Below are 45,781 nucleotides of genomic sequence, written 5' to 3' on the forward strand. Positions count from 1 at the left end.
ATCGCAACTAGAATCACTGGCGTATTGGCGAAATTAAATTGGCCGGGATTGGCGATTTATCTCCGACTTGGGTGTGGCTGATTTAACCTGACTCCAATAGTGGCTCAGGCCGTCAGGCGGCGAGAGCACGTTAAGCGTACCGTGCGTCGATGAGGATGGCGTCATCGGGTGGTGCATGTCGTTTGCCTCCGCTGGCGTGCGACCGGCGATATGGCTTGCTTTCTGATGAGTCGTTGTGCCTATTCGGCACTGAGGAAAACGTCCTCGGTGCCGAGCGTAGCGCAAGACTGGCTCGTGGCCTTCGAGGAGCAGTTCGATAGGCTGTTTCGCGCAGGTGAGGTCGTCGTAGTAGCTGGCCCGGAGATCGTAGAGCAGCGGCGACAGGGACGCCGTGCTCAGGGCTACGGGATGGCCTAGGGTCTGGGGCGCTATGACGTGGAGGCCCCCATGCTCGGCGCAGGTCTCGCCGATCCACAAGGCTGCCTTCCGAGTGCCGAAGGGGGCGGTGAATCTTCGCCGTGCGACGGGAGGCCTACTCGTCCGAGTCGTCTCTCGGTTTCTCTTCGTGCAGGTAATGTACTTCGACCTTGATTTCTACGGAGTCGTATCCGTTTTCAGCGAGCGATTTTGCGATGGTGTTGCAATCGGCGATGGCCTGAAGGGCCTCGCCGCGGTCGATATCCGGCATCTGGGAATAACGTGCTGCAACCGCATGCATGCTGATATTAATGGCAGCGTCGATAACAGGGGGCTCGACGCTCAGCCAGCCAGAATCGATGGCTTTCGACAGAAGCTCGTCGACGCTATGGGTCTTGCTGGGAACGATTCCATTCTGGATGAATACGTTCTTCACCATCTTTTCTGCTGCTTGCTGCGAATGGAAGGCGATGGCCTCGGTGTAGGGATCGATTTCCTTCGCCAGATTCTCGACAACGAGCACATCGCGGTGGGCGGCGTACATGAAGCCGGTGTATTCCGTATCAGCCATAAATCTTCACCCCTTCACGAGCGACGATGTATTCGGGTGTCGAGAGGTCGTGCGAGCGTTGCACAAAGGTGTCGGCGCTTGAGCAGAGCACGTCCTTGGGACGCTTCATCCAGAGAAGCGCCTTGCGAACCAAAGCGCCGTAGGCCAGGGGTCTCTTAGCGGCGTCTTTTGTGACGACGTAAAGGTCGACGTCGCTATCGGGTGTTTGCTCGCCGCGGGCGTAGGAGCCGAACACATAGATGGCGTCGGTGGGCACGGTGCTTACGATGCTGCCCACAATATCGTCGAGATGATCGATGGGAAGTTGTTTCGCATTGGGGTTCACGGTGCCTCCTTCCGATGGCTAGGTATGCGGCGTCGCCTGATGGGCGTGATTTGCCTGGCTCCGTCTGATTATACCTTCAACGAAAAGTCCCCAGGCATGACAAAGGGCCCTGTCCCCTCCAAAAACAGAGCCCTCATCGTTCGAAGCTTGTGGGCTTCGGCGTAAATCGGTGATTATTATAGCAACCCTCACAGAAAATGCAAAACGTCACCGAAAACTGTTACTTTTGCTCGCGCTTCTTGGCCTTCATGTACTTGGCGCCGAAGGCGCAGATGTCGGTGGCGCCGAAGCCGATGAGTAGCATCGAGAAGCCGGCCTTCAGCACTTGAGCCGAGGTGGCGCCGGCGCTTGCGAAGCCAGCGGAGCCGTTCATCTGGTAGGTGTCGAACAGGGAGCCGACGTCGTCGGGTGTGTAGTAGGCGAGCATGCACAGGCCGAAGACGATAATGACGGCGCCGACGATCATACCGCAAATGCGGAAGGCCTGCTCGGGATCAATCGTCTTGTGCGTCTTCTGGACGGCGGCCGCAGTGGCGGCTGCCGCTGTGTGAGGCGAGGCGGTGGGGGCGGCACCGGGTGCCGCAGCTGCAGTAGGAGCCTGTGGCGCCGCTGCTGCTTGTTGGGGCGCCCCGTAGGTCGCCTGGTAGGCGGCTTGATGGGTCGCAACCGGATTCTGCGGCATAACGGGAGGCTCGTTGGTGACGGCGGGCTCGTCGGGGTTCAGCTCCTGGGATTGCAGCACCTCGCCGAGCATCTCACTCGCATCGCCCGCAGCGGCGGTCTCAACGTCGCCAGGGGTGCGAGCGGGTTCGCCATAGGCAAGGGATTCCCGCTCGAGCTCGCGGCCTTCGGGGCCGTAACCGGCGGTGGCGCCAGGGGTTTGGTTGGTGTTCTCGGTCATGGGAAAGCTCCTCTCAGAGAAAGGGTTCTTGGTTGAACGCAAACCAGCATAGAAGCGGCCCGCCCCGAAATCGGAGCGGGCCGCTAAGCGTATGGCGACCGTAAAGTTGCCGCCACCGTTTCGGAAACGGTGGCTGGCGAGTCGGTTCTCTCTACCAGCTGAGCAGCTCGTAGCCGTCTTCGGTGATGACGAGTTGGACTTCCCATTGGGCTGTGAGCGACCGATCGGCGGTGCGGACCGTCCAGCCGTTGGGGTCGGTCATGTCGATCTCCTGGGCACCGGCGTTGATCATGGGCTCGATGGTGAAACAGAGCCCCGGCACGAGAATGGGGCCAGTGCCCGCCTCCGTGACGAAGCTCACGAAGGGATCCTCGTGGAACTCCAGGCCGATGCCGTGGCCGCCGAACTCGCGGACGACGGTATAGCCATGCTCGCGGGCGTAAGCGTTCACGGCGGCGCCGATATCTCCCAGATGCCCCCAGGGCTTGATGGCGTCGAGTCCCACCTGCACGGCCTCTTTCGTGACCCGCACGAGATCAGCCGCCTCCGGCGACACGTCGCCGATGCAGAACATGCGGGACGAATCGGAGAAGAAGCCGTCTTTAATAGTGGAGCAGTCGATGTTGACGATGTCGCCCTCGCGCAGCACCTCGTCTGGAGAGGGGATGCCGTGGCAGACCACCTCGTTGACCGAGGTGCACACTGACTTCGGGAAGCCCTCATAATCGAGCGGCGCGGGAATGGCGCCGTGCTCCACGGTGTAGTCGTGCACCCACTGGTCAATCTGCTCAGTGGTAATGCCCGGCGTGATGCGCTCGGCCACGTAGTCCAGCACGCCCACGTTCACCTCGGCGCTGCGCTTGATGCCCTCGATCTCGGCCGGGGTCTTCAGCAAATCGCGCGGCGGCACTTCCTCGCCGGTCTCGGCGAGCTCTTCCAGGCGCTCGTCGAAATCGAGGTGGCATTTCTTGTACTTCTTGCCGCTGCCGCACCAGCACTCGTCGTTGCGTCCAGGACTTTGAAGGCCGTCATACATGGGGGCTCGCTCCTTTATCGTGTGCGCCTGCGGGCGCCTTGATGTTCGCGTTCCCATGGTACTACAAGTTCGCCAAAGCGAACCTGCTGGTTTGCCTCGGCGGGTTCATTGCGAGACGGGATGAAGGGCTTGCGCGACTCTATCGATCGGTTGCGGGTATCTCCAGGGCGCGGTAGAGGCGGTCGGGCACGAGGCTCACCAAATCGTCGGTCCAGCGCGCAAGATCGGTGGGCTCATCGGAGCGGAACCAGTCGTTCATGACCTCGCATTCCAGCTTCGAGAACACCTCCACGATGAAGCGCAGGTTGTCGTTCACCTCGACATGGCGGTAGTTCTCCAAGGTGTCGAGAAGCACGGCCTTGCGGTTTTCTGGCATGATGGTCTGCCCGAAGGGCGTGTTGATCGAATACTGGATGGACTCACGGAAGAAATCGCGCTCCTGGGCGATGAGCCGCAGATGGTGGTAGTAGCCCGTTTTCCAATCGATGGTGCGGCCGATCTCGTTCAAATAGAACTGGCGGCAGAAGATGGAGTACCACCAGGGGATGTCATACTTGCTCTCGAAGTGCCGGTAGAAGGTCTGTCGCGAGATGCCGGCGTTGCGGCAGATCTCGGCCACGGTAATCTGATCGAGAGATTTGTTCACCGCATGAAGAATTTTCATCTTGATGCTCAAATCGGGGGAATTGAAGATGTTCTCGCCCAGGGTGAGGTCAGTGATCATAGGAGTGCCGCCTTCTGCTCGTTTCGGGTATGCATCCGGGGGTTGGTCATGTCCTCCTTAAACGCATAGTACCTGATTGCTGTGGCTGTATTGATGACAACTGAAGGTGAACGTCAAGAGAACCATGATGCGGTTTCCCCTTTGTCACAATTTTGTGACATTATTGCCAATTTGTTCTCCGCTTCAAACAAAAACCCGCTGACATTCTGTTTCGAGGAACAGAGTTTGCGACTTGATCTTTGCGCTCGCCTGCGACTGGGCCGCACAATTCTTCTCATAGGGGAAGGTGCTTCCAATGAGGCGTCTTCGAAATCGAATGGGAAGAGGGTTCCTATGAACTCGAAATCGAATGGGAAGAGGATTCCTATGAACGAAAGGGCGAAGTACAAGTTCATCGGATTTATCATGATGTTCTGCTCGTCATCTTTGATGGGCGGCATCGGAGCGTTCACGCGCTTCATTGACGCCCCAGGCGACTTCGTGTCGTTCTGGCGCAACTTCGCGGGCCTTATTGCGCTCACGATCATCTTCTTGTTTATCGGCGGCTTCAAGAAGGTGAAGGCTACGCGATTCTCGGGCATGATGTTGCTCTCGGGCATCTTCTTGGGGCTGCTTTCCGGCCTGTACTGCCTGTCCACCCAGTACACGACGTTGGCGAACGCGTCGTTCCTCATTTACACAGGGCCGATCTACTCGACGATCCTTGCGGCGATCTTCCTCAAGGAAAAAATTGACTGGCGGGGTATTCTCTGCATCATCGCCGTGGTAGTCGGCATGCTGTTCATTGTGGGCATCGTCACTCCCGAGGGCCTGACGCTCGATCTCGATCCCACCTATACCTTCGGCAACGCCATTGCCTTCGCATCGGGTGTCGCCTACGGCCTCTATTTGTTCTTCTCGCGCTATCGCGAGGATTGCGACTCGAACGTGCGCTCCTGGTGGAACTTCCTGTTCGCATCGCTGGCCATTCTCGTGCTGCTTCTGTGGCACAACTTCTGCCTGCAGCCGCTGTCCTATACCGAGAAAGTGAATGGCGTGACGCAGGTAGACGCCGCTGGCCAGATCATCACGCACCCCTGGAACCTGTTCACCATGCCGCTCGATTCCTGGCTGTGGCTGATTGCCGCCGCTCTCATCACCGGCTTCGGCGCGTTCTATCTGCTCACCCATGCCACCAAGCGCCTGAAGGCCGGCGAGCTGGCTGCCATCTCCTATCAAGAGACCATCATGGCGTCGCTTCTGGGCCTGTGCCTGTTCGGCGAGACCCTGACCGCCTTCCAGCTTATTGGCGGCGCGCTCATCGTTATCGGCGGCGTGAGCCAGATCGTCTTCACCACCAGTGCGGCGAACAAAGAAGTCGACGATGCCGCTGTTGATGGCGAAGTGGCCCTGGCGGCCCAAGTGGGAGCCGGCGGTGCGGGCTTCATCGATGCGAACCCGGATGGAATGGATCCGAAGCTGGCTGCTATGGCCGACGGCGCCCAGAAAGCTGCCGACGCTTACGATCGGGACCATCCCGACGCCGACGACCGCTAAGTCCCCTGCTTTCGCGGAGGGTCTGGCTGGGGAAGTGAGAGCCCGGCCCTCCGCTTACGCACTTGCCAAATGGGTCTTTTTGGGAGGGAAGGCCCCTGCTTTCAAGGAGTGACTATGAAAAACTCTGTATTCATGGAAGAGATGGACGCCTTTACCTACCGCGAGAAGCTCGCGAAGGATGCCGTCGTCTTCATCCCTGTCGGCGCACTCGAGCAGCATGGCAGCCATATGGCCATGTGCGTGGACGCCGCTCTTACCAAGGCCATGGCCGGCGCGACCGCTGAGGCGCTCACGGCCGATACGGACGGCGCGCTCGAGGGTATCGTGTGCTCGGCCATCAATTTCGGCTATCGTTCCCAGCAGCGCAGCGGCGGCGGGTTCCACCTGTCGGGCACGACTTCGCTGTCGGGTACTACGATCATCTCTTTGGCCCGCGATATCTGCTATAGCCTCATCGAGGACGGCGCTCGCAAGATCGTGTTCATGAACGGCCATTACGAGAACTACCAGTTTATCTTCGAAGGCGCCGAGCTGGCTCTCGAGAAGGCGTCGGCCGAGGGCATCAAGAACGTGAAAATCCAGCTTTTGTCCTACTGGGATTTCGTTGACGATGCCACCATCCAGGAGTTGTACCCCGATGGTTTCACGGGTTGGGATTTGGAACATGCTGGCGTGATGGAGACGTCCCTCATGCTCTTGTTCTATCCCGATTTGGTGGACATGGACCGCATCGATCCCGCGCTGTACACGGGGTTGCCCGCCGAGCTTCCCAATTACGATGTGCTGCCCATTGTGGCCGACTACACGCCCCCTTCGGGCTGCCTGTCGCATCCTGGTGCCTCTACGCGCGAAAAGGGCATCATCCTGCGTGACGTTGCCGTGGCCAATATGGTCATCGCCATCGAGGATGAATTCAGCGGAGCAGGTGATTTCCATGAGGACTAACGATGCCGCGGCTGAGGTCGCCCCTGTTGCTCACGAGCCCCACAGCGATTTGAAGCGCGTTGCCGCCTCGTCGTTTCTGGGAAACTTCATCGAGTGGTTCGATTATGCCACCTACACGTACTTCGCCATTACGATTGGCCAGGTCTTCTTTCCCGGCTCCGAGGTGAACTCCACTTTGATGGCCTTCGCCATCTTCGCCCTGGCCTTTATCTTCCGCCCGCTCGGCGCCATGTTCTGGGGAAGCATGGGCGACAAAAAAGGTCGCAAACAGTCGCTGGCCATCTCGGTTCTGCTGATGTCCGGTGCCGCTTTCCTCATCGGCTGTCTGCCGTCCTACCAGGCCATTGGCCTGGCCTCTCCCATCCTGTTGCTCGTGCTGCGCAGCGTGCAAGGGTTTTCAGTGGCTGGCGAGTACTCGGGTGCCGCCGTGTTTCTGGCCGAGTACGCCCCGCCTGAGAAGCGCGGCCGCTATTGCTCGCTCGTCCCCGCATCGACGGCCACGGGCCTGCTGGCGGGCTCCACGATGGCCCTTGTGCTGAAAATGGTTCTGCCCGAGGCCGCCATTATTGAGTGGGGCTGGCGCATTCCGTTTCTTCTGGCTGGCCCACTCGGCTTCATCGCCCACTACATCCGCACCAAGCTGGAAGACTCTCCGGCTTTCGTGAAGATGGAAGAGGGGAACAAGGAGGCGGAGCATCCGACGCACTTGGTGTTCAAGAAGTACCGCAAGCGCCTGCTGTCCTCCGTTGCCGCTACTATGGTGAACGCGGTGGGATTTTACCTGGTGCTCACCTATCTGCCGACGTACCTGACGAGCTACACCTCAATGGAGGCGTCCCAGGCGCAGCTGGCCACCGACATCGCGCTCATTGCATATCTGCTCATCATCTTCGGCTCGGGCACGCTGTCCGATAAAGTGGGGCGTCGGCGTATGCTGCTCACCGCATGCGTCGCCTTCATCGTGCTTTCCATTCCCTGTTTCCTCATGTTGGGGACGGCGTCGCTGCCCATCGTTATTGTCGCCGAGCTGATCATGTGCGTGACGTTGTCGCTCAACGACGCGAACATCGCTTGCTATCAAGCGGAGATGTTCCCCACGGAAGTGCGCTACACCGGTGCGGCTTTGGGTTCGAACATTGCCTATGTGGTGTTCGGCGGCACGGCGTCGTTTGTGGCCACGGCGCTCATCGACGCCACAGGCAACGGGCTCATGCCAGCTTTTTACATGATGGCCATCAGCGCGGTGGCCGGCGTTATCCTGTTCTTCACAGCTCACGATTATAATGGCATACCCCTGGACGAGATCAGGTAGCTGGTTGGTTGACGCTGGCTCGTGCCCCTTCTTTCGGGCCAGCTCCCTCTGAGGTGCCAGCTACCGCCTCGTTCCGGCGGATCGGCCGCTTGCCCGGCGGCCGCCTCTTTTAGGCCCCGCAGCCTGCCCTGGCTGTGGGGCCGTTTGCGCGTTTCGGGCACCGAGAGGGGCGAAAGGCTGCGCCGGGCTTGTGGGCGCGTCCAAGGGGGCCTTCGGTTTCTTGGAGCCGCCCCTTCCGTCACCTGCGGCGCCGTGCTACTCTAGGCAGTACGACGTGACTACGGGACGATGAAGGAGGTGGAACGTGGCGGCGGTCAGTCCGGGGGTCTACAAGAAAGTGCTGAGCGTGCGCGAGGCGTACCCCTTCGATATCGCGTGTTTGCTCATGCGCTTTTTCGGCAGCATGCTGAATATCGGCGTGGTCACGATGATCACGCTGTCGGGTTACTCTTTTCTCACGGCAGGGCTGTCCTCCTCGCTCATTGCGTTGTCCATCTTCGTGGTGACGCCTCGGGTGTCGAAGCGCATCGACGAGCGCGGCCAGTCGGCCGTGGTGCCCAAGGCCGCGGCCGTGTCGCTTCTGGGCCTTGTTGTTCTGATTGCGAACGTGGCGCTGCACGGGCCGGTATGGCCCCTGTTCGTAGGGGCGCTGCTGGTGGGGTTCTTCCCAAGCCCCCAGGCCATGGCCCGCGCCCGGTGGACCTACCTCATCCGCTCTGGCCGTTTGGGCGAGGCGGCCCCCGATTTGCGTACGATGTTCTCCTACGAGAGCGTGCTGGACGACATGGCGTTCATCTTCAGCCCGTCCATCTCCATCGCGCTCGCTGCCGCCATCGCCCCGGTGGCGGGCATGGTGTGCGGCGGTGTCGCCTTTGCCGTCGGGGTTGTGCTTTTGTGCACGGCCAAGAGCACCGAGCCGCATCCCGGTTGGTCGCAGGCTGGGGCTGCGGGGAACGATGCCGATATCGTCGATGTCGCTGATGCCGCCGATGCCGTCGCCGATGTGGCGGGAGACGGTGCGGCCGCTTCGAAGGGCGCGCTCGCCGAGGGGGCGGCTGCCGTCGCTTCGGCAGCCTCCGTGCCTTCGAAGAGCCTGCTTGCCACCTCCGAGGCGGTGCGCGTGCTGTTCGTGATCTACGCCTTCGCCGGGTCGTTCCTCGGCCTGTTCGATACGGCCACAGTGTCGCTTTCCGAGGACTTGAACAGCCCCGATTTCGCCGGTGCGGTCCTTATGGCCTCGGGGGCGGTGTCCATGACGGCGGGCTTTCTGTTCGGCATGGTGCGTCTGCGGGCGCCTCTGCCCAAGCAGCTCGTGGTGGCCGCCTGCGCCGTCGGCCTGTCCTTCGGCACCATGTTCCTTATCGATTCGGCGCCCACGCTGATGGTGGTGGCGCTGCTGGGCGCGTGCACCTACGCGCCTCTGCTCATCGTGGCCAACGGCGTTTGCGAGCGCGCCGTGCCCGACGCGCGCCTCACCGAGGCCATCACGTGGCTCAATGCTGGCTATACCTGCGGGGCCGCCTTCGGGCCCACCGTGGCCGGCGCCCTCATTGACACCTTCGGCACCATGGCCTCCTTCAAGGTGGGCACGCTTCTGTGCTTGGGGATGCCCATTACTGCCATTCTCTGCTATCGCGTGGTGAAGGCGAGCATCCTTCCTGCCTACACGGTGGTGGAGAAGCGCGAGATGTAGAAGTCTGCTCTTCAGGGACTCCTTCAAGCTTGCTTAATTCTTGCGGAATTAGGTGACAATTTTCCCACTGATTCGGTGTCAAAAGGGGAATGGTGTCGCAATAGCCCCAACGCCATTCGAGTCGGAGTGCCTCTGGTTTGCGCCGCGCTTTGGCCGCCGCAAGGTGCAGGCGTTTCGACTCCGGAAAGAGGAGGTTCCCATGGATCCGATGAACTACACGCCCCCGACCCAGCCCGCGCCCGCCTACGCCACCAGCTGCCTGAAGGCCGCCTGGGAAGACGTGAAGGCGACGCCGAACTACGTGAGCCGGCTGTTGGTGCTCGGCCTCATCATGTGCGTGCCGATTCTGAACTTCGTCGTGGCCGGCTACCTTCTGTTCTGGTCCCGCGAGGTGCCCTTCGGCGGCCGCAGCCTCTTGCCCCAAAAAATCGTGACGGGCAAGAACTTCGAATACGGCTTCTACGCCTTCGTACTGACGCTGGTGGTGGGCCTGATTGGCGGCATCATCGGCGGCATCTTCGGCTGGATTCCCTTCATCGGCTGGGTTGTCTCCATCGCCGTTTCCCTCGCCACCTATGTGGCCGGCATCATCATGCAGATGCGCATGATCATGGGGCAGAGCCTGGGCGATGGCTTCAACGTGAAGGACATCTGGGAGAAGGCGCGCCGCAACTGGGGCCAGCTGTTCGCGGTGACGCTCATCCCCATGGCCATTGTCATCGGCATCTCGCTCGTGCTGAGCATCGTGGTGTTCTCGATCATGTTCCTCTGCATCATGGGTGCCGCGCCCACGATCGCCGCCATCGGCGGTGCGGCCGATCCCTCCTTCGCGCAGATCATGTCGCTCATCGCCGCCCTGGCCGGCCCGATGATTTTCTGCACGCTCATCCTGTACGTGGTGCTGTCGGTGGCTGAAACCTTCGCCGAGGCCGTGGCCATCCGCGGCGTGGCCCACTGGGTCGCCCGCTACGCCCCCGAGTGGACGACGCTCGACGTTCCGCGCTACTAATAAACTACAGGCAGAACAGGAACGGTTGGCAGAGGGCCGGCCCGCACATGAGGCAGCAGCACAGCGAGCTCGGGTCCACGCAGCCGCCGAAGCCGCGGCTCTCGCTTTCCTGCTGGTAGGTGCGGGCGCGGGCGCCGATGACGGCCTCGGCCTGGCGGTAGTCGCCGTTGGTGGGATCGGCCTTGCGGGCGGTGCGGATCTGGTCCACGGCGGCCACGGTGTTGCCGGCGCCGTAGTTGGCCAGCGCCGCCAGATAGTGCCAGCGGGCCGTGCGCTCCTTGATGGGCAGGGCCGCGAGCACCGTGAGGGCCGCTTTGTAGTTGCCGCCGTCGATGAACAGCACCGCTTGGCGCAGCTCGGCCGAATCGGTGGTCGATACCTCCGGCCGCGGCACCGAGGAGGCCTGGTTCCAGGTGTTGAACAAGTCCTCCCAGTTGATTTCCACCCACTGGTACTGGTACCCGCCGCCGGGCGCCGAGCCGCCGCCGTAGGGATTGCCAGGGCCGGAGCTGCCGAAGGGATTGCCGCCCGGCGTGCCGTAGCCGGTGTAGGTGGGGTTGTAGGGCGACCGGTAGCGCCGGGCATCCTCGCGGGCGTACTTCTCCGGGTTCGTGATGCGGTCGTAGGCCTCGTTGATCTTCTTCAGGCGCTCCTCGGCCTCGGGGTCGTCCGGGTTCAAATCCGGGTGGTTCTCCCGCGCCTTCTTGCGATAGGCCTTCTTTATCTCGTCGGACGTGGCCGTGCGGGGAACGCCGAGGATGTCGTACGGGTCTTCAGTCACGAAAATCTCCTAGGATGAGCGATGGGCGGCATCGGGGTGGATGCTCATCGATTCGAAGCGGTTTTCCATCCACTGGTTGTCGAACTGCTCGGCGCAGAACTGCTCGAGCGCGTTGTCGGGCGCCGCACCTGCCAAGCGCGAGTACCAGCAGTCGAGGGCCACGAGCGTCATGGCGCCGTCGAAGATCATCAGCGCCGCGCACAGCGCCGTGATGGAGTAGCGCCAGCGCCACGGGATGAGGTTCACCGTGTGCAGAAGCGCCGGCAGAGCGAGCTTCACCCACACCACGCCGAGGACGCCCCACATGCACATGAACATGAAGTTGGTGCGGCCATTGATGTTGAGGAACGTGCCAGTGTAGTCCCAGGCGATGGCGCCGAAGGCGTATTCCATGAACCAGCTGACGAAGTACTCGAAGGCGCCCCCGATGACGGCGCTGACGAGGAACACCACGGGGATGGGCGCGTTGTGGAAGCGGTTGAGCGCCAACGTCATGAGCACGGCGCCGAAGCCGTAAATGGGGGAGAAGGGCCCCCACAAAAGGCCGGCGCGGTCCTCGTAGTGGCCGAAGTCGACCACGAGCACGTGGTAGATGGACTCGATGACCACTCCGGCCACCGAGGCGATGACGAAGATCCAGAACAGGTTGAAGAAGTCCAGTTCGATGTAGCCGCGGCCGGTCTTGTCCAGGCCGAGGGTGCCTTCCTCGGCCTCTTCGCGGGTCTGCATGAGGCGCAGCCGCCGCTGCAGCTCGCGCTCGTCGGACAGCGACGGGTCCACCCAGACGTGGGCCGCGATGAGGATGAGGGCGCAGGCTCCGAGGAACCACAGGCCCGGGTTCACGCCGAACAGCAGCAGATCGGCGGAGAAGGCGACGACGAGCCCTATGGCCACGGCCTCGGCGATGAGGCGGGCGCGCCGGCGGTTGCCGCGCAGAAGGCGGAAGCCGAGAACGCCGGAGGCCAGGGCGCAGAAGCAGGCGGACAGCGCGAGCGTGACGTACAGGATGATGGTGAGCAGCGAGTCGTCGGTGTAGGTTTTCTCGACGAAGACGGTTCCCATTTGGGCGAGCGTGTGGATTACTTCGGGCACGACGGCCACGCCCCCGGCCATGAGCAGGGCGCCGAACACGCGAAGCGCCAGGGGAGTGCGCTCGCTCTTGCTGCCGTCTCCGATGCCGGGCGAGGGCTGCAAGGGGGTTTGTTGAAGAACCGTCGGATCCATGGGCCTATGGTATCATGACCCCCATCTTCAGGCGGCAAGCCCACAACAAGCCCGCAAGCTTGAGGGGCGTCCGTCACATTGCCCGCAGGGCAGCAGGCTGAAAGGAGCGCTGGTGGCAGTCGAACAGACAAGCACCATTTCGTGGTATCTGCGCATGTTCTCGTACCTGCTGATGATCTGCGGCCTGTTCGGACTCGCCGTGGGCGGCGTGGTGATCTACGGGGCTCTCGCCGACGGGGCGGCCGCCGCGACGGGGCTTCCGCTTTCCGCCCTTGTGCTCGGCGTTGCCGCGGCCGTGGCCAACGGCATTACCATTGCAGCAGGAGTTCTCGGACGCGCGGCCTCGCGCAATCCGGGGCGCGCGGCGGCCCTTCGCAGCCTCGCTTTGGCCGGTGTGGTCGCCTCGGTGTTCGGGCTGGGGCTGTGCTATGCCACGGGCGGTCAGCTTCCCACGTCGCTCATCTTCAACCTGTTGCTCATGGCGATTTGCGTCGTCATCGCCGGCAACCTGGGGAAATCTGTCCAATAGTTCTTTCGCTGCTCTAGCCGACATCGAGTCAAATACAGTATACTGCGAGGCTAAGGCCGCATAATGGCGGTCTGCTTTCTCAGGAGGAATTATGACTGAACTCGATCCGCGCAGCGCCTCTCCGGCCGATTCCGCCCCCGACGAGGGTCTTTCCCCCCGCGCGGCCGCCGAGGCCAAGAAGGCCGCCGCCGCGAAAGCCGCCGCTGCGGCGTTCATCCAGAGTGCCGGGGACGATTACGGCAACGTCGAGGCCGCTCAGCCCCGCGACGTGAAGAAGGGCCAGCGCACGGCCGTCATCGCTGGTCTTATCATCTGCGTGCTCGTAGCCGCCGGCGTGCTCACCTATCTGTTCGCCTCCGGCTTCTTCAACAAGCAGCCGGTCGCCGAGGAGACCCAGCGGGTGCCGCTGTCCGACGCCCGCGTCATCGCCGCCTTCGACGAGGTGGCCATGGACGCGCCGGACATCTCGCAGTACGCCTACGTCTCCCAAGACGCGCTCATCGGCCCGAAGTTCAGCGACATCGTGCTGAACGAGCCCACGAACTTGGGCACGCCGGGCAACCAGATCGTCACCTGCGAGGCCACTGCCACGGCCACCTTCAAGAACAAGGGCGTCGAGATCAACGTGCCCGTGACGCTGCCCTTCGAGTACTCCAATGCCGGCGAGACGTGGGTTCCCGGCGATTTGGTGGTGGGAGAGGCGACGGCGGTGCCCTTGGCCAGCGCCAACGCCAGCGACATCCTGGCCAACCTGAACGACATCCTCGCGACCAACGACCCCACCTACGGGGAGGCCATGGTTGATGCGTCCATCGTGAAGACCACCTCCGATCTCACCATCGACGGCGGCCCTATCACCGTGGACCTTTCGAAAACCGTGGAAAGCGAGGCCGACGGCGTGAAGACGAGCGAGCTGCGCACCTCCACGGTGACGCTGAACGTGGCCTGATCCAACACCGAGGGCTGGCTTGTCACGGTGGCCGACGCGGGGCAGATCGACACGCAGACGAACCAGATTCCCGTCGCTCCGGCCGAGGGCACGGATTCGCCGGCATCGGTCGACCCCGCCAACACCGACCCTGAGAACATCGGCAACGTCAAGTTCGGCGACTCGGTGTCGCTGTCGGGCACGCTTCAGGCGGTGGAAGACGCCGCAGGTCTTTCCTCCGGCAACAACTACACCAATAAGGGCACGACGGATAACGCCAACGGCAGCGTGCAGCTGGTGCTGAAGCTCACCCGCCCGCTGGACATGAATCTGAACGGCACCCAGTATCGGCTGACCACCATCGCCGTGGCCACCTCGGGCCTCGATGACAACGGCAAGAGCCTCATTGGCCGCAAGGCCGATGTGAAGGGCCCCCTGGAGGAGTCGTTCGCCACGTCCTGGTCGCCGGCGGGCGTGAAGGCCCTCGAGATCCACGTGGAATAGCGGACAGCATTTCGAAATGTGCAGACAGCGCCCCTTGGACGAAGGTTCAAGGGGCGCTGTGCTATGATTGCCGGTACTGCTTATTCGCGCCGGGCCGCTCGGCCGGCGCCTCGATACCTGAGGAGGTTGCCCGTGCCCCAAACGACAGATTGGGCCGATGTGCAGGTGGTGGGCATTCCCCGCGCGCTTCTGTTCTATCGCTTCGGCGTGCTGTGGACCACGTTCTTCGAATCCATCGGGCGCACCGTGGTGGTGAGCGACCCGACGGACAAGGCCATCGCCGATGGGGGCGATCGTCTTTCCGTGGACGAGTGCTGCCTGGCCTCGAAGGTGTTCATCGGGCACGTGGAAAGCCTTGCGGGCCGCTGCGACGCCGTCTTCGTGCCCTGCTATCCGACGAGCGACCACCGCAGCGGGTTCTGCACGAAGTTCCAGTCGGCCACCGATATGGTGCGCAACACCTTCCGCGACGACAAGCTGCGCGTCATCTCCTGCGAGGTGCAAAATGCCCGGAAGGCGAAGGACGTGCGCCGCGCCTTCTGCGACATGGCCGCCCGCATGGGCGTCGCGCCCAAGGACGCCCGCGCTGCCTTCAAGGCCGCCTGGGACGCCCAGCGCGCCCACGACGAGGCGCTGGCCACCGCCCAGGAGCGCACGCTGCGCCGCCTGGTCGACGAGCGCCGGACCGCCGATGCCGCCGCCGCGGCCGGCGACGATGCGGTCGCGCGCCCGCTTGGCATCCTGGTGGTGGCCCATCCCTACATTTCCCACGATCCGTACCTCTCCGGCGCGGTCATCGATTCGCTCGAGGATATGGGCGCCACGGTCGTCTACGCCGACGCCATGGATCACGAGCGCGCCTACAAGAAGAGCTTCGAGTTCTCCGGCACTATGCCGTGGCTCATCAACCGCGAGCTCATCGGCTCTATCCTCCTGGCGCAGGATGACATCGACGGCATCGTGCTCATCAGCGCCTTCCCCTGCGGCCCCGACTCCATGACCGACGACGCCATCATGCGCTGCATCCAGGGCACGCCGATTCTGAACCTGATGATCGATGCGCAGTCCGGCACCGCCGGCGTGGAGACTCGCGTAGAGAGCTTCGTCGACATCCTGCGCTTCCAGCAGAAGGGAGGCTATGTCCATGAGTAAGCCCCAGGCCCTCATCGAGCAGGTGCGCTCCTCGGTGGCTGTTGAGCTGGAGCGGCGCCATGCCCCAACGCTTCTGGCCGACCGCAAGGCCGCCAAAGCCGCCAAGCACAAGGCCAAGCACCATAAGTACACCAAGGCGGCGTTCTTTCGCTACTGCTACTACGATCCGGCGTTCAAGTTCTTCTGCGAGCAGGTGCTCGACGTGGACTACCTGTCCCTGCCCGAGGCCACCCGCGCCGCCAGCGAGGTGGGCGTCCAGAACTCGAGCGATTACGTGTGCACGCCTTTCAAGCACATCCTGGGCGATTTCGCCGAGGCGCTCGATTTGGGCGCCGACATCCTCATCCAGTTCGGCGGCCCGTGCCGGCTGGGCTATTACGGCGAGCTGCAGGAGTCCATCTTGCGGGACATGGGCTACGAGTTCATCATGATGAACTTTGCCCGGGGCATCGAACTGGGGTACATCGGCTGGGCCAAGGAAGTGCTGAAGACGGTGAACCCGAACATCGACGTTCCCCACGGCGTGGTGAAGCTGAAGGCCGTAGCGAAGATGATCGAGCACTTGGACTCCCTGCGCGACTTCTACCTGGCCAACGCCGGTTTCGAGATGGAGCGCGGGGCCTTCGACGCCGCCTGGGTGTCGGCGATGGACGCCATGCGCACCTGCCTGGACGAGCGCGACATCAACGAGGCGTACCGCGAGGCCATGGCCGCCTTCCGCGCCATTCCCCTGGACAAGCCCGCCGATCCCATCCGCATCGGCATCGTCGGCGAGATGTTCACGGCCATCGACGAGCGCAGCAACTTGGGGCTCGACCACAAGCTTGTCGCCATGGGCGTGGAAGTGCACCGCATGCTGAACTTCACGAACCGCTACCTTCGCTACAACGAGCCGAACCTGCGGGTGGGGGCGAAAGACTACCTGACCTATGACATGGGGCCCACCTCCACGCTCACCGTGGCGGCGGCGAAGAAGTACGCCGCCGGGGGCTTCGACGGCCTTATCCACGCGAAGAGCGCCGGGTGCACGCCGGAGATCGACTGCATCCCCGTGCTGCAGAAGGTGAGCGAGGACTATTCGGTGCCCGTGCTGTACCTCACCTACGACTCTCAGACCTCCGACACGGGCCTGGACACGCGCCTTGAGGCGTTCTACGACATGCTTTCCATGAAGAAGGAGAAGAGCAAATGACAAAGGGCTATCTCGGCATCGACATCGGCTCCATTTCCACGAAGGGCGTGATCATCGACGAGAACCGCGCCATCATCGCGCGTTCGTATCTGTGGACCGAGGGCAACCCGACCGAGGCGTCGAAGAACGTCGTGCGCGAGCTGGAGCGCCAGGTGGAAGGCGCGGGGGTGGACATCGTCGGTGCCGGCACGACGGGCAGCGCGCGCCGGCTCGTGGGCGCCATGCTGGGGGCTTCCGTGATCAAGAACGAGATCACCGCCCATGCCGTGGGCACCACTCATCTGCACCCGGACGTGCGCACCATTCTGGAGATCGGCGGCCAGGATTCCAAGATCATCTGCGTGTCCGACGGCATCGCGGTGGACTATGCCATGAACACCTTGTGCGCGGCGGGCACCGGCTCGTTCCTGTCGTCCCAGGCGCACCGCTTGGGCGTGGAGGTGGAGGAGTTCGGCGACATCGCGCTCACTTCCACCAAACCGGCCAACATCGCCGCCCGCTGCACCGTGTTCGCCGAGAGCGATCTCGTGCACAAGATCCAGGTGGGCTACGCGCGCGAGGACATCATCGCGGGGCTTTGCAACGCGGTGGCGTCGAACTACCTGAACAACGTGGGCAAGGGCAAGAAGATCGCCGCGCCCGTGGTGTTCCAGGGCGGCGTGTCGAAGAACGCCGGGGTGGTGCACGCCTTCGAGGAGCAGCTGGGTATGCCCGTGGCGGTGGATCCGGACGGGCACCTCATGGGAGCCTTCGGCGCGGCGCTGCTTGCCGCCGATGCCGGGCCGATTGTGGGGGCCGAGTCGGGTCCGTTCGCGAGCGGCACCTTCGACTTCGAGGCGATGCTCGACTTCGACTTCAAAACCCGCGAGATCGAATGCCAGAAATGCGCCAACCACTGCGAGGTCATCTGCGTCTACCGCGACAAGGACATCATCGACAGTTGGGGCAACCGCTGCGACAAGGGCGCCGTGAAGACCACAGCGTAGGGACTCTTTCGCCGTGGTGCAGGAGATTTTGTTGATGGCATGGGGCTGCTTTGGCGGCCCCTTTTTCGTACGGCAACATTGCCCGTCGACGCTTAGCGATAAAAGCGAGGTTCGATCACGACAAGCGACAGCTCGTCCTGCGCTCCCTTCAGCGTGGCTTTGGTGAGAAGGGCGAGCCCTTTATAGAAAGGATGCTCGGCGCAGACTTCCAGAAGGCCCAGATAATGGGGGGCCCAAGGGAGAAGATGCTCAGACAAGTACTCTTCTACCAGCTCGGGGCGTTCTTCAGTCAAAGTGGCGAGCAGCGAGAGCATAAGGCCGATATGGTCGTCAGGCATGCGGTCGTCTGCGAGGCGAGCGATGCCGTGTTGGCGCATCCAGCTCCGCAGACGCAGCGTGCTTTCCCCGAAGATGACTTGCTCCCGGTCGGTATAGACGGAGCCCCAAGGCGGCGCCGGTTTTTGCGCAGGGCCGATGAACAGTCTTCGGTACTCGTCCACAAGCTTGTCTTCGGCGCAGAAAGCCCCGTCAGCTTCGGTGGCGCGGCTCGCTTTCAGCCCCGCAACGATAAGATCGAGGCCTTCTTGCGCCTCGGTTTTGTCGGCCAAAGGCCATTCTGCCGTAGCCTCGTCGGCGTTAAGCAAGCTCAATGCTTCGAAAAGCGCTCCTGCGCTACCAGTGCGTGGATCCTGCAGAAACAGGGGAGATAGTGTGGCGCCTGCAAATGACAGGCTGTTCAGGACATCTACGGATGGGGTCAAGGAAAGCCTCCTGGGCAAGTCAGTGATTTCGGCGGGCTAGAATCCGACGGTCATATGCAGATTGTAGAACACAATGCGTGTTGCAAAGACGGCGGCGAAGGCGAGGATGGCGGCGGCGATACGCAGGATGAGGCGCGCACACTCGGTTGCTCGGGGTCGCAGGGCCCAGCCGTCGAGGAGGAGCGCGCCAGCCCCGACGAGGGCGAAGATGCCGATGACAAGAGGGTAGCCCGGCGCAAGCGAGGCTGCGGATATCTCATTGTTGGCGATTGAGGCCAGATAGGCGTTCTGGGCGAGCATGGAGATGACGCCGGCAGCAAGGCTCGCCGCCCCCAGGCCCACAAGGAGAAAGCTCCATCGTGATAGGGGTACTTTCGCAGCGGCAAGAAACAGCTGGCTTAGCACGGTCCCCTCGAATAAGCCCGTGAGCAAAAGGTTCGCCGGTGAATAAGGTGTGTTCCAGGTGGGCACGGTGCGCACGGCGTAGGCTTGGGAGGTGCACGCTAGCAGGGCGATTCCTGCAAGGCAAGCGACGAGCAGCCATGGCTTCGCAGCAGCATCGGGAAAGTTCACCTTGAAGGCGACCATCCAATAGGATCCAGCCAGGAACAAGAACATCACGGCGGCCAGCACCTCGTTGGAAAGCGGAGAGGTTCCCACGCCTGAGAACACGTGAAGCGCGTTGGCCGGCGTACCCAGATGCGTTGCCGAGGCGATGAAGCCAACGAGCGCAACGGCGAAAGGCAGCGCGATCATGCGGTCGATGCGAACCGCGCGCTCGTGGTCGATAGCAAATAGGCGCGCCAGAGCCATGATGATGAAAGCTACGACGCCTGCAGGGGCCAAGGCGGTGAACAGCGCAAGGGAAAGATTGTCGAGGCCGCTTGTCATAAGCCGATTTCCTTGCGGTTGACCAGCGCGCCCTTGCGACCTTGGGCAGCAGCGGGGCAGGGCCGGATGAATAAATTGGGCCCGGTCTCCGTTTCCGAAGGCAAAGGAAGGATGTCGCCGCGCACCTCGTCCCACCATTCGGCATGGCGCTCGAAGATGTCGCCCTTCTCCCCGAAATCCAAGGCGCGCAAGGGGCAGGCCTCCACGCAGATAGGGGCCTGCCCCGCGGCCAGACGCTCGCGGCAGCCATCGCACTTGCTCGAGCGCTTGAGCTCTTTATCGATGACGGGCGCATGGTAGGGGCAGGCCATGGTACAGTAGCCGCAACCGATGCATTTGGTGATGTCGGGCCAGATAAGCCCCGTCTCATCGCGATGCATGGCCCCTGTGGGGCATACCTGGGTGCAGGCGGGGCTGGCGCAATGGTTGCAGGCCAGAGAAATGTGATAGGCGAAGGCGTCTTGGGAAACGGTTCCGTCCTCTGCTACGTTCCAGTCGCCGCCCTCGTAGTCGAGCACGCGGCGAAATCCTTCGTCGGGCCCATGGTCGTGGTAGTCCTTGCAGGCCATGACGCAGGTCCTGCATCCAGTGCAGCGCGCGTTATCGAAGAAAAATCCCTTCGGCATGGTCTCCAAGTCCCTTCAAACGGCGTAGATCGGGCGAATCCGTGCTACGCCTCAATCATATCGGAAGCGGGCCGCCGCCTATGAGGGAGGGGTCGCGGCGGCCCTGAATGCTCCTTAGGCGTTTTCCACTTCCTTCGGATTCGCGATGGCGCCGGTGGTGTCACCGCAGTCTTTGGCGGCCGGGCAGGCCAGAATGGCCACAGAGGGCTTCGTCGCATCCGGAGGAGCCATGGGGGCAATGCCGTCCACGGTGCCGGGGTGCGCCGCTCGCAGCTTTTCGATGTCCCCGAACTCGAGGGCCCGAAGCGGACAGGCGTCCACGCAGATCGGCATCTTGCCCTCGGCCACGCGGGAGGCGCAGCCGTCGCATTTCGCGGATTTCATGGTCTCGGTGTCCACTACGGGCACCTCGTAGGGACAGCTTTTCACGCAAGTGCCGCAGCCAATGCACTTCTCCTCGTCGCGGGACACGAGCCCGGTATCGGCATCCTTTTCCAAGGCGCCTTGGGGGCAATTGGCCACGCAGGCCGGCATTGCACAGTGGTTGCAGGCCATGGACACGTGGTAGGCCCAGCTCGTCGGCTCAAAGGTACCGTCACCGTTGTCTTTCCAATCGCCACCCTCGTAGTCGAACACGCGGCGGAAAGCGTAGTTGGCGGGCAGGTCGTTGTAGTCTTTGCAGGCCATCTCGCAGGTGCGGCAGCCGGTGCAGCGGGTGCTGTCGAAATAGAATCCGTACTGAGTCATCTTCGTACCTCCCTTAGGCCTTCGCAATCTGGACGATCATGGAGTGAGTGCCGTTGCCCTTGGCCATCGGCGTTGGTTTGTACTGCGTGAGCGTGTTCACGCAGCCGCCCTCGTCCACCTTGTCGCCATTCATGTTGGCCTTGTGCCAGGCGCCCTGCGGAATCATTACAGTTCCGGGGATGACGCGGGGCGTCACCTTCGCCTCGATGCGAATCTCGCCAACCGGACTTGTCACGGCAATCAGGTCGCCGTCTTCAATTGAGCGGCTCTCGGCATCAGCGGGGTTTACCCACAGCTGCTGACGGGCCACGGCTTCAAGCTCGGGGATGAAGCCGAACGATGAATGGGTGCGGCTCTTGTGATGGAAACCGCAGCAGTAGAGGGGGAATTCCTCGGTGACGGAACCGTATCCGTGAAATCCTGCTTGGAAGACGGGGATGGGGTAAATTACCTCGCCCTCTTCAAGATCCCAGGTACGTGACATCTCGTCCAGCGCTTCGGAGAAGATCTCGATTTTTCCGGAGGGGGTGCCCAGTGGGTTGGCGGAGGGATCGTTGCGGAACGCCTCGAAGGCGATGTAGGGTTCAACGGGTCGCTTGTATACGCCCTGCTCGAGCATTTCCTCCCAGGTCGGCATGGAGCCATCTTCTTCGGCCCCCTGCTCATAGAGGAACTTTACCCATTCGTCATGAGTGCGGCCTTCGGTGAACGCATCACGCACGCCGAACTTATCGGCAATGTCGGCCATGACGTCATAGCTCGAGCGACACTCGCCGGGTGCTTCTTGAGCGGGAGTACCCAGAACTACGCCCGCGTACCATTCGGTGTATCCCTGGGTCTGCAGGTTCATTTGTTCTGAGCGCATGGCATCGGGCAGCAGAATGTCAGCGTATTTCGCCGAGTCGGTCATGACCGTGTCCCAGACGAGGATGAACTCGCATTTCGATTCGTCGACGAGAATCTCATGGGTCATGTTGATATCGCCATGCTGGTTGGTCAGACAGTTGCCGGCGTAGTTCCAGATGAACTTGATATCGGTACCAAGTTCATCGCCTCCGACAAGACCGGAATTTGTGGCGGTCATGGTATGGCCGTGATCCACGGCGTTAACCCACTGATAAGCGGGAATGGAAAGCGTGACGGGGTTTTCGCCTGCTGGCAAGCCGGGAACGAGACTTGTGAGCGCCATGGATTCACGCTCCCCGTTGTTGGTGCCCGGAAGTCCCCACTTGCCTAGGAGGAGCGGCAGCATGTAAATAGAGCGGCAGGCGTCCTCGCCATTTGTGTGGCGCTGGGGGCCCCATCCCTGGGTGATGAAGGGTGCCTTAGCAGCAGCGATGGTGTTGGCTAGTTCGCGGATGCTGGAGGCAGGAATCTGAGTGATGGGGGCGGCCCACTCGGGCGTCTTCTCCACCATGTCCCAGCCAGTGCCCATAATGTAATCCTTGTAGGATTTGTTCTGACCTTTGGCGGATTCGGGCATGGTGTCCTCGTCGTAGCCGAGGCAGTAAGTATCGAGGGATTCCTTGTCCACTTTGCCTTCGACGATCCATTCATGAGCGATGGCCGCGCAGAGGGCCGCGTCGGTACCAGGGCGAATGGGAAGCCATTCGTCAGGGTGGCCGGAGACCGTCTCGTTCATGCGCGGGTCGATAGAGATAATTTTGCCGCCGCGGTTCTGAATGGCTTCGCGAAGGCGGGCGAAATCCCATGAGGCATTGGCACCGCCCATGCGAGTTTCGGCGGGGCTGTTGCCGAACATGACGATGAGATCAGAATGCTCGGTTGCCTCAGTCAGAGAAGAGCCGTCGAGCGACGTACCGTACATGTAGGGCGCGACGGCCTCGATCATGTGGGCCGAATAGTCATAGGAACGGTTTAGGTAGCCGCCGAGCAGGTTGAGCAATCGGGCGGTGGGGTTGCCTGTTTTCGAGTACATGCCTGTGGCATAGTTGACGTAGATGGCCTCATTGCCATAGGTGTCGATGACGCGTTTCAGCTCGCTGGCGATGGTGTCGATAGCCTCGTCCCAGGTAATCTGCTCGAACTTTCCTTCGCCGCGTTTGCCCGCACGCTTCATGGGGTACAGCAGACGGTCGGGGCTGTTGAGCCAGCGTCGCATGGAGCGGCCGCGTAGACAGGCGCGGGCCTGCAAGTCGGTATCTCCTGTGTTATCGGTCTCCATGTAGAGCACTTTGCCATCGCGGGAGTGCCACTGGAAGACGCAGTTGCCGCCGCAGTTGACGTTGCACTGACTCCAGTGGATCTCGTCGGGCGCAGTCTCCTCTCCGGTGGCGGCCATGGGCTCCTCCCCGGCTCCGGTGCCAGATTGGGGTGCGCATCCGAAGAGTGCGGTACCCGCGGCTCCCGTGGCAGCCAGGCCCGCGAGCGAGCCTTTGACGAAGGTGCGGCGCGACAGGGTGGATTGGGTTTCAGTCATAGTCCCTCCTCTAGTTGAATTGCCTTCTCGCCGCTTTCAAAAGTACCGGAAAAGGGGAAGTGCCGAATCACACGACAAGTGTGATTTAAGGACAAAGCCCCAGTTCGCGCGTTTTCGGGTGATACCGAAGTGCGGTCATTTGCCTAACAGGCGCGTCCTCCTATGCTACCATGCGTGCCACCGAGATAAGAGAGGAGGTCAAGCTATGGCGACCGAGAGTGCCAGCGCAATCGGCCATGCGTCAAGTTGGGGCTATGCTTGTTTCCTCACGGTGAATGCCACCTCGGTATGGGGCGGCATCTTCCCGTTTCTTCCCCTTGAGTTTCAGACGGTGGAAGTGACTCTCACGTTCTTTTTGACTCAGGCTGTGGCTTTTGGCGGCGCCTTCCTGGCGAGTATGCTGGGATCGTATTTCTTTCCCTACGGTGCTCGGCGCATGCTCGTCTCGCTTTCCGCTGTCCTGCTATTCCTTGGGTCGGCCTGTCTGATTACGGCCATGTACGTGGCATCGGCTGCCATTGCATTTGTGGGAGCTGGCGGGGTGCTTCTCGGAATCGGGTGCGCCGGCATGTTCATGCTCTGGCAGCGGTATTTTGCTTCCCTCGATGCGAGAACCGGCAATTTCCGCCTTATTGTGGGCACGGCTATCGCTCCCTTCATCTACCTTGCCCTGTATTTAGTGCCCATTGCGCTAACGGCTTTTCTCGTCCCCCTGATCTTCGTGCCTCTGTGCGGTCTGTGCGTGGCACTTTCGGTGCGCGAGATGAACTTCGAGCAGCCCATGTTCGAGGACGTCCCGCGTCAGCACCCGCGCGTCTACCGTCAAGTGGTGGCCGACTATTGGCGCAGTGCTTTATGCGTGGGGTCGCTTGCTCTGGTAGCCGGCGTCATTCGCGGAATCGCTCTGCTACATGAGGAAATTAGCTCGCTTGTCAACAGCGCGTCCATGCTTGGTTCGTTTATTGCGGCTGCGGTGCTTTTAGTCCTGTGGCACCGCATGAGCTTTCGCTTCGGCCTCATCTCTGTGTTCCGCGTGGTATATCCGCTGCTCACGCTGGGATTTCTTCTCATGCCGTTTTGTGGCTTGGTGTATCTGAACGCCTTCGCGGCGGTCGCCTACATGGTCTTTTCCCTTGTGCAGATGCTCATGATGATGCAGTGCGCCCAGGTCTCCCGCGATCGTGGTATCAATCCTGTGCTCATCTACGGGTTCTTTGGGGCTATCGTCTATATTTTGCAAAGCGTCGGCTTCCTTTTTGGCTGGGCGAGCGAATTGACGGTGCCCGCGGGCTCCCAGTGGTTGTATTTCGTGGCGCTTATCTCTAGCTGCGGACTGGGGATCACGCTCCTGGTCTCTACGGGAACCCTTTTCAGGCCGATGGTGTCGAAAGGCACCGTAACCGCCGACCCCATCGAGTTCTATTCTCTTGCCGCCGTGCCCGCCGTGTCAGTGGGGAGAGGAAGCGGCTCGGTCTTTGGCGAGGATACTCGAAAGGCGAACTGCGGCTTAGGAGCGGAACTGGGCAGAGCGTCAGCGGAGTCTTTGGAGGATGGCGATTCCCGCGTAAGATCTACTGCCGACGATAAACCGGCCACGCCAGCCAAACGTCGTCGACGTCGGCCTTCGGCTTCGGAGGACGCCGGTGCCATTCGCGACCGGCTTTCCAAGCAGTGCCTGGTACTGCAGGAACGCCACGGTCTTTCCATGCGCGAGACAGAGGTGATGGAGCTCATCGCCCGCGGCAACTCCATGGCGGCCATCGCCGAGCGGCTTGTTATCAGCGAGAATACTGTGCGTACTCACGCTAAGCATATTTACACCAAATTGGACATTCATCGCCGCCAAGAGCTTCTCGATATGCTGCGCGAATTGGGGGATTAGCCATCTTTGCAGTATTGCAAAGATGGCAGGAGCCTCCTCGCCGCTTACCGAGCGGCCTCTTTTCTTTTTTCGCCGAACCCATAGCATCAGAACATTCACTTTTTTCACGGACGAGATGCGAGAGCGAGGTAGATGCGGCATGGCATTGGGTGTTGGAAGAAAAGAACTGGTGATGGTGGGCGTGCTTCTGACGGGCACGCTCTTGGCGGTGCTGAATCTGACGATGCTGTCGCCGGCGCTCCCGGCGATTATGAGCGATTTGGGTGTGGATGCCACCACGGCCCAATGGCTCACTTCGGTGTATGCCCTGGTAGAGGCCGTAGTCATTCCGCTTTCCGCCTACCTGGTCGGGCGCTTCACCACCCGCCAGCTGTTCATCACGGCGCTGTCGGTGTTCACGGCGGGCAGCCTCGCCGCGGCTGTGGCGCCGAACTTCTGGGTGCTTTTGCTCGGGCGCATCATGCAGGCCGCTTGCACCGGTGCGGTCATGCCCATGGTGTTCACGGTGATTCTGCTCGTGTTCCCCCGCGAGAAGCGCGGTACGGCCATGGGCGTCATCGGACTCATCATCGGCTTCGCCCCGGCGGTGGGGCCGTCGCTGTCGGGCCTTCTGGTGGATTCCGTGGGCTGGCGCGCGCTGTTCGCCATTGTGACGGCGCTCGGTGTCGTCGTGGTGGTGCTCGCCGCGTGCCTGCTGCGCAACTACGGCAATTTCGCCCGCACGTCTTTCGACAAGCTGTCGGTGGCGCTGTCCACGGTGGGCCTCGTGTGCCTGCTCTATGGGCTTTCCACCTTCGCTTCTACAACGAATATGGCGCTCACGCTGGGGCTTATCGCCGTGGGCATCGTGCTGGTGGCTCTGTACGTGAGGCGCCAGTTGAAGCTGCCGGAGCCCATGCTGAACGTGCGCATCCTGAAGACGCGCCCCTATGCCACGGCGGCCTGCGTCGTCATCATCGTGCAGGCGGCGCTCTTGGGTACCGAGGTCATCACGCCGCTGTACATCCAGGGCACTCTCGGGTTCACGGCCACCATGTCGGGCTTGGCCATGCTGCCCGGCGCGGTCATCGGCGCCTTCACGGGCCTTGTGTCGGGCCGCTTGTTCGACCGTTTCGGTGTGCGGAAGGTGGCGGTGCCCGGCGTGCTCGTGGCCGTGCTGGGGGCTTCGGGCCTGGCCCGTCTCGGCATTGATGCGAATTTCATCACGGTGGTGCTCACCTACACGACGCTCGTCATCGGCTTGCAGTTCACCATGACGCCGTTGAACACCTGGGGCGTGAACTCGCTGGACAACCGCGTGATTCAGCACGCCCAGGGACTTTCCAACACCATGAACCAAGTGGCGGGCTCCTTTGGCACGGCCGTGCTCGTGTCGGTGTCGGCTTTGGCGCCTCTGGTGGCGCCCGATGCTCCGGCCGCCGAGCAGGCTTATCTGGGCGAGCATATGGCCTACTGCACCACCTTCGGCCTCATGTGCGTGGCGGCCCTCGTCATCATCTTCCTCGTGCGCAACCGTCCGGCGGCGTCCGCGGGAGCTGCGGCGGCCACGCCCGCCGAGCGCGGCGAGGAGCCGGTGGACTACACGGCCGGCATATCCGGCGTGGCCGTGGACGGCACTTTGGACGAGTCGTGGGACACCGATCACGTGTACACCGCGGCCGAGGTGATGAACCGCGAGCCGGTGTGCGCGGCCGACACCGCCACCATGGCCGAGGTCATCCGCCTCATGGACGCCAACCAGACGAGCGGGCTTCCCGTGGTGAATGCCGAGGGCGACCTGGTGGGCTTCGTGTCCGACGGCGACGTGGCGAGCTACCTCGGCAAGACCGAGATCGCTCTCGTGGACTCCACGCTGCGCAACGGCTACCGCTACATCGACGACGAGACGGACGTCGCGCGCCTCAAGGACCTCATGGGCCTGAACGTCATGGCCGTGGCCACCCGCCGCGTGATTTTGGTGGAGGCCACAACGCCGGTGGACGAGGTGTGCACCCTGTTCGCCGCCAAGCGCATCAAGAAGGTGCCCGTGGTGCAAGACGGCAAGCTCGTCGGCGCCCTGTCCCGCCGCAACATCATGCGCTCCCTCGTAGAGGCCATCGACCTGCTGGAGAAGTAGGTCCCCGGCGATAACCTCACCCACAATTTCCCGTCTGAACGGGCATCTCATAGGGCCATCACCAACCATGGGTGATGGCCCTTCTTGGAGCTATTTCACCAACGAGCCCCGGGTTTTTCATCAATTGCGGACGTTTCGGCCCCGCGCCCCTTCTCGGTAGAGTGCTCCCATCGCCGAAGAGAGCGAGGAGAGACGATGGAGAACTACGAAGCGGTGCGCAAGGCCCTTCTGGCCAATCGCGCGAACACCTTGGCGCTGCTCGGCTGCCTGCGCGAGACCTTGGAGGAGAGGCCCTTCCGCGAGGCGGAAGACGCGCTTGCGGGGTCGCGGGCCATGGCCCTCACCACGCAGACGCCCCATGCGCTCTACGCCATGCTGTTGAAGTGCGGGGCGGTGGAGGCCATCGAGGTGCCTGAAGAGCAAGGCGCCCATGCCGGCAGCCTGCCCTCCGATGGCGCCGGGAGCGCCGGCGCTGCCGATGCCGCGGACGTCGATGGCGGCGCGGACGTCGCGGTGGCTGATTCCCCCTCCGCCGAACTTCCCGATCAGCCCGTGGACTATCTGCTGCATACCACTGAAGCGGGCCGCGCGGCCCTGGATGAGTTCGAGCCCACCAAGCGCTTCAGCGAGCTTCTGGCCGTCGAGCCCGACGGTTACGGCGATGCCTACGGGCGCGTGCTCGCCCTCTGCGAGACCGGGGCCTCCAAGGCCGCCATAGAGGAGGCCCTGGCGGGGCATCCGGCCCTGAGCTTCCCCAAGCAGATCTATTCCGGCTATTTCATCTCCAAGTTGGAGACCGTAGACGGTATCTCATGGGACGGCGCCTGGCGCACGACGGAAGCGGGCCAGCGCATGCGCGCACTGCTGGCCTAGCGCCGTCACGCCACCTGTTCCAGGGACATGCAAGCCAATCGAGAGGAAAGAAGGAGAAGGCTTATGAGTCGAGCCACTATGACGCGTCGCGGATTCCTGAAATCCACGGCGGCCATGGGAGCGGCGGGAGCGCTGGGCATCAGCGCGGCCGATAGCCTCACGGCGGTTGATCCGGCCCATGCCGACGAGGCGTCGGACGTGAAGATCATCAAGACGTCCTGCCGCGCGTGCATCGCCAGCTGCGCGGTGCTGGCCCATGTGCGGGACGGCCGTGTCGTGAAGATCGAGGGAAATCCGGAAAGCCCCATGTCCCAGGGCGGCGTGTGCGCCAAGGGCCTTGCCGGCATCCAGGCGCTCTATCACCCGAACCGCAACAAGTACCCCATGCGCCGCGTGGGCGAGCGAGGAACCAACCAGTGGGAGCGCATCTCGTGGGAGGAGGCGCTCACCGAGGTCGCGACCAAGATCAACGAAGTGTCCGACAAGTACGGCTCCGAGGCCATCTCCGTTTCCACGGGCGGTGGCGGAAACCCGCACTTCTCGAACGTGAAGCGCTTCGGCGAGGCCATCAACACCCCCAATGTGTGGGAGCCGGGCTGCTCTCAGTGCTACCTGCCCCGCATGGGCGCCTCGCTTCTGGCCTACGGCGCCGGCAAGCCCAACAACCTGTCGTTCTCCGACTCCAACGGCTGGGACTACTACTATACCGACAGTCCGGTGACCTCGCTCGTGCTTTGGGGCACCGACCCATCCAACTCCTCGGTGGCCACCGGCGGCCGCGCCCTGGCCGAGCTGCGCAACCGCCCGGAGGGCCTGCGCACCGTGGTCATCGACCCCCGCTACACCCTGGACGCCGCCAAGGCCGAGGTATGGCTGCCCATCCGCCCCGGCACCGATGCGGCCCTGCTGCTCACCTGGACCCGCTGGATCCTCGAGAACGAGAAGTACGACGCGGACTTCTGCCGCACCTGGACGAACATGCCCTACCTTATCAACCCCGAGACGCGCCTCACGCTGAAGGCGACCGAGGCGGGCTTGCCCGGCACCGATGCCGACTATGTGGTATGGGATCCCGAGAAGAACGCCCCGGTGGTCGTGGAGTTCCCCATGAACGAGGGGCTCTCCCCGGCGCTGTTCGGCACCTACGAGGTCAACGGCATGCAGTGCGCCACGGGCGGCCAGCTCCTGAAGGAGTCCTGCGAGGAGTGGACGCTTGAGAAGGGCGCCGAGGTCTGCTGGCTCGATCCCGAGCAGATCGAGCGCGCCCTTGAGATCTACACCGACCCGAACGGCCAGTCCGGCATCATGCAGGGCGTGTGCATCGACCAGTACGTGCAGTCCCAGCAGTGCGCCCTGGGTGCCCTGAACCTGGAGTTCCTCATGGGCAACGTCGAGAAGCCGGGCACCATGCTGCAGAAGTTCGCGCCGGCCCCCTGCAAGGACCAGCTGGGCAACACGCCCCGCCTGCTCTCCAAGGAGAAGGTCATGAAGCGCTGCGGCACCATCGAGCACAAGGGCATCTTGTGCTGGGACATGGCGCACATCCCCTCGGTGTTCAAGGCCATGAAGGACGGCGACCCCTACCAGATCCACATGTGGATCGAGCGCTCCGGCAACAAGCACGTGGTGCTCGGCAACTCCTCCTGCCTCGATGAGATCGTGCCGAACCTCGACTACATCGTGCAGTGCTTCATGTACCCGACGGCGTTCTCGGTGCTCTGCGCCGACCTGCTTCTGCCCACCACCGAGTGGTTGGAGACGAACCTCACCATCCCGCAGCTGAACACCATCGTCATGCGTCAGGCGGTCACGCACTTGTTCGAGACCGTGGAAGAGGGCATCATCTGGACCCAGATCGTGCAGAAGTGCGCGGAGCTCGGCAACACCCACTGCCCCAAGGCCTTCGACGAGGCGGCCTGCATGACCACGCCGTTCTACAAGAACGAGTACGAAAAGCAGCTGCAGCATCTGAACAAGCTGGATATGACCTGGGACGAGGCCTGCGAGAAGGGCGTCATCGAGTGGGCGACGCCCGAGGAGTACCGCACCTACCAGACCTATTTGGCCGAGGACGAGGAGAACCCCGGCAAGCCCAAGGGCTTCGGTACCCCCTCCAAGAAGTTGGAAGTGTACTGCGAGTCCAACATCATTCTGGGCCGCACCGGTGCTCCGTGGTCTCAGTGCGCCGAGGAGAAGCCGCTCGTGCTGCCGCCGGCCAGCGCCGACTACGAGCCTTTGTGCTACTACATGGAGCCGGCCGAGTCGCCCCTGACCGACACCGAGTACCCGCTTGTGCTCACCGAGGGCCGACTGCCCATGTACCACCACGGCACCCTGCGCAACATTCCCTATCTGCGCGAGATCTACCCGGTGCCGGAGATGTGGATCCACCCCGAGGACGCCGAGAAGTACGGCATCGCCGACGGCCAGTGGGTGAACATCGAGAGCCGCCGCGGCAAGACCCACGGCAAGGCCCGCGTCACCACCGCCATCGCCAAGGGCGTCGTGTACCAGGAGCGCTTCTGGGCTCCCGAGCTGCTGGATTCCGACGACCCGGCCCAGGCCTACAAGGTGATGAACATCAACGTGCTCACCAAGAACGACCCGCCCTACAACCCCGAGTACGGCACCTACACCCTGCGCGGCTTCCAGGTGAAGGTAAGTCCGAGCGACGACGAGATCCTGAAGAGCGTGTGGATCGAACCCGAGCAGTTCCAGCCCTGGATGCCCGCTCCCAGCGACAAGACCGAGGATGTGTTTGACTATGGCGCGTAATTGCATTGTTGTGAACCTGGACCGCTGCACCGGATGCTTCGGGTGCGAGGTGGCATGCAAGATGGAGAATGGCGTCGCCTTGGGCGAGCGCTGGTCGAAGGTGTTCACCGTGGGCCCGGTGGGGGAGTATCCCGACATGACCCGCTACGCGCTGCCGACCATGTGCCAGCAGTGCGAGAACGCCCCGTGCGTGTCGGTGTGCCCCACGGGCGCCAGCTACCGCGACGGGAACAACGTCGTGTTGGTGGACAAGGAGAAGTGCATCGGCTGCAAGTACTGCATGATGGCCTGCCCCTACGGCGTGCGCTCGTGGAACGCGGCTGAGAAGTGCGCCGAGAAGTGCACGCTGTGCGGTCATCTCACCTCCCAGGACAAGCTGCCTGCCTGCGTGAAGAGCTGCGCGGCCGGCGCCCGCTTCTATGGCGATTTGGACGACCCTGACTCCGACGCCTCCAAGGAGCTGGCCAAGTATTCCGAAGGCGACATCCACACCCTGCAGGACGTGGGCAACCACCCTGCGACCCGTTACATCATGACGAGCATGATCGGCCAATGGCAGGATCGCATCGCGCCGGCCGATCATCCGCATACGGCTGCCTATCCGGTGGCCGAGTAAGGAGCACCCATGGAAATTCAATGGTCCCTCGTTCTGTTCACCGCCCTGTCGGGGGCGGGGGCGTGGCTTGTCGCCTGCGCCGGCCTCGACGCCTTTAAGGGCCTGGCCAAGAAAACGGTTGTGCCGGCGGTCGTCACGGGCATCGTCCTCATCATCGTGGGCGGCATCGCCTCGGCGACCCATCTGTCCCACGTCGATCGCATCATGGCCGTGCTGGCGCACCCGGCTCCGGGCATTTTCCTGGAGGCCGTGCTCCTCGGCATCGACGTCGTGGTTGCCGTCGCGTTCCTCGTGCTGTATCGGCGCGGCGCCTCCGAAGGGGTGCTCAAGGGCCTCGGTGTCGTCGCCGTGGCCATGGCCGCCATCTTCAGTTATGCGTGCGGTTCCTCCTACATGATGTCCTCGCAGCTGGCCTGGAACACTGTTGCGCTGCCCTTGGGCTACCTGGGCACGGCGCTCGCTGCGGGCACGGCCCTGTGGTACCTCCTGTGCGCCGCCCGTAGGGAAGAGGGCGCTGCCCTGTCCTTCGCGGCCACCGAGACGCTCGTGGGCGCGGCCGCGGCGTTGGTGACCTCCCTGGCCTACGGCCTTCTGGCCGGCATCGTGGGCGGGGACTCCGCGATCTTGTTCTGGGTCGGCGTCGTTGTCTGCGGCGGCGTTGTGCCCGCGGCCTGCGGCGTGGCCGGCATGAAGAAGACCGAGGGCGCGCTGTCTTTGGCCACCGTGGCCGTCGTCGGCGCGTTCATCGGGGCGGTCGCCTACCGCGTGCTCATGTGGACCGCGTCCATCGCGCTGATGTCGCTGTTTGGTGTGAGCATCTAGCCTCACTGTTCCCGCCGCCCGGTCTTCCCCTCCCGGCCGGGCGGCCCTTCCCAAGGAGTTGCCCTATGGACCAGACCAACCGCATCGCCCTCGACGGGGCTGCCATCCAGGAAATGCGCGAGGCCAATGAGACGCGCGCCGCCTTCTGCCGATTCCTTGCCAGCTTGTACCTGTACGAGCTCACCGACGAGCAGATCGAGGCATTCGCCCATATCGAGATTGCCGGCGATGGCACGGCCATCGACGAGGGGCTGCGCGCCATCAAGGAGTATCTTCGCCATCGCCACGGCGGCACCCGCCAGGAGCTGGCCGTCGACTACGCGCGCGTGTTCCTCGGCGCCGGCAGCTACGACCGCATTCTGGCGCCGCCCTACGAGTCGGTGTTCACGAGCGAGGAGCGCATCCTCATGCAGGATGCCCGCGACGGCGCGGTGACCTACTACCGGCGGGGCGGCCTCGATCTGCCTGCCGACAACACGACCCCCGAAGACCATCTCGGCTTCGAGCTGCAGTTCGCCGCAGTCCTCGCGGACCGCGCGAACGAGGCCCTTGACGGGGATGACGCGGTGTCGCTGGCGGACGCGGTGTCGCTGGCCCGCAGCTTCTTCGTGCACCATCAGCAGAACTGGCTGCCGGCTCTGTGCGAGGCCGTGGACGAGTTCGCCGAGACCGATTTCTACCGCGGTGTCGCCCAGATGACGCGCGGGTACGTGGAGTCGGAGGCGGCCTTCTTCGACGAGGTCGCCGCGGCGCTCTCCCTCGGTGCCGCAGTGGATGAGATTCGCCCGGCCTGGGATGGCGCCTGCGAGGGCACTCCATCCGCCGCGGAAGGCGCGGTGGCGTCATGACCGCCATGACGCGCCGCAGCTTCGTCGGCCTGGCAGCGGTCTGCGCCGTGGGCGCGGGCGTGGGCGGGGCCGGCGTGGCCTTTGCGGGGGAGGGCGAGCTGTTGCGTCCGCCGGGCGGCCAGGACGAGCGCGCCCTTGCGGCCGCCTGCCTCAAGTGCGATCGCTGCCGCAGCGTGTGCCCCACGGGAGCAGTGGCCGTGGCCTCGGTGGGCGACGGCTTTCTGCGGGCGCGCACGCCGGTGCTCGACTTCCACAAGGGCTACTGCGATTTTTGCGGCAAGTGCATCGAGGTGTGCCCCACCGGCGCGCTGAGATCCTTCGACGAGACGGCCGAGAAGCTGGGCGTGGCGGTGGTGCAGAAGGACCGCTGCCTGTCCTATTTCCAGGGCTGCACGGTCTGCGAGGACTCCTGCGCCTTCGACGCGCTGGCCTTCGTCGACGGCCATCCGGTGGTGGACGGCGACGCGTGCAACGGCTGCGGCCAGTGCGAGTTCGAGTGCACGGCGCTCGTGTACGGGACCTTTGCCGGCGGTACGCGGCGGGGCATCGTGGTGGTGCCTCCCGAGGCAGCCGGCCAGCTCGGGCGCACGGTGGTGGAAGACGGCAGCGAGATGGGGGTGTAGGCCCATGAAGTTGAAGACGAAGCGCACTATAGCCGCCGTCGGCCTTTTGGGCCTGGTCGGCGTGGGACTCGCCGTGCATACGGGCACGGGAACGCCCTCGGCCTGGGGCATCGGTGACATCGCCGCCATCTGCCCGTTGGGGGCCGTTGAGGCCGCCATCGCCTCGCGCACCATCGTGCCGCCGCTGCTGATCGGCCTGGTCATCGTTGCGGTTCTCGTGGCCCTGGCGGGTCGTGCCTTCTGCGCTTGGGGCTGTCCCGTGCCCTTGCTGCGCCGGGTCTTCGGCATCAAGGAGCGGAAGGCCGACAAGCCGACGCCGGCCGAGCGCGACGGGGCCAACGACTCGCGCAACTGGGTGCTCGGGGCCACGGTGCTCACCACGGCCGCCTTCGGGTTCCCGGTGTTCTGCCTCATCTGCCCCGTGGGCCTTTCCGTGGCCACCTTCATCGCCCTTTGGCGCCTGCTCCAGTTCAGCGAGGCGACGCTGTCGCTCGTGGTGTTCCCCGTCATCCTCGTGGCGGAGATCGTGCTCTTGCGAAAATGGTGCCACCGCTTCTGCCCCCTGGGCGCCCTGCTGGGCCTCATGGCGCGGTTGAACCGCACGTTCCGTCCGACGGTGGCCGCCGAGTCCTGCCTGCATTGCTCGGGCGCCAGCTGCTCGCGGTGCGCCGACGTGTGCCCCGAGGGGATTGACCTGCATCATCCCGAAGCGTCGGTTTCCCTGGCGGAGTGCACCAAGTGCGGCGAGTGCAGGGACGCCTGCCCGGCCCATGCCATCAGCTTCCCGCTCTTGGCACGTACGGAGAAGGCCGGGCTGCCCGTCGCCTCGGTGGCGCAAGAGGCCGATGAGGATGCCGTGGGCGCTGAGGGCTAGGAGAGGGGCGGAGGGAGCCGATTCAGCCGCCGTGAGAATTCGAACAGGGGGAATGTTGTGCCAATAGCCGAGGGTATACAATATGAGCCGTGGAACGAGCGGAACGAATGGGGCGGCGACGCCCGTTCTTCAGTTGACAGTGCGGCCTTGGGGACGGCGGGCCGCCGATCATGGGGGAAGCGCATGCTCAAGCGGTTCGGTGATAATCAGGAGGCGTTCGCGTCCAACAGCGAGTTGGCGCCGACCCGCCTCGGCATGACCATAGAGGAGCAGTGGCCCGCCCTTAAGCTGGTGGGCTTCGGCTTTTACTACGCGTGGATCTGGGTGTCGTACAACAGCAACGTGCTCGTGTTCCCCTCCGCCGCCTCCGACTTGCCCCCTGACACCATTTCCCTCACCTATCTGGTCTCGACGCTTGCCCTGGGCGTCGCCTTCGTCCTGCTCTCGCTCGTGCGCCCTCTCACGCGGCGGCTCGTGGGCAGCAACCTGCTCCTCATTGCGGTGGCGGTGGTGGTGGGCGCGGCCACGGTGGGCACCTACGCATCGTCTAGCCTGGGCGCCGATGCGAACCTCTACCTTATCGTGAGCGCCGCGCTGACCGGGGCGGGCACGTCGGTCATCGTGCTGAGGTTCGGCGTCGTCTACTCGAAGGCGCCGGCGCGCGAGGCCGCTATGTACACGGCGGCGTCCTTCGTGTTCGCCGCCATGATCTACTTCATGGCCGTGGGGCTGCCCGATCCGGTGGGCATGGTGTTCACGGCCCTTCTTCCCGTTCTGGCCGTGGTCTCTACGCTGACCAATCCCGAATGGTCGGATGAGGGCGAGGGCGGACGCCCCGAGGGTCCGGTTCCCCTGCGGAGGTTCTTCGTGAGGCTGCTCGTGGCCGTGGCGGTCTTCTCCGTCGTGGTGGGCGTCTCGCGCGGGTTTTCCGTGCCCCATTCCTCCATCAGCTCGCTGAACGCCGACGGCGCGCTCATCATCTTCAGCACTGCGGTAGTGGCCGGGGTGCTGTTCGTGGTGGTGGGGCTGCTGCGCCGCCAGTTCGATGTGAGCCGCCTGTACTATCCCATCATCATTGCCGTGGCGGCCGGCATTCTCGTGACACCCCTCCTGGGCGGAACGGGTTTCGGCAGCCAGTTCATTACGGTGGCCTACAACTGCTTCGTGCTGGTGATCTGGTGTCTGCTGGCCTATGTGGCCTACTCGTCGCGGCTTTTCCCGATACTCGTGTTCGGCTTGGGCCGCGGGGCCTCGGCTTTGGGGACGACCTTCGGGTGGCTGGCGGGTTTGGAAATCGTGCGCAGCCAGGGCGACGGCAGCTTGTCCTTGGAGGTTATCTCGGTGGTCATGGTCTTCGCGCTCCTGGTAGTCTCCATGCTGGTGCTGAACGACCGCCTGATCGGCGACGCGTTGCGTCCGGAGGAGAGCCCGTCGGGTAGGGCGGCCGGAATGGCGGCTGAGGGCCTGTCAACACTGGGGGCGTCTGCCGAGGGGGTGTCTGCAGAAGGAGTGGGCTCCGTCGGATGTGGGACGGCTCACAATTGCAGCGACGCGGCGGATGGCGGCGAAGGCGACGGAGATGATGCGGTGGAGCCTAGAGGAGCCGGCGGGGCTGGCGTTGCTCTTCCCGATAGCGGCCCGGGCGATGTTGCGCTGGGAGAGCGTCGGCCAGGTCACTACCGGATGCGCTGCGATGCGGTGGCCGAGCGCTACGGGCTCTCGCCCCGGGAGCGCGACGTGTTCGATCTTCTCGTGCGCGGCCGCTCCATCGACTACATCGCCCAGAACCTCACCATCTCCTTCAACACGGCGAAGTCCCACATTCGCCATATCTACGTGAAAGCCGACGTCCACTCTCGCCAGGAGCTCATCGACCTCATCGACCGCGAGCGCTAGATGCTGGGCCTTAGGGAGCTTGCGATTAGATCCCCTCTGCCCTTGACCGTCTCCCATCGAATATGTTATACGTATAACATATTCGATGGGAGGTTGTTATGGCAGAAAGTGTTCTTGTGAGTGCGCGGGTTCCGCAGGCGAAGAAAGATGCCTCGAAGGGCGTGCTGGCTTCTCTGGGGGTGAACACGTCCGATCTTATCAACAGTGCTTTCGACTATCTTCTTGAGAGACGGGAGCTGCCGACGACTGCTCCTTCTTCTCGGCCGAGCCGGGAGGAGTTAGATGCCTTTCTGGCCGCTTCGACACTCGATGTCGATTGGAGGGGAGAGGCGCCCGATGGCGATTATCGCGCTCTTGTGAGGGATGGAAAGCGAGGGCGCTATGAATCTCTTGCTTGATACCAATGTGCTCATCGACTACCTGGGCCGCAAGGAGCCGTTTTTCCTCTCAGCTCAGAAAGTAGTCATCGCCGGGTTCTTTGGTGAGGCTCGGCTGTGGGTTCCTTCCCAGTCTGTCGTCGATGCCTTCTACGTCCTGAGCCGCTATGTTGATTCGGCGCGGCTGCAGGCGGCGGTTCTGAAAGCTCTCACGGTGATTGAGCCGGTAGATCTTACGGGCGCCTCCCTTGAGAGAGCGGCGCGTCTCGGCTGGGACGACCTCGAGGATTGCCTGATTGCCCTTGCCGCCGAGAGGGTGGGGGCCGACTATCTCATCACTCGCGACGCCAAGGGATTCGCGCGATCAACGGTTCCGGCGGTGTCCCCGGATGCGTGGCTTAACATCATGCGCGAAGAGCACAGCCTCGACTACGGCGAGGTTCAGCTTTAGGGCGTAGCACTGCGCTGGAGCCGATCATGATGGCGTATAATGGCGCGAAAGGCGATGCGGGAAAGGAGGCGCGGCGATGGCTGAGGCGGCGGGTGTGTTCGAAGACGGCGTATTCCGGAAAGGCGACGTGCGCCTGTCCGACCGGGCGGGCAACAAGATACTGCCCATCGGCAACGATCGCTTCGCCAGTGTGGCCGAGACCTCGGTGTTCATCGACAAGACGATGCTTATCGCCGACGTGCTCGACAAGGGTCCCGCGGTCACGCTGTTCTGCCGGCCGCGTCGGTTCGGCAAGTCGCTCAATCTCTCCATGCTGCAGCGCTTCTTCGAGATCCCCGTCGGGGTCGATGAGGGAAAGAACTACGCCGGCTTGTTCGAGGGGCTGGCCATATGGGACGCCCGCGATGGACGCTACCGGACCCATCAGGGCGCTTATCCGGTTGTGCGGTTCACGCTCAACAACTTGAAGAGCGTGAGTTATCCTGATTTCATCAGCTGGTTCTCCGATGCGGTGGCTGAGGAGTGTAACCGACACGACTATCTCCTAGAGAGCGATCGACTGAGCGAGTTCGACAAGGACGCATTCGGCCAACTTGCCTCAGGCCGTGCCGACATAGGTCAGCTGGGACGCTCGCTGCTAAGGCTGACGATACTTTTGCAGCAACACTATGGGCAGTCGGTGGTCGTGCTCATCGACGAGTACGATGCGCCCGTAATGGCTGCCCATGAGAGCGGCTGCTACGATGAGGTGGTGTCGTTCCTCAAGCGCTGGCTTACGGGTGCCCTCAAGAGCAACGATGCGCTGGCCTTCGCCGTACTGACGGGCGTGCAGCGCATATCCAAGGAGTCGATCTTCTCCGACCTGAACAACTTGCAAGTCGATACGCCTCTGAACGTCGCCTCCGATGAGCGCTTCGGGTTCACGCAAGCAGAAGTAGAGGCGCTTGCCGAGTATGTGGGAAGCGCGAGCAGTGTGTCTCAGGCGCGCGAGTGGTACGACGGTTACCGCTTCGGCGACGTCGACGTATATAATCCGTGGAGCGTTCTCAATTACTTCGGTAACGGTTGCGCACCCGATGTCTATTGGGGCAACACGTCATCGAACTCGGTGCTGGGCGGTCTCGTCGCGGATGCCGGCGATAAGATGCTGAAGCGTCTCTACGCGCTTGCCGAACCGGGTGGCACCGTGCGAGCGCCCCTGGATACCCGCGTCGTGTTCTCCGACTTGGCGGTGGCACCGCAGGCGGTATGGTCGATGCTGTACCTTGCCGGGTATCTCACGACTGACGATACGGCCCTGCCGGGCGATGTCGACCGCCTGCGTCCTCTGCGCATACCCAATCGCGAGGTCGCCAAGCTCTATGCCTCTGAGATCACCGGTCGCTTCGCCCAGGTTGCCGGCGGCCGCGACGCGCTCGACGACCTGCACAGAGCGCTCGTGTCGGGCGATGTCGTTGCTTTCGCCGAGGAATTGGAAAGCGTGCTTTTGAATTGCGCGAGCTTCCACGACCTTGTTTCCGAGAACAGCTACCACATGCTCATGATGGGCCTTCTGTTCAACGTGCCCGGCTATAGCGCTCCCGTCTCGAATCGCGAAGCGGGACGCGGACGCTTCGACGTGCAGCTGGCTCCGGCGGATCCCGCTCGCAACCCGCTGATCACCCTTGAGCTAAAGCATGCCGAGCAGCCGATCGATTTGGAACTGGCGGCACGCCAAGCGCTGGCGCAAATTGACGAGCGCGCCTACGACGCCGCCGCGGGAGCGGCCGGCTCGATCCGCTACGGCATCGCCTTCGCCGGCAAATCAGCGGCCGTAGCCTGCGAGGTCGTTTGAGCGCGCATCCTACGAGAGCCTAATAGCCTCGCTGTTCGCGGGCTTCGCGCTGGGCATCGATGGCGAACTTGATGAAGTGATATTGCACACACTGTGTGCAATATTGTCCAATGAGACGAAGAAGTTTGGCAGAGTTTCGGCTTTAAATATTGCAACAGGCTGTTGCAAATATCTCGTAAGTGCTTGAAACGGGCTACTCTATCAAAATTAGGTTTTAATTTTGATAGAGTATGGCTATACTGTTCCTATCAAAATAAAAACTTAATTTTGATAGGAACAGCTATGGAGCTCATCGACTTCTCGATATATCCCGCGAGCGACGTGCAGTACGGCGGGTCGGAGCGCAAAGAGGCGATTCTGGTGCCGAACGGCGGTGGGCGCCCCTGCGAATATATGCTGAAGTTCCGCAAGCGCACTCCCTTTGGCATGCGGAACAACCATCTTTCGGAGTACTTGGGCTCGCGCATCTTCGAGGCTTTGGGGTATCCGACTCAGAAAGTGTTTCTCGGATTGCGCCACGGCGAGGAAGTAGTTGCCTGCAAGAGCTTCGTGGCCGAGGGGGAGCAGTTCGTTCCCTTCAACGACGTGGGGGAGAGCACCCTGGACGAGGACAAGGAGTCCTACCAGTACGACTACGAGGACATCATGCGCATGCTGCGCGACAACTCCAAGCTCACCGACGTTGCCGAAACGATCTCGATGTTCTGGGAGATGTTCATCGTGGACGCCCTGCTGGGCAATTTCGATCGCCACGGCATGAACTGGGGCTTCATCAAGCGGGACAATGCGTATGCGCTGGCGCCCGTTTTCGACAACGGATCCTGCCTCTTCCCCAATATGACCGACGAGGACGAGATGGCCGCTGTCATGGCATCCCCCGAGGAGACGGCCAAGCGCGTGTACGGGTTTCCCTTGTCGCAGATCAAGCTGCGGGGAAAGAAGAGCTCCTATTACGAGGTGATAAACAGCCTCGCTTTCCCCGAGTGCAACCGCGCCCTCGAGGAGGTCATGGGCCGTATTCAGCTGGAACGTATCGAGGCGCTTGTGGGCGAAATGCCAATCAGCGAGTGCCATCGTGCGTTCTATCGTCACATGATTCAAGCTCGCTACCATGGCATCCTGGAATCGTCCTGGGCTTCGCTCGGAAGGAGGTTTCTGTGAGAGAGTCGGTTACTGCCGCCCAGCTCTGCCTTGACGGTCGCGGCGGCTTTACCTACGTGGTGGCGCTGATGCGCTACATCGTGAGAGAGGACGAAACGTTCCGCTACGAGTTGGAACCGAACTACGAGGTGATCGACCTGCTGGACTCGTCGGATTTCCAAGGTATTCCCGGGTTCGATTTGTCGGTGCGCAAGACGTGCTACGAGCGCGATAACCGCACGCCCACCCTTATTGCCGACCGCGCGCCCATGGCCAATCGTGAGGACCTTTGGTCGTTGCTGGATGAATGCGGGATGGACTATTGGGATCCCCTCGAATGGCTCGTCCGCTCCCCCCGGCGCTATATCGGCGACAAGCTGTACTTCCGCGCAGTGCCCGAAGGTGCCCCTGGTGTCCTGGGGATGGAGGAGGCTGTTGCGTCTGCGGCGAACTCGCCCCAGGCCGTTGGCTCGGTACTTGCTGCCCTGTGCGCCGGCGATGCCGTGGAATGCGAGGGCGAGCCCTTGGGCGGCGCCGAGCGGAAGGTTCTCTACGAGAGCTTCATGCTGCTGCACGAGAAGGCGTCACGGGGGAGGCGGGCCGAGACGGGGGGCGGAGGGCCTGCGGCTCGCCCGGGGCGCCGACGGAAGCCCGTCGACGAGCTGATGCTCCGCGAGGCCATTGCCCGTTACCGCACCCACGAGTGGACCGCTGTGAAGGCGGCCGAGAGCATCGGGGTGGGCGAGGCCACCTTCTACCGTCGCATGGCCGAGTGGGAGCAGCGGGAAGGCTGACGCTCTCAAAGGTATCCTCAACTAAACTTAAAGAAAACTTGATAGGTATTGACTTAGGTTTCCTTCTGCGTAGAATGTGGTGTTAGCACTCAGTAAGGGAGACTGCTAACGCTTTTGTCGCCGCTGGTCAACGACTGACGTACAGACCGAACGCACCGCGAGACACCGCCGGCGCGCGACCTACACTGGGGCAGTTATGCGTCTTCCGCCTCTAGGAAAGAAGGACAAGAACCTATGCGCAAGTTCAAGACAGAGAGCAAGAAGCTGCTCGACCTCATGATCAACTCCATCTACACCAATCGCGAGATCTTCCTGCGCGAGCTCATCTCCAACGCGTCCGACGCGGTGGACAAGCTGTACTTCCGCAGCCTTACCGACCCTTCCGTGGCTGTGGGCCGCGACGACTTGGCCATCACTGTGGGCTACAACAGCGACGAGCGCACGGTCACAGTGTCCGACAACGGCATCGGCATGACCAAGGACGAACTGGACAAGAACCTCGGCACCATCGCCCATTCCGACTCTTTCGAATTCAAAGCTGCCCAGGCCGAGGCCGCTGCCGAAAGCGAGCCCGGCGAGGCGAAGGGCCTCGACGACCTCACCGATGTGGACATCATCGGCCAGTTCGGCGTCGGTTTCTACTCCGCCTTCATGGTGGGCAAGAAGGTGCGCGTCGTCTCCCGCGCCATCGGCTCGGATGAGGCCTGGGCCTGGGAGTCCGACGGCATCGACGGCTACGACATCAAGCCGGCCGAGCGCGCCGAGCATGGCACCGACGTCATCGTGTACCTGAAGGACGACACCGCCGACGAGTCCTTCGGCACCTTCGCCAGCGAGCACGGGCTCACGCAGCTCATCAAGCGCTACAGCAACTACGTGCGCTATCCCATCAAGATGGAAGTGATGAAGAGCCGCAAGGTGGAGGCCCCCGAGCCGGCCGAGGGCGAGGAAGCCCCCGCGCCGCAGTGGGAGAGCTACACCGAGGTGGAGACCATCAACTCCATGATCCCCATCTGGAAGCGCAAGAAGTCCGAAGTCTCTCAGGAAGAGTACGACGAGTTCTACAAGACCGACTTCCACGACTTCGAAAACCCGGCCCGCACTATCTCCGTGCACGCGGAAGGGTCGCTCAACTACGACGCCCTCATGTTCGTGCCGAGCCGCGCGCCGTGGGACATGTACTCGAAGGACTACAAGCGCGGGCTCGCCCTGTACTCCTCCAACGTGCTCATCATGGACAAGTGCGAGGAGCTTCTGCCCGACTACTTCGGCTTCGTGCGCGGCGTGGTTGATTCCTCCGACCTCACGCTGAACATCTCCCGCGAGACGCTGCAGCACAACGGCCAACTGCGCGCCATCGCCCGGCGTCTCGAGAAGAAGATCAAGGCCGATCTGGCGAACATGCGCGACGATGACCGTGAGGCCTACGAGGAGTTCTTCAAGCAGTTCGGCCGTACGCTGAAGTTCGGTATCTACCAGAGCTACGGCATGGCGAAGGACACGCTTGCCGACCTGCTTCTGTTCTACTCCGCCAAGGAGCAGAAGATGATCACCCTGGACGAGTATCTGGCCGATGCGCCGGCCGGAGCCGACTCCATCTTCTTCGCGGCGGGCGACTCGCTCGATCGCTTGGCGAACATGCCGCTGGTGACCACGGTGCTCGCGAAGGGCTACGACGTGCTTTTGTGCGACCAGGACGTGGACGAGTTCTGCATGATGGCCATGGGCACCTACGGCGAGCACGCGGTGGACGGCGACGAGGAGAACAAGCAGCCCTACTTCATCAAGAACGTGGGCTCCGAGGACCTGGGCCTTACCACCGATGAGGAGAAGAAGGAGGCCGAGGAGGCCACCGAGTCCAATGCCGAGCTGTTCGGCATTATGCAGGAGGCGCTTGACGGCAAGGTGGAGCGCGTCGTCGTTTCCACCCGCCTCACCGATGCGCCGGCCGTGGTCACGAGCGAGGGCGGCATGTCGCTGGCCATGGTGCAGGTGCTGAAGAGCCAGCCGGGCACTGACGAGTTGCCCGAGATGCACCTGGTGCTGGAAGTGAACGCCAAGCACCCGGTGTTCGCCACGCTGCAAGCGGCTCATGAGGCCGACGACGACGAAAAGGTGCGCACCTACGCGGGCCTTCTGTTCGACCAGGCGCTGCTTGTGGAGGGCATCCTGCCCGACAACCCGCTCGCCTTCGCCCAGGCTGTCGCTGAGCTGATGAAGTAGGCCCAGCCTACCAACCAGTGGTGCACGCCGGCGCGGAAGTGCCCTCGAGCCGCCTAATTAAGCAAAACCCGAGAACCCCTTCTCTCTCCTGGAAAGGATCGCCAAGCGCGATCCTTTCCCGTGTTTTTCGGCAAATATTGCGATTGTTGGCAGAAAGGGCAGTGCCCGAGAGGTTCGCTCAGCAGGGTAAAGGGATAAAATGACAATAAAATAATGAATATTGTATAATTCGCTTACCTTGCGAGTAAGAAGGGTGGGAGCAGCGCAGGAATTTAGTTCCTCGAGGTGCTAACAATCGCAATATTTGGCAAAAAACAGGAAGGCAAATCGCCTAGGCGTGGATCCTAGCGCATGTGCGCTTTTCAAGCAGAAAAAAGATGCCCCATGAGGCGGCCATGAGAACGAGGCCGATGGCGTCGAAGGCGATGAACAGGTCGATGCTGCTGGCCAGCAGGTCGTGGCCGGCGGGCAGGGTGGCGCGGATGAGCGACTCTCCGACGAGCCCTACGACTTGCTGAGCCAGTACGACGCTGGCGAGGGCGCGGTGGCGCTCGGGGCGCCAAATGACGAGTGGGTAGGTGCAGTTCCACATGAGGAAGGCGATACCGATGCCCTGAGTGGCCACGCGACCTGGCACGCCACCGAGCTCGTAGGCGCCCATGTAGGCCTCGGGCGCGAGTGCGAACCCCAGGGCGCACTGCACGTTCACGACGAACACGAAGGCGAAGCAGAGGCGCACGACCCAGATGGCTATCTTGACGCTGCGAGGGGATGCCTCGGCATCATCTTGGGGGAGGGCCGTAGAACGGGGATTGAAGGATCTCATTGTGCCCTACCTCTCCAGCTGGCTCAGCTGCCGGAAGGCGTAGAAGGCCACGGCGCTGGAGGCGGCCACGTTCAGGGAATCGACGCCGTGGGCCATGGGGATGCGCACGGTGTGGTCGCAGCGGGCGATGGTGGCGGGGGAGAGCCCCTCGCCTTCGGTGCCGAACAGCAGCGCAAGCTTCGCGGGTTTGCCGGCGGCCGTCTCGCGCGCGGCCAAAAGCGCGCTCAGCTCGTCGGGGGTCATCGAGTCGTCGGAGAGTGCCATGGCGGCGCAGGTGAAGCCGTGCTCGTGCAGTTCGGCGATGCCCTCATTGCTCCAGATCCCGCAGCCGGGGCGATTCGGTACGTCTGTGTCGCCGATGCGGGTCCACGGCACTTGGAAAACGGTGCCCATGGACACGCGCACGGCGCGGCGGTACAACGGGTCGTAGCAGGCGGGGCTGACGAGCACGGCGTCCACCCCGAGAGCCGCCGCGCTGCGGAAGATGGCCCCGACATTGGTGTGGTTCGTGATGTCTTCAAGTACCGCCACCAGCCGCGCCTCGTGCAGCACGTCGGCCACGGTGGGCAGGACGGGGCGACGGAAGGCCCCCAGGGCGCCGCGCGTCAGCTCGAAGCCGGTGAGTCGCTCAAGTTCGTCATGAGGCGCGACGAACACCGGCATCTCGGGCGCGCCCGCCCGGCCGCTCGCCCGCTCTTCCATGCGCTCGATGAGCGGTGCCATGGAAGGCAGCCACTTCTCTTCCATAAGAAGCGAGATCGGCTCCATGCCGCCCTCGAAGGCCCGTTCGATCACCTTCTGCGACTCGGCGATGAACAGCGCACGCTCCGGCTCCAGCTTACTGCGCAGCTGAGCCTCGGTCAGCCGCGCGAACGCATCGAGCCGTGGGTCTTCCAATGTGTCTACATAGATAAGGGGCATGCCGGTTCCTTCCAAAACAAAAGCGCCCGTCTATTATAGGCGGGCGCTTGCAAGATTGCCTCGGTTGAGACTTAGGAAAGGGCGGCCTTCAGGGCGGCCATCTGGTTGGAGCCGAGGCCCTGCAGACGACGCTCGGCCGGAATGCCCAGTTCCTCCATGAGCTTCTCGGTCTTCACCTTGCCGAAGCCGGGCAGGGCGTTCACGAAAGCCTTGACCTTCATGCGGCCGATGATCGGGTCGTCGATCTGATCGAGAACCTCGGCCGGGGTGGTGAGACCCATGGCGAGCTTGTTGGTGATCTCGGAGCGCTTGGCGCGAACGACGCGAGCCTTCTCGAGGGCGGCGGCGCGCTGCTCAGGGGTCATGGTAGGTGCGGGCATATCACTTCTCTTTCTCTAGTCGGTGCCCTTCTAACAGGGCCTTCACTCGAAGAACGCTGGTACCAGAAGGCTTCGGTACCAGCGTTTCTCCGTTTTTAGCTACACGATCATAATAGAAAACCGCAGGTTGTACACCCCTTTTCCCGCTAATGTCGCGTTTTTGCAGAAAAATGTGCGCTTTGGGGGTGCGGACGTTTTTCCGGACGGCCTAGGCGGCCAGCCCCAGCCGCCTCCTGCGGCCGGCTATCGTATCGTACACCTTGCGCCCTCCCTCGTCGAA

At 62.8% G+C, this 45,781-nt stretch carries 43 protein-coding genes; 28 read left to right on the top strand and 15 right to left on the bottom strand.

Annotated features, from left to right (window positions below):
• The first annotated feature begins 267 nt into the window (after positions 1-267).
• A complete protein-coding gene (locus tag ACYVRU_RS10775; protein ID WP_157012722.1) occupies positions 268-417 on the top strand; it encodes a hypothetical protein in 150 nt (49 codons plus the stop codon).
• Between the two features lie 115 nt (positions 418-532).
• Here the strand turns inward: ACYVRU_RS10775 and ACYVRU_RS10780 are convergent, their stop codons facing one another.
• The 5 genes from ACYVRU_RS10780 to ACYVRU_RS10800 all read right to left on the bottom strand — a co-directional run bounded on the left by ACYVRU_RS10780 (position 533) and on the right by ACYVRU_RS10800 (position 3,974).
• The gene (locus ACYVRU_RS10780) at positions 533-988 is read right to left on the bottom strand and encodes a HEPN domain-containing protein (RefSeq protein WP_114540162.1); all 456 of its coding nucleotides are present in this window, start codon (positions 986-988) and stop codon (positions 533-535) included.
• A complete protein-coding gene (locus tag ACYVRU_RS10785; protein WP_114540161.1) occupies positions 981-1,313 on the bottom strand; it encodes a nucleotidyltransferase domain-containing protein in 333 nt (110 codons plus the stop codon). The genes ACYVRU_RS10780 and ACYVRU_RS10785 overlap by 8 nt, the downstream gene beginning before the upstream one ends.
• 220 nt (positions 1,314-1,533) lie before the next feature.
• Positions 1,534-2,214, bottom strand: coding sequence for a hypothetical protein (locus ACYVRU_RS10790; RefSeq protein WP_370797620.1), 681 nt, complete (start codon positions 2,212-2,214; stop codon positions 1,534-1,536).
• A 151-nt stretch (positions 2,215-2,365) separates the two neighbouring features.
• Entirely contained in the window at positions 2,366-3,250 is an 885-nt protein-coding gene (gene map, locus ACYVRU_RS10795) for a type I methionyl aminopeptidase (RefSeq protein WP_223900493.1), read from the bottom strand.
• Positions 3,251-3,389: 139 nt separating this feature from the next.
• Entirely contained in the window at positions 3,390-3,974 is a 585-nt protein-coding gene (locus ACYVRU_RS10800) for a TetR/AcrR family transcriptional regulator (protein WP_114548953.1), read from the bottom strand.
• Between the two features lie 366 nt (positions 3,975-4,340).
• Between ACYVRU_RS10800 and ACYVRU_RS10805 the strand changes: the two genes are divergently transcribed.
• The 5 genes from ACYVRU_RS10805 to ACYVRU_RS10825 all read left to right on the top strand — a co-directional run bounded on the left by ACYVRU_RS10805 (position 4,341) and on the right by ACYVRU_RS10825 (position 10,469).
• A complete protein-coding gene (locus ACYVRU_RS10805) occupies positions 4,341-5,510 on the top strand; it encodes a DMT family transporter (RefSeq protein ID WP_461186151.1) in 1,170 nt (389 codons plus the stop codon).
• A gap of 114 nt (positions 5,511-5,624) precedes the next feature.
• On the top strand, positions 5,625-6,455 hold the full coding sequence (locus tag ACYVRU_RS10810; RefSeq protein WP_114548955.1) for a creatininase: 831 nt from the start codon (positions 5,625-5,627) through the stop codon (positions 6,453-6,455).
• The gene (locus ACYVRU_RS10815; protein WP_157012718.1) at positions 6,445-7,767 is read left to right on the top strand and encodes an MFS transporter; all 1,323 of its coding nucleotides are present in this window, start codon (positions 6,445-6,447) and stop codon (positions 7,765-7,767) included. The genes ACYVRU_RS10810 and ACYVRU_RS10815 overlap by 11 nt, the downstream gene beginning before the upstream one ends.
• A gap of 304 nt (positions 7,768-8,071) precedes the next feature.
• Positions 8,072-9,460, top strand: a complete 1,389-nt coding sequence (locus ACYVRU_RS10820; protein ID WP_302404996.1) for an MFS transporter — start codon at positions 8,072-8,074, stop codon at positions 9,458-9,460.
• A 199-nt stretch (positions 9,461-9,659) separates the two neighbouring features.
• Entirely contained in the window at positions 9,660-10,469 is an 810-nt protein-coding gene (locus ACYVRU_RS10825) for a DUF4013 domain-containing protein (RefSeq protein ID WP_302404995.1), read from the top strand.
• A 4-nt stretch (positions 10,470-10,473) separates the two neighbouring features.
• On the opposite strand, the gene ACYVRU_RS10830 is transcribed toward ACYVRU_RS10825, so the two are convergent.
• Both ACYVRU_RS10830 and ACYVRU_RS10835 read right to left on the bottom strand, forming a co-directional pair.
• Positions 10,474-11,250: a DnaJ domain-containing protein gene (locus ACYVRU_RS10830; protein WP_302404994.1), complete on the bottom strand. Its 777-nt coding sequence runs from the start codon at positions 11,248-11,250 to the stop codon at positions 10,474-10,476.
• Between the two features lie 9 nt (positions 11,251-11,259).
• Complete coding sequence (locus ACYVRU_RS10835; protein WP_302404993.1) at positions 11,260-12,474, bottom strand: putative ABC transporter permease; 1,215 nt, start codon at positions 12,472-12,474, stop codon at positions 11,260-11,262.
• Positions 12,475-12,586: 112 nt separating this feature from the next.
• Here ACYVRU_RS10835 and ACYVRU_RS10840 point away from each other — a divergent pair, with 112 nt between their 5' ends.
• From ACYVRU_RS10840 to ACYVRU_RS10865, 6 genes are all read left to right on the top strand, one after another.
• Positions 12,587-13,003 (top strand): hypothetical protein, encoded by a 417-nt coding sequence (locus ACYVRU_RS10840; protein ID WP_302404992.1) that lies wholly within the window; start codon positions 12,587-12,589, stop codon positions 13,001-13,003.
• 91 nt (positions 13,004-13,094) lie between these two features.
• Positions 13,095-13,952 carry a hypothetical protein gene (locus tag ACYVRU_RS10845; RefSeq protein WP_302404991.1) on the top strand — a complete coding sequence of 286 codons (858 nt, stop codon included), beginning with the start codon at positions 13,095-13,097 and terminating at the stop codon, positions 13,950-13,952.
• 27 nt (positions 13,953-13,979) lie between these two features.
• On the top strand, positions 13,980-14,435 hold the full coding sequence (locus ACYVRU_RS10850; protein ID WP_302404990.1) for a hypothetical protein: 456 nt from the start codon (positions 13,980-13,982) through the stop codon (positions 14,433-14,435).
• Between the two features lie 132 nt (positions 14,436-14,567).
• Positions 14,568-15,587 (top strand): acyl-CoA dehydratase activase-related protein, encoded by a 1,020-nt coding sequence (locus ACYVRU_RS10855; RefSeq protein WP_302404989.1) that lies wholly within the window; start codon positions 14,568-14,570, stop codon positions 15,585-15,587.
• Positions 15,580-16,779, top strand: a complete 1,200-nt coding sequence (locus tag ACYVRU_RS10860; protein ID WP_302404987.1) for a hypothetical protein — start codon at positions 15,580-15,582, stop codon at positions 16,777-16,779. The genes ACYVRU_RS10855 and ACYVRU_RS10860 overlap by 8 nt, the downstream gene beginning before the upstream one ends.
• A complete protein-coding gene (locus ACYVRU_RS10865) occupies positions 16,776-17,765 on the top strand; it encodes an acyl-CoA dehydratase activase (RefSeq protein WP_302404986.1) in 990 nt (329 codons plus the stop codon). Before ACYVRU_RS10860 ends, ACYVRU_RS10865 begins: the two co-directional genes overlap by 4 nt.
• Before the next feature lie 92 nt (positions 17,766-17,857).
• Here the strand turns inward: ACYVRU_RS10865 and dmsD are convergent, their stop codons facing one another.
• From dmsD to ACYVRU_RS10890, 5 genes are all read right to left on the bottom strand, one after another.
• A complete protein-coding gene (dmsD, locus tag ACYVRU_RS10870; protein WP_231699571.1) occupies positions 17,858-18,526 on the bottom strand; it encodes a Tat proofreading chaperone DmsD in 669 nt (222 codons plus the stop codon).
• A gap of 36 nt (positions 18,527-18,562) precedes the next feature.
• Positions 18,563-19,417, bottom strand: a complete 855-nt coding sequence (locus tag ACYVRU_RS10875; protein WP_270358149.1) for a dimethyl sulfoxide reductase anchor subunit family protein — start codon at positions 19,415-19,417, stop codon at positions 18,563-18,565.
• On the bottom strand, positions 19,414-20,043 hold the full coding sequence (locus tag ACYVRU_RS10880; RefSeq protein ID WP_022739168.1) for a 4Fe-4S dicluster domain-containing protein: 630 nt from the start codon (positions 20,041-20,043) through the stop codon (positions 19,414-19,416). The genes ACYVRU_RS10875 and ACYVRU_RS10880 overlap by 4 nt, the downstream gene beginning before the upstream one ends.
• A gap of 114 nt (positions 20,044-20,157) precedes the next feature.
• Complete coding sequence (locus ACYVRU_RS10885) at positions 20,158-20,790, bottom strand: DMSO/selenate family reductase complex B subunit (protein ID WP_022739171.1); 633 nt, start codon at positions 20,788-20,790, stop codon at positions 20,158-20,160.
• 13 nt (positions 20,791-20,803) lie between these two features.
• A complete protein-coding gene (locus ACYVRU_RS10890) occupies positions 20,804-23,230 on the bottom strand; it encodes a DMSO/selenate family reductase complex A subunit (RefSeq protein WP_302223595.1) in 2,427 nt (808 codons plus the stop codon).
• Positions 23,231-23,435: 205 nt separating this feature from the next.
• Here ACYVRU_RS10890 and ACYVRU_RS10895 point away from each other — a divergent pair, with 205 nt between their 5' ends.
• The 16 genes from ACYVRU_RS10895 (at position 23,436) to htpG (ending at position 43,374) form a co-directional block, all read left to right on the top strand.
• Positions 23,436-25,112: a LuxR C-terminal-related transcriptional regulator gene (locus ACYVRU_RS10895; RefSeq protein WP_461186152.1), complete on the top strand. Its 1,677-nt coding sequence runs from the start codon at positions 23,436-23,438 to the stop codon at positions 25,110-25,112.
• 139 nt (positions 25,113-25,251) lie between these two features.
• The gene (locus tag ACYVRU_RS10900; RefSeq protein WP_461186153.1) at positions 25,252-27,228 is read left to right on the top strand and encodes an MDR family MFS transporter; all 1,977 of its coding nucleotides are present in this window, start codon (positions 25,252-25,254) and stop codon (positions 27,226-27,228) included.
• 195 nt (positions 27,229-27,423) lie between these two features.
• A complete protein-coding gene (locus tag ACYVRU_RS10905) occupies positions 27,424-28,101 on the top strand; it encodes a hypothetical protein (RefSeq protein ID WP_117284550.1) in 678 nt (225 codons plus the stop codon).
• A gap of 63 nt (positions 28,102-28,164) precedes the next feature.
• Positions 28,165-30,876 (top strand): molybdopterin-containing oxidoreductase family protein, encoded by a 2,712-nt coding sequence (locus ACYVRU_RS10910; protein ID WP_223900509.1) that lies wholly within the window; start codon positions 28,165-28,167, stop codon positions 30,874-30,876.
• Positions 30,866-31,492, top strand: coding sequence for a 4Fe-4S dicluster domain-containing protein (locus ACYVRU_RS10915; protein WP_022739203.1), 627 nt, complete (start codon positions 30,866-30,868; stop codon positions 31,490-31,492). Before ACYVRU_RS10910 ends, ACYVRU_RS10915 begins: the two co-directional genes overlap by 11 nt.
• 9 nt (positions 31,493-31,501) lie before the next feature.
• On the top strand, positions 31,502-32,314 hold the full coding sequence (locus ACYVRU_RS10920; RefSeq protein WP_223900510.1) for a DmsC/YnfH family molybdoenzyme membrane anchor subunit: 813 nt from the start codon (positions 31,502-31,504) through the stop codon (positions 32,312-32,314).
• Positions 32,315-32,379: 65 nt separating this feature from the next.
• Positions 32,380-33,162 (top strand): TorD/DmsD family molecular chaperone, encoded by a 783-nt coding sequence (locus ACYVRU_RS10925; RefSeq protein WP_114548969.1) that lies wholly within the window; start codon positions 32,380-32,382, stop codon positions 33,160-33,162.
• Positions 33,159-33,785: a 4Fe-4S dicluster domain-containing protein gene (locus ACYVRU_RS10930; protein ID WP_223900511.1), complete on the top strand. Its 627-nt coding sequence runs from the start codon at positions 33,159-33,161 to the stop codon at positions 33,783-33,785. Before ACYVRU_RS10925 ends, ACYVRU_RS10930 begins: the two co-directional genes overlap by 4 nt.
• Before the next feature lie 4 nt (positions 33,786-33,789).
• Positions 33,790-34,659, top strand: coding sequence for a 4Fe-4S binding protein (locus ACYVRU_RS10935; RefSeq protein ID WP_223900512.1), 870 nt, complete (start codon positions 33,790-33,792; stop codon positions 34,657-34,659).
• A 183-nt stretch (positions 34,660-34,842) separates the two neighbouring features.
• On the top strand, positions 34,843-36,555 hold the full coding sequence (locus ACYVRU_RS10940) for a helix-turn-helix transcriptional regulator (protein WP_417176744.1): 1,713 nt from the start codon (positions 34,843-34,845) through the stop codon (positions 36,553-36,555).
• Positions 36,556-36,653: 98 nt separating this feature from the next.
• Entirely contained in the window at positions 36,654-36,953 is a 300-nt protein-coding gene (locus tag ACYVRU_RS10945; protein WP_278572475.1) for a hypothetical protein, read from the top strand.
• Positions 36,937-37,383, top strand: a complete 447-nt coding sequence (locus ACYVRU_RS10950) for a type II toxin-antitoxin system VapC family toxin (protein WP_278572473.1) — start codon at positions 36,937-36,939, stop codon at positions 37,381-37,383. The genes ACYVRU_RS10945 and ACYVRU_RS10950 overlap by 17 nt, the downstream gene beginning before the upstream one ends.
• A 76-nt stretch (positions 37,384-37,459) precedes the next feature.
• Positions 37,460-39,217 (top strand): AAA family ATPase, encoded by a 1,758-nt coding sequence (locus tag ACYVRU_RS10955; protein ID WP_278572471.1) that lies wholly within the window; start codon positions 37,460-37,462, stop codon positions 39,215-39,217.
• A gap of 282 nt (positions 39,218-39,499) precedes the next feature.
• Positions 39,500-40,378: a HipA domain-containing protein gene (locus ACYVRU_RS10960; protein ID WP_278572470.1), complete on the top strand. Its 879-nt coding sequence runs from the start codon at positions 39,500-39,502 to the stop codon at positions 40,376-40,378.
• Entirely contained in the window at positions 40,375-41,151 is a 777-nt protein-coding gene (locus tag ACYVRU_RS10965; RefSeq protein WP_278572469.1) for a recombinase family protein, read from the top strand. The genes ACYVRU_RS10960 and ACYVRU_RS10965 overlap by 4 nt, the downstream gene beginning before the upstream one ends.
• Before the next feature lie 234 nt (positions 41,152-41,385).
• Positions 41,386-43,374 carry a molecular chaperone HtpG gene (gene htpG, locus ACYVRU_RS10970; RefSeq protein ID WP_223900518.1) on the top strand — a complete coding sequence of 663 codons (1,989 nt, stop codon included), beginning with the start codon at positions 41,386-41,388 and terminating at the stop codon, positions 43,372-43,374.
• A 331-nt stretch (positions 43,375-43,705) separates the two neighbouring features.
• On the opposite strand, the gene ACYVRU_RS10975 is transcribed toward htpG, so the two are convergent.
• The 3 genes from ACYVRU_RS10975 to mihF all read right to left on the bottom strand — a co-directional run bounded on the left by ACYVRU_RS10975 (position 43,706) and on the right by mihF (position 45,501).
• Positions 43,706-44,200, bottom strand: a complete 495-nt coding sequence (locus ACYVRU_RS10975) for a hypothetical protein (RefSeq protein ID WP_223900519.1) — start codon at positions 44,198-44,200, stop codon at positions 43,706-43,708.
• Positions 44,201-44,206: 6 nt separating this feature from the next.
• Positions 44,207-45,121, bottom strand: a complete 915-nt coding sequence (locus tag ACYVRU_RS10980) for a TrmH family RNA methyltransferase (RefSeq protein ID WP_418380488.1) — start codon at positions 45,119-45,121, stop codon at positions 44,207-44,209.
• A 71-nt stretch (positions 45,122-45,192) separates the two neighbouring features.
• Positions 45,193-45,501, bottom strand: coding sequence for an integration host factor, actinobacterial type (mihF, locus tag ACYVRU_RS10985; RefSeq protein WP_022739229.1), 309 nt, complete (start codon positions 45,499-45,501; stop codon positions 45,193-45,195).
• Between the last annotated feature and the right edge of the window lie 280 nt (positions 45,502-45,781).

Source organism: Adlercreutzia sp. CNCM I-6216, from assembly GCF_977113345.1.

Excerpts from the sequence above, each read along its gene's own strand:
- ACYVRU_RS10780 (WP_114540162.1), bottom strand. The coding sequence starts at position 988 with ATGGCTGATACGGAATACACCGGCTTCATGTACGCCGCCCACCGCGAT.
- ACYVRU_RS10790 (WP_370797620.1), bottom strand. The coding sequence starts at position 2,214 with ATGACCGAGAACACCAACCAAACCCCTGGCGCCACCGCCGGTTACGGC.
- map (WP_223900493.1), bottom strand. The coding sequence starts at position 3,250 with ATGTATGACGGCCTTCAAAGTCCTGGACGCAACGACGAGTGCTGGTGC.
- ACYVRU_RS10800 (WP_114548953.1), bottom strand. The coding sequence starts at position 3,974 with ATGATCACTGACCTCACCCTGGGCGAGAACATCTTCAATTCCCCCGAT.
- ACYVRU_RS10805 (WP_461186151.1), top strand. The coding sequence starts at position 4,341 with ATGAACGAAAGGGCGAAGTACAAGTTCATCGGATTTATCATGATGTTC.
- ACYVRU_RS10810 (WP_114548955.1), top strand. The coding sequence starts at position 5,625 with ATGAAAAACTCTGTATTCATGGAAGAGATGGACGCCTTTACCTACCGC.
- ACYVRU_RS10815 (WP_157012718.1), top strand. The coding sequence starts at position 6,445 with ATGAGGACTAACGATGCCGCGGCTGAGGTCGCCCCTGTTGCTCACGAG.
- ACYVRU_RS10825 (WP_302404995.1), top strand. The coding sequence starts at position 9,660 with ATGGATCCGATGAACTACACGCCCCCGACCCAGCCCGCGCCCGCCTAC.
- ACYVRU_RS10835 (WP_302404993.1), bottom strand. The coding sequence starts at position 12,474 with ATGGATCCGACGGTTCTTCAACAAACCCCCTTGCAGCCCTCGCCCGGC.
- ACYVRU_RS10845 (WP_302404991.1), top strand. The coding sequence starts at position 13,095 with ATGACTGAACTCGATCCGCGCAGCGCCTCTCCGGCCGATTCCGCCCCC.
- ACYVRU_RS10860 (WP_302404987.1), top strand. The coding sequence starts at position 15,580 with ATGAGTAAGCCCCAGGCCCTCATCGAGCAGGTGCGCTCCTCGGTGGCT.
- ACYVRU_RS10865 (WP_302404986.1), top strand. The coding sequence starts at position 16,776 with ATGACAAAGGGCTATCTCGGCATCGACATCGGCTCCATTTCCACGAAG.
- ACYVRU_RS10875 (WP_270358149.1), bottom strand. The coding sequence starts at position 19,417 with ATGACAAGCGGCCTCGACAATCTTTCCCTTGCGCTGTTCACCGCCTTG.
- ACYVRU_RS10880 (WP_022739168.1), bottom strand. The coding sequence starts at position 20,043 with ATGCCGAAGGGATTTTTCTTCGATAACGCGCGCTGCACTGGATGCAGG.
- ACYVRU_RS10885 (WP_022739171.1), bottom strand. The coding sequence starts at position 20,790 with ATGACTCAGTACGGATTCTATTTCGACAGCACCCGCTGCACCGGCTGC.
- ACYVRU_RS10890 (WP_302223595.1), bottom strand. The coding sequence starts at position 23,230 with ATGACTGAAACCCAATCCACCCTGTCGCGCCGCACCTTCGTCAAAGGC.
- ACYVRU_RS10895 (WP_461186152.1), top strand. The coding sequence starts at position 23,436 with ATGGCGACCGAGAGTGCCAGCGCAATCGGCCATGCGTCAAGTTGGGGC.
- ACYVRU_RS10900 (WP_461186153.1), top strand. The coding sequence starts at position 25,252 with ATGGCATTGGGTGTTGGAAGAAAAGAACTGGTGATGGTGGGCGTGCTT.
- ACYVRU_RS10905 (WP_117284550.1), top strand. The coding sequence starts at position 27,424 with ATGGAGAACTACGAAGCGGTGCGCAAGGCCCTTCTGGCCAATCGCGCG.
- ACYVRU_RS10910 (WP_223900509.1), top strand. The coding sequence starts at position 28,165 with ATGAGTCGAGCCACTATGACGCGTCGCGGATTCCTGAAATCCACGGCG.
- ACYVRU_RS10915 (WP_022739203.1), top strand. The coding sequence starts at position 30,866 with ATGGCGCGTAATTGCATTGTTGTGAACCTGGACCGCTGCACCGGATGC.
- ACYVRU_RS10920 (WP_223900510.1), top strand. The coding sequence starts at position 31,502 with ATGGAAATTCAATGGTCCCTCGTTCTGTTCACCGCCCTGTCGGGGGCG.
- ACYVRU_RS10925 (WP_114548969.1), top strand. The coding sequence starts at position 32,380 with ATGGACCAGACCAACCGCATCGCCCTCGACGGGGCTGCCATCCAGGAA.
- ACYVRU_RS10930 (WP_223900511.1), top strand. The coding sequence starts at position 33,159 with ATGACCGCCATGACGCGCCGCAGCTTCGTCGGCCTGGCAGCGGTCTGC.
- ACYVRU_RS10935 (WP_223900512.1), top strand. The coding sequence starts at position 33,790 with ATGAAGTTGAAGACGAAGCGCACTATAGCCGCCGTCGGCCTTTTGGGC.
- ACYVRU_RS10940 (WP_417176744.1), top strand. The coding sequence starts at position 34,843 with ATGCTCAAGCGGTTCGGTGATAATCAGGAGGCGTTCGCGTCCAACAGC.
- ACYVRU_RS10945 (WP_278572475.1), top strand. The coding sequence starts at position 36,654 with ATGGCAGAAAGTGTTCTTGTGAGTGCGCGGGTTCCGCAGGCGAAGAAA.
- ACYVRU_RS10950 (WP_278572473.1), top strand. The coding sequence starts at position 36,937 with ATGAATCTCTTGCTTGATACCAATGTGCTCATCGACTACCTGGGCCGC.
- ACYVRU_RS10955 (WP_278572471.1), top strand. The coding sequence starts at position 37,460 with ATGGCTGAGGCGGCGGGTGTGTTCGAAGACGGCGTATTCCGGAAAGGC.
- ACYVRU_RS10960 (WP_278572470.1), top strand. The coding sequence starts at position 39,500 with ATGGAGCTCATCGACTTCTCGATATATCCCGCGAGCGACGTGCAGTAC.
- htpG (WP_223900518.1), top strand. The coding sequence starts at position 41,386 with ATGCGCAAGTTCAAGACAGAGAGCAAGAAGCTGCTCGACCTCATGATC.
- ACYVRU_RS10975 (WP_223900519.1), bottom strand. The coding sequence starts at position 44,200 with ATGAGATCCTTCAATCCCCGTTCTACGGCCCTCCCCCAAGATGATGCC.
- ACYVRU_RS10980 (WP_418380488.1), bottom strand. The coding sequence starts at position 45,121 with ATGCCCCTTATCTATGTAGACACATTGGAAGACCCACGGCTCGATGCG.
- mihF (WP_022739229.1), bottom strand. The coding sequence starts at position 45,501 with ATGCCCGCACCTACCATGACCCCTGAGCAGCGCGCCGCCGCCCTCGAG.